The sequence below is a fragment of the Chromobacterium sp. genome (assembly GCF_041912965.1).
Classification (GTDB): Bacteria; Pseudomonadota; Gammaproteobacteria; order Burkholderiales; family Chromobacteriaceae; genus Chromobacterium; species Chromobacterium aquaticum.
This window is the reverse complement of record NZ_JAYSGF010000025.1, coordinates 1-57,209: the sequence shown is the minus strand read 5'-3', so window position 1 is coordinate 57,209 and position 57,209 is coordinate 1. Positions and strand designations below refer to the sequence as shown.

Below are 57,209 nucleotides of genomic sequence, written 5' to 3'. Positions count from 1 at the left end.
CCGATGCCGTCCAGCGCCATCGCCGCGCCCACTTGCAGCGTGGAGCCGGTGAGCTGATGGATTTGCACCGGCACCGCCACCATCAGGATGCCGAAGGCGAACACCGAGATCATGCGGGCGATGAAGATGGAGCGGAAATGCGGATTGAGCCTGAGCAGGCTGAAATCGACGAAGATGGGCGACTTTTTCATGACGGGTTGTTTTGATCTCGACAGGGGTGGAGGCCGCGCGGCATGCGTTGGCGCGGCCGGCAAGAGGGTGTGCCGTTATGGATGCCGCATGGTAACATCAGCAGTCTGTATTAGGAATCATTTGCATTTGATCATGTCAATCAGCCTCGCCGCGGCTCGGCCCGCGCCCTCGGCGGCCAGCCGCCGCCTGACCCTGCTGCTGTGCTGCCTGGCCGCGCTGGCTCTCATTGTCCTGCTCAGCCTGATGCTGGGCGCCAAACCGATTCCCGCCGCTGTGGTCTGGCGCAGCCTGCTGCACGGCGGCGGCGATCCGGACAGCGTGATCGTGCTGCAAGGCCGCTTGCCGCGCACCCTGCTGGGCCTGCTGGCCGGCGCGGCGCTGGGCCTGTCCGGCGCGCTGATCCAGGCACTGTCGCGCAATCCGCTGGCGGACCCCGGCGTGCTGGGCGTCAACGCCGGCGCCAGCTTCGCCATGGTGCTGGGCGTGGCGGTCTGGGGCGTGGACAGCCAGCTGGGCTATCTGGGCTGCGCCGCCGCCGGAGCGCTGGGCGCCACCTTGCTGGTGTACACGGTGGGCGCGCGCGGCCGGCGCATGGACCCGCTGCGCTTCGTGCTGGCCGGCGCCGCCGTCAGTGCGGTGCTGATGGGCTTGTCCACCGCCATCACCCTGCTGGACCCATTGGCCTTCAATCAGCTGCGTTATTGGAACGCCGGCACCCTGGACGTGCGCAGCATGACGCCGCTGGCGCTGACGGCGCCGGTGATGATCGCCGGCATGCTGCTGGCGCTGTTGCTGGCGCGACCCTTGAACACCCTGGGCATGGGCAGCGACCTGGCGGTGAGCCTGGGCGGCCGCCCGCTGCTGATCCAGGCCGGCGCGGTGCTGGCCATCACCCTGCTGTGCGGCGGCAGCACCGCCGTCGCCGGGCCCATCGCCTTCGTCGGCCTGATGATTCCCCACCTCGCCCGCTGGCTGGGCGGTGCCGATCTGCGCTGGGCGCTGCCCTTCACCCTGTTGCTGGCGCCCATGTTGCTGCTGGGCTCGGACATCGTCGGCCGGCTGCTGACGCCGGGCGAATTGCGGGTATCCATCGTCACCGCCTTCATCGGCGCGCCGGCCCTGATCTGGCTGGCGCGCCGTCACGCCGCGCCCGGAGGCCGGGCATGAAGCCGGCGGTGTGGCAGTGGGGTGATCCGGATGGCGCTTGCAATGGCCGGATGGCGCTGGGCGGGCTGTGGACCGGCCTGCTGCTGGCCGCCGCCTGCGCGGCGCTGGCGGTGCTGAGTTTGCGCGCCGGCGCCTTGCCGCTGAGCCTGGAGCAGTTATGGCAGGCCTTGCAAGGCCAAGGCGGCCGGCTGGAGGTGGCGGTGGTGCAGCAATGGCGGCTGCCACGGGTGCTGATGGCGCTGGTGGTGGGCGCGGCGCTGGGCATGAGCGGGGCGATTTTCCAGTCCTTGATCCGCAACCCGCTGGGCAGCCCAGACGTGGTGGGCTTCAATACCGGCGCCTATACCGGCGCGCTGGTGGTGATTACCTTGTTCAACGGCAGCCATTTCCAGATCGCCGGCGGCGCATTGGCCGGCGGCCTGCTGGCCGCGGCCCTGGTCTATCTGCTGGCCTGGCGGCAAGGCGCGTACGGTTTCCGCCTGATCATCGTCGGCATCGCCGTCAGCGCCATGCTGAGCGCGCTCAACCATTGGCTGCTGATCAACGCCAGCCTGGAAGCGGCGATGGGCGCGGCCACCTGGGGCGCGGGCACGCTCAACGGCATGACCTGGAACAAGGGCCTGCCCTCCGCGCTGTGTTGTCTGCTGGCGATGCTGGCGGCGCTGACGCTGCAGCGGCGCATGCGGCTGCTGGAGATGGGCGACGATTGCGCCAGCGCGCTGGGCGTGCCGGCGGAACGCACCCGGCTGTGGCTGATGGGGCTGGGGGTGGCGCTGATCGCTTCCGCCACCGCCGCGGCCGGACCGATTTCCTTCATCGCGCTGGCCGCGCCGCAGATCGCGCAGCGGCTGCAGCGCACCCAGGCCACCAGCCCGCTGACCGCGGCCTGGACCGGCGCCTTGCTGCTGCTGGCCGCGGACTACGGCGCCCAGCAGCTGTTCTATCCTCGCCAGCTGCCGGTGGGCGTCGTCACCATCTGCATTGGCGGCCTGTATCTGCTGTGGCTGTTGCTGCGCCAAACCGGAGCCCGAAAACTGTGACTTCCCTGAGCTTGAAACTCTATGCCGCGCCGGCCTCCCAGGCGACGGAGCCGCCGCGGCTGCGCGGCGAGCGCCTGCGGCTGGGCTACCGCCAACGCACGATTTGCGAACAGCTGGACGTGAACATCCCCAACGGTTCCTTCAGCGTGATCATCGGCCCCAACGGCTGCGGCAAGTCCACCTTGCTGCGCAGCCTGAGCCGGCTGTTGAAACCGCAGGCCGGCCAGGTGTGCCTGGACGGTCGCGACATCCACGGCTACCCGGCCAAGACGGTGGCGCAGCAACTGGGCCTGCTGCCGCAAAGCGCGGTGGCGCCGGACGGCATCACGGTGACGGACCTGGTGGCACGCGGCCGCTATCCGCATCAGAGCCTGTTGCGGCAATGGAGCCGGCAGGACGAGGAGGCAGTGCGCCAGGCGCTGGCGGCCACCGGCACCGACGCGCTGGCGGACCGGCTGGTGGACGAGCTGTCCGGCGGACAGCGTCAACGGGTGTGGGTGGCGATGGCGCTGGCGCAGCAAACGCCGCTGCTGCTGCTGGACGAGCCGACCACTTATCTGGACATCGCGCATCAGATCGAGTTGCTGGAGTTGTTCCGCCGCTTGAACCGCGACGGCGGCCGCACCTTGGTGGCGGTGTTGCACGACATCAACCACGCCTGTCGCTACGCCAGCCATTTGATCGCGATGCGCGATGGCCGCATCGTGGCCGAGGGCGCGCCGCGCGACATCGTCAGCGCGGACTTGATCGAGCAGGTGTTCGGCCTGAGCTGCCTGATCATGGACGATCCGGTCAGCCATACGCCGATGGTGATTCCGCGCGGGGGGTGAGACCCGCGCCGAGATCAGAATGCGCAAAGCGCCGGGCAGGCCAGCGCTTTGCGCAATCCAATTTAGGTCGGCTTACTTTTTAAGCGACCAGCTTTCGATCTGGGCATTCTCTCCCTTAGCATCCATGTCGCCAAGAGTGATGAGCACCAGCATCATGTCCCACTCGTTCTTGAAGAACATTTTGCAGTAGCCATCCGCCAAGCAGCTTTCTATCTCCGGGAATTTCTTGCAAATTTTTTCACCGTAGCCGCACGCCTCACCGTTCACGGCATGAATGGGCTCCCAGCCGGCTTTCAAGATGAGCTTCCTCGCTTTGGCGTATGCCATGCCTTGCTTGATCGGCACGGTTTTTGGCGGCTGCGGGTTCGCGGCCCAGGCCGGCCACACCAAGACACCCGCCAAGCATAAAGCCAATCGCTTTTTCATCTTCATCGCCCCAAAAAACGGCATTATGCCGGGAGTCAGCCGGCATAGGGCGCGGATTACCCCTCCCTACTCCCGTCCTCCCACAGCCAGGCCAGTCCGTCCAGCAGGCCGCCGCGCCAGCACAGCCAGTCGTGGCCGCCCTCGAACTCCTGGTAGCGCACGCAATGGCCGGCGTGCTCCAAGGCCGCGCGCTGGCTGGCGTTGACGTCCAGCATCACTTCTTCGCGGCGGCCCACTTCCTGATAGACCCGCAGCCGTCCCGGCGGCAATTCGCCGGCCTCCAGTTGTTCGGTCAGCCGGCCGCGGCTGCCGGGCAAGCGCCGTTCGCTGACGGCGCGCGCGCGTTCGTGCAGTTCCACGTAAGGCCACCAGAAGGAGCCGGACTGGCTGAGCACGCAGCCAAAGCGCTCCGGCCAGCGCAGGCCGGCGAACATCGCCGCCAGGCCGCCATAGCTCTGGCCCGCCACCACGGTGCGTTCCGGCCGCGCGCTGAACGGGGCCAGCCGCTCCACTTGCGGCAGCAGTTCTTGCTGCAAGGCCAGCCAGAAGTCGGCATTGCAGGGCAGATCCTGCTCGCGATGCCGGCTGTCGATGACATCCACCAATAGATACACCGCCGGCGGCAGCCTGCCGCGCCGGGTGTCTTCGTCCAGCGCGGCGAACACCGGCATGCGTTCGGCCCAGTACTGGCCGTCCAGCAGAATGGCCAGCGGCCGCTCACCGCGTTCGCCCTCCGGCAGCGCGCCGGTCTGATAAATCCAGATCCGGCGTTTCTTGCCCAGCCGCGCGCTGTCCCAATGAATCCGCGTCAGCCGCGCCGGGTCCGCGCCCTGGCGGCCCTGGCGGCCCTGGTCCCAGGCGTGCCAGGCGGATTGCTCCGGCGCCGCCTCCAGATGCAGCGCGGACAAGGGCGCGCCCCAGCTGCTGACATAGCCGGCGCGCGGGTTGAGCGGGTCCGGCGCCGCCCGGCTCATGATGTCCAGCCACCATTCGCGGTGGCGCAGCCGGCTGGCGCGCGCATCGGCGTCCGGCCGCGGCGGGGTCTGCGCGGCGCTGACCGGGATATAGGTGTAACTGCCGCGCCAGTTGGCCGGCAGCGTGGCCTGCCACCACCAGATGTCGGTGTCGCCCAGCCGCGCCAGCGATTGCGGCTGCGGCCGGTGGTGGTCGGTGACGGAGTTGACGTCGGCGTAGACCTGCACCAGCGGCGAGGCCGCTGCGCCGCCGTGGGGATCGCGCCAGAGGAAGGTGACACAGATCTCGCCATCCGGCAGCCGCTCGGTCAGCGGCGCGCCGGCCGCGGCCAGCCGCGCCCACCAGGCCGGCTGGCCGGCCTCAGGGTGTTGCAGCCATGCCGCACTCCGCGCAGCTTGTTGATTCCACGTGTTTTCTTCCCTGTTCGACATGCGGCTCCCCGGCGGTTTCCACCGCTGTGCGGCGGAATATCTTGCATCGTGTTTGCATAATGCGAATGAGAAATATTATCATCCGGTCCTGGTGATCGCAACGACCCGTCACGGGTCCGCTGCGCTCTTCGCTTCCCCTCGCCGCAGTAGCCAACGATTCCTCGCTAGCCAGACGACGCCGCCGGACCCCGAGCGCGCCGATCTCGCTATCGCACAAAAACAAGGAATCGCAACACGATGGAACACCCGCACAAACCCTTGGCCGCGGCCACCCGGCTAGCCCTGGCCGGCCTCGGCGGCTTGACCCTCTCGCACGCGGCGCTGGCAGCGCCCGCGGACGCTCAAGCCACGCTGCCCACGGTCACCGTCACCGGGGAAAAACTCAAACGCTCGCTGAAGGACACCAGCACCGCGGTGACGGTGATCCGCGACATGGACAAGGGCGGCGAAAATTCGGTGTACGACAGCGTGGCCGCCACTCCCAACGCCACCCATAACGGCGCCGGCATCATCAATATCCGCGGGGTGGAAGGCACCGGCCCCGGTACCGGCTACAACACCCTGGTCTCCGGCTCACGCCCGCGGGTCAGCACCACGGTGGACGGCATGTCGGAGAGCTGGAACGGTCAGCGCTATGTGGACGTCAGCCCCTGGGACGTGGAACAGGTCGAGGTGCTGCGCGGCCCGCAGTCCACCACCCAGGGCCGCAACACCCTGGCCGGCGCCATCGTGGTCAATACCAAGGACCCCAGCTTCGACTGGGAAGGCGCGCTGCGCGCCGGCTACGAGAACAAGGCCGGCAAGAGCACTCTGGCCGGCATGGTGTCCGGCCCGATCACCGACGAACTGGCCTTCCGCGTCGCCGCCGAGGGCCTGAGCGGCCACAGCTATATCAGCTATCCCGGCAGCACGCCGTGGGACCCGTCCGAGCTCAAGCACAGCAGCGCGCGCGGCAAGCTGCTGTGGAAGCCCAGCGCGCTGCCCGGCTTCAGCGCCAAGCTGACGGTGGCGCACCGCAAGAACAAGGGCGAATACCTGAACTATGTGGACGGCAATTATTTCGACTACGCCAATAGCCGCAAATGGATCAAGGCGCGCTATCAGGACTCCTTCAACAACACCGTCAGCACCGATCTGCAATACCAGCTCAACGACGCCTGGAGCGCCCAGTTGCTGCTGGGTCACGCCGACAATGTCAGCGCCTTCGTCGACAGCAGCGATTTCCGCATGCGGCTGGACGAGAAGAGCAATACCGCCGAGGCGCGGCTGAACTATGCGCCGCAAGGCGGCCGGCTCAGCGGCGTGATGGGCGTGTATTACTACGACCGCGACCAGGACATGGACGCCCAGACCAGCGTGGCGGCCAAGGACAAACTGAAAACCCAGGCCATCTACGGCGAGGCCACGCTGGTCCTGAACGACAAGTGGAGCCTCAATCTGGGCAGCCGCGTGGAGCGCGAGCGGCAGCGCCGCAACACCACGCTGCAACCGGGCCTGGCCGGCCAGAAACAGGCCGCCTACGACATCACCGAAACCCTGTTCCTGCCCAAGGCCGGGCTCAGTTACAAATACAGCCCGGACACCACGCTGGGCTTCTCGGTGCGCAAGGGCTATAACGCCGGCGGCTCCGGCCTGGACAATAGCGACCAGTACTACACCTATGACAAGGAGGAGGTCACCGCCTACGAGGCCAGCAGCCGCTCCAGCTTGCTGGACCAGCGCCTGGACCTCAACGCCAACGCCTTCTTCAACCAGTACACCGGCTACCAGGCCATCCTGGGCTCGCGCTTCACCAATATCCCCAAGGGCGAGAGCTACGGCCTGGAGCTGGAAGCCAAGGCGCGGGTCACGCCGCGGCTGATGCTGAGCGCCGGCCTGGGCCTGCTGGACACCAAGGTGACCGCCAGCGACGCCGCCAACCCCGGCATCCAGGGCAATCAGTTCAATTACGCGCCGCACCTGACGGTGAACCTGGGCTTCAAGCAGCGGCTGGATCATGGCCTGTTCGTCGGCGGCAGCCTGAACCGGGTGGGCCGCTATTACTCCGACATCAGCAACAGCCCCAGCGGCGCCGCCGGCGATTACACCGTGGCCAATCTCAACGCCGGTTATGAAAGCGCGCGCTGGACGGTGCGCGGCTACGTCAACAATCTGAGCAATCAGGGCGTGCTGTATTCCCAGGTCAATGTGCGCGGCAATTACCTGGTGGGGGTGATCGGCGCGCCGCGCACCGTGGGCCTCAGCGTGGATTACCGCTTCTACTGATATCCCGGCTTTTGCCCTTTGTGCCCGCCGGCCTCGCGCCGCGGGCATTTTTTTCGCCCGCCGCGCTCCGCTAGCCTTTGAACAAGCGGCTCACGCCATGCGGCGCCGCAAATCGCGCAACACCTCGCGCGCCGCGTTGTGGCCCGGCGCGCCGGTGACGCCGCCGCCGGGATGGGCGCCGGCGCCGCACAGATAGAGGCCGGGAATGGGACCGCGGTAATCGGCGTGGCCCAGCATGGGCCGCGCCGAGAACAATTGGTCCAGGCCCAGCGCGCCGTGGAAGATGTCGCCGCCCACCAGGCCGAAGGTGCGCTCCAGGTCCAGCGGGCTCATGATCTGCCGCCCCAGCACCGCGGCCTTGAAGTTGGGCGCGTAGCGGCTGACGGTATCTATCATCAGATCCGCCACTTCCTCGCGGTGATCGTCCCAGCAGGCTCCGTCCGGCAGCTGCGGCGCCACGTGCTGGCAGAACAGGCTGGCCACATGCTGGCCCGGCGGCGCCAGCGACGGGTCCAGCGTCGACGGGATCAGCACTTCCACGATGGGCCGGCCGGACCAGCCGCGCTCGCGCGCGTCGTGATAGGCGCGCTCCATATAAGCCAGGCTGGGCGCGATGATGATGCCGCTGCCGTGATGCTCGGCCTGCGCCTTGCCCGGCAGGCAGCTGAAATCCGGCAGCTCGGACAGCGCCACATTCATGCGGAAAGTGCCGGAGCCGCAGCGCCAGCCCTGCATCCGGCGCAGAAAATCCGCCGGCAGCGCCGCCGGGTCCAGCAAGCGGGTGTAAAGCAGCCGCGGATTGAGATTGGACACCACCACCCGCGCGTCCAGCCGCTCGCCGCGCTCGGTCACCACGCCCACCGCGCGGCCCTTGTCCAGCAGCACCTCGCGCACCGCGCTGTCGGTGCGGATCTCCGCGCCGCGCTCGCGCGCCGAGCGGGCCATGGCCTGGGTGATGGCGCCCATGCCGCCCAGCGCGTGACCCCACGCGCCCTTGCGGCCGTTGACCTCGCCGAACACATGGTGCAGCAGCACATAGGCCGAGCCCGGCGCGTACGGGCTGGCGTAGTTGCCCACCACGCTGTCGAAGCCGTAGACCGCCTTGATCGGATCGCTATCGAACCAGCCGTCCAGATAATCGCCGGCGGACTTGGTGAACAGGTCCAGCAGTTCGCGTTGCTGCGCCAGTTCCAGCCGGCCCAGCCGTCGCCCCAGCCGGCCGGCCTTGAACAGCTCCGGCAGCGCGTTCAGCCAGCCGCCCGCCACCGCATTGGGCGGGGTTTGCAACACCAGCTCGCGCAGCAGTTCGGCGGCGGCGTCCAGATGCCGCGCGTAATCGTCCAGCCGCTCGGCGTCGCGGCGCGAGAAACGCGCCACTTCGGCGGCGGTGCGGCCCGGCCCCACTTTCAGATAGCCGCCGTCGTCCAGCGGCAGGAAGTTGGACAAGGGCCGCTCCACCACTTTCAAGCCGTGACGCGCCAGCTCCATGTCGCGGCTCACCCTGGGATTGAGCAGCGACACCGTGTAGGCGGCCACCGAGTTGCGGAAGCCGGGATGGAATTCCTCGGTCACCGCCGCGCCGCCCACCACGCCGCGCCGTTCCAGCACCGTCACCTTCAGCCCAGCCCGCGCCAGGTAATGGGCGCATACCAGGCCATTATGGCCGCCGCCCACGATGATCGCGTCCCTCATCTCGCCGCTCCTCGTTCTCGTTTCCTGGGGAAGTCCCATTCTCGGATCAAGTCCGGCCAATTGCAGCGCGCAGAACGACGAACTGTCGGATATTATTGATCGCATTGACGAAAAGTCCGGCACAGCGCCAAACCGCCCACCCCGCATGGAGCCGCCATGGACGCCATCGACCAGCAATTGCTCGCGCTGCTGCGCGAAAACGCCCGCGCCCCCACCGCCGAACTGGCGCGCCGGCTGAGCCTGTCCCGCACCACGGTGCAAAGCCGCATCGAGCGGCTGGAACGCGGCGGCGTGATCCTGGGCTATAGCGTGCGCACCGGCGCCGTCCACAGCACAGCCCAGGTGCGCGCGCTGGTGATGATCGTCGCCGCGCCGCGGCTGAGCCAGGCGATAGAAAGCGCGCTGCGCCGGCTGCCTCAGGTGCGCACCCTGCATTCGGTCAGCGGCGTCCACGATTTCATCGCCGCGGTGGAAGCCGCCGGCATGGCTGAACTGGATGGGCTGGTGGACCGCATCGGCGCGCTGGACGGAGTGGAACGCACCAGCACCGCCATCCTGATGACCACGCGGATAGACCGTTGAGCGCTGAGCGACAACCCTGCCGGCCCAGTGCGGGGAACTAAGGCCGCTAAATAAGCTACTAACTATCGTTAGAACATGATTGATTGATATTGGCCATTGCCGCCATTGAAATTGCTCAATGGCTTCCCACGGCAAGCTTCACTAAGCTGATCGCAACAAGTCCTTGAACACATTGACCAAAGGAGTCTGTCATGAGTAGCCCGTCCAAGTGCCCGTTCCATCAAACCGCCGGCAACCCGGCCGTAGTGAATGCCCGATCCAACCGCGACTGGTGGCCCAACCAGCTCAACCTCAACATCCTGCATCAGCACGCGCCCGCGTCCATCCCGCTGGATCCGGATTTCGATTACGCCGCAGCCTTCCAACAACTTGACTACCCCGCGCTGAAAAATGACCTCAAGGCGCTGATGATCACCTCCCAGGACTGGTGGCCGGCGGACTGGGGCCACTACGGCGGCCTGTTCATCCGCATGGCCTGGCACGATGCCGGCACCTACCGCACCGCCGACGGCCGCGGCGGCGCCAGCACCGGCAACCAGCGTTTCGCCCCGCTCAACAGCTGGCCGGACAACGGCAACCTGGACAAGGCGCGCCGTCTGCTGTGGCCGATCAAGCAAAAATACGGCAAGCAGATTTCCTGGGCCGACCTGATGATCCTGGCCGGCAACGTGGCGCTGGAATCCATGGGCTTCAAGACCTTCGGCTTCGGCGGCGGCCGCAAGGATATCTGGCAGCCGGAAGAGGACGTCTACTGGGGCGCGGAAACCAAATGGCTGGCCACCAGCACCGAAGCCAACAGCCGCTACTCCGGCGACCGCCAGCTGGACAATCCGCTGGCCGCGGTGCAGATGGGCCTGATCTATGTGAACCCGGAAGGCCCGGACGGCAATCCGGACCCGCTGGCTTCCGGCCGCGACGTGCGCGAGACCTTCGCCCGCATGGCGATGAACGATGAAGAAACCGTGGCGCTGGTGGCCGGCGGCCACACCTTCGGCAAGGCCCACGGCGCCGGCGATCCGGCATTGGTGGGTCCGGAGCCGGAAGCCGCGCCGCTGGAAGCGCAAGGCCTGGGCTGGATCAACCGCTTCGGCGACGGCAAGGGCGAATACACCACCACCAGCGGCATCGAGGGCGCGTGGAAGCCCAACCCGACGCAATGGGACAACGGCTATTTCGACATGCTGTTCGGCTACGACTGGGAACTGACCAAGAGCCCGGCCGGCGCCCATCAATGGGTGGCCAAGGACGTCAAGCCGGAACACCTGATCCCGGACGCTCACAACCCGGCGAAGAAACACCCGCCGATGATGACCACCGCCGATCTGTCGCTGCGCTTCGACCCGATTTACGAGCCGATCGCCCGCCGCTTCCATCAGGACCCGGCCGCCTTCGCCGACGCCTTCGCCCGCGCCTGGTTCAAGCTGACCCACCGCGACATGGGTCCCAAAACGCTGTACCTGGGGCCGGAAGTGCCGGCCGAGGACTTGATCTGGCAAGATCCGCTGCCGGCCGCCTGTCAGCCGCAGATCAACGAGGCGGACATCGCCGCGCTCAAGGCCAAGGTGCTGGCCTCCGGCCTGTCCGTCAGCGAACTGGTGTCCACCGCCTGGGCTTCCGCCTCCACCTTCCGCGGTTCCGACAAGCGCGGCGGCGCCAATGGCGCCCGCATCCGCCTGGCGCCGCAAAAGGACTGGGCGGTGAACCAGCCGGCGCAGCTGGCCCGCGTGCTGGACGCGCTGGAAGCCATCCGCCGCGATTTCAACGCCGCGCAGAGCGGCGGCAAGCAAGTGTCGCTGGCCGACCTGATCGTGCTGGCCGGCGGCGCGGCGGTGGAAGCCGCCGCCAAGGCCGGCGGCGTCAACATCAGCGTGCCGTTCGCGCCGGGCCGCACCGACGCCAGCCAGGAGCAGACCGATGTGGAGTCGTTCTGCGTGCTGGAGCCCCAGGCGGACGGCTTCCGCAACTATCAGCAGCAGGCTTTCTCGATGCCGGCGGAGGCGCTGCTGGTGGACAAGGCGCAGCTGCTGACGCTGAGCGCGCCGGAAATGACGGTGTTGGTGGGCGGCCTGCGCGTGCTGGGTGCCAATGTCGACAAGGCGCCGCACGGGGTGTTCACCAGCCGGCCGGGCGTGCTGAGCAATGACTTCTTCGTCAATCTGCTCGATATGGGCGTGGCCTGGCAGCCGACTTCCGCCGCCAATGAGTTGTACGAGGGCCGCGATCGCAAGACCGGCGCGCTCAAATGGACCGGCAGCCGCGTGGACCTGGTGTTCGGCTCCAACTCGCAGCTGCGGGCGCTGGTCGAGGTCTACGCCCAAAACGGCGGGCAGCAAAAGTTTGTCCGCGACTTCGTCGCCGCCTGGAACAAGGTGATGAATCTGGACCGCTTCGATCTGAAATAAGCGCGGCTCACCCCCGCAAGCAACACGCGGCCCTTGGGCCGCGTGTTTTTTTGCGCCGCCGCGGCGCGCGCATAAAAAAACGAACCGCCGATCAAGGCGGTTCGTTGCATGGTTCCGACGCCGGATCAAGCTCCGGTGGCGATCTCGGCGCAGGCTTCTTGCCGCCAGATCACCGAAGCCAGCTTCATCCGCTTGTCGAACAGCAGCTTGTACTGGCAAACCTGGGTTTGCTCGCCGCCCTTGGCGGTCAGGTTCAGCACATAATCCCACTCGCGCACATCGATCATGCCTTCGGCGAAGTGCGGACGGCCGATCAAGCCGTAAACCTGTTCCTTGCTCAGGCCTGGCTTCACCTGGGCCAGATTGGCGAGGTTGGGCACGCTGCCTTCCGGCTGCCAGCGATTGTTTTCAATGCTGGGCCATACCGGGCTCGCCTGTTCGGCCAGATGGCCGTCGTCATTGATCTTGCTCAGGCGGCTGGTGCCGCAACCCACCAGGGCCGCGCCGGCCGCAGCCAGCAACAGATAGCGGAAAGTGCCGCTAAATACCGATTTTTTCATCATATATGTCATTCAATATCAGCTGATTGATCTTGCTTGCCGCTTACCACTGGAAGCCAGCGCCGATGCTGGCGCCGCCCTGACCACGGGTATTGGCGGAACCGGAGAATTTCACCACCCAGCGGCCGTTGTCGGACAGCGCGGACACGCCCACCGCGAGGGCGGATTCGCCGCCGGTGGTCGCCGTGGCCACCGCCAGCATGCTCTTGCCGGGCAGGAAGGCCTGCGGCAGGCCGGCCATGGCCATCGCGCCGGCCGCGGCGCCCAGCGCATCGCGGCGCGTATCGGACAGATCGGAGCGGAGTTGGCTGATCTGCTGCTGATTATTGAAGTTGGCCGCATTCAGCTGGTTCACGTTCACCGCGTCCGTGCCCTGCACGCCCGCTTCCACATTGTGGATGGTCACCGGCCGGCTGCTGTCTCCGCCCACCAGGGTCACGTCGTTGCCGGCGTTGTTCGTCGTCGTCCGGCCGGTGGAATCGGAATATTGCATCGGGCTGTTTCGCTGCAAATGGTCGATCGCATCGCCGACATTGTTCACGGTGTTGCCGTAAACCTTGTAGCTAGGCTGGCTCACTTCGCCGGTCTGGGCGTTGTAGCTGGAGCCGCCGCCCAAGGCCGCGGCGGTGCCGCTCCCGACATTGTTCACCTTGGTGTTCAGGCTCTGCACCGCCTGATTGGTCGCATTCAGCTGGCTGCCGTTCACCGCGTCGGTGCTGCTGGCGCTCACCCGGCCGGCGGCGACATTGCTGATCTGCCGCTCATTGCCCACGCTGCCCACGCTCACCACGCTGGAAGGCGCCGCGCCGGCATAGTTGTAAGTCACGCCGTTCACCACGCCGCTGGCGGTGGGATTGGCCGCCGCGGTCTGGCTATTGGCGCCCAGGGCCACGTCGTTGGCATTGTTGGCCTTGGCATTGCTGCCCAGCGCCAGCGCATTGTTGGCGTTGGCGGAGGCATTGTTACCCACCGCCACCGTATTGCTGGCATTGGTGTTGGAGCCGGCGTTGTTGCCGATAGCCACATTATTGCTGCCGGACACATTCTGGCCGGCCTGATTGCCGGCGGCGAAGTTGCCGTTGCCGGTCACGCCGCGACCGGCGTTGTTGCCCACCGCGGCATTGTTGTCACCCGTGACATTGCTGCCGGCGTACGCGCCGTTGGCGGTATTGTTGTTGCCATTGATGTTCCAGCCGGAGAAGGTGCCGCTGCTGGTGTTGTAGTTGCCGGTGACATTGCGGTTGGAGTTGTCGCCCAGGCCAGTGTTGAAATCGCCCTTGATATCCTGGCCGGAGTTGGCGCCGCTGCCGGTGTTGCCGGTGCCGGTGACATTGCGGATGGTGTTGATGCCGTTGCCGACGTTGGCGTCGCCGGTCACGTTGTAGCCAGAGTCATTGCCCATGAAGGCGTTGTTGTTGCCCGTCACATTGGTGCCGGCGTTCTGGCCGATCGAGGTATTGTAGCCCCCGGTCACATTCACTCCGGCGGTAGCGCCAAAGGCCGAGTTATTGGTGCCGTTCATATTGCTGCCGGCACCCACGCCATAGATGGTGTTATTGCTATTGGTCGCCACTGCCGGGTCCACCGCGCCGGCGCCATAGACATTATTCGTGCCGACGCTGGAAATCGCGTCGGCATTGGCCGGCACGGCCCAGGAACAGGCCACGGCCAGGCTCAATGCGCTCAGCGCGAAAGAAGGTGCGAGCAGGCGCTTTACTACGGATACTTTATTACTCATTTCACAGACCACATTCTTCAAATTGATGGAATTCACTTAAGGCAAGTCTCTGCAGGCAAGCCCGCCGCCGGCTTCAGGCTTGGAGCCCATCTCCGGCCGCGGTTCGGTCCAGGGGCGCGACGCGGTTATACGGACGGCGCTGGCTTGTCTCTGCATTCGGGCATTCCGCTTACGACAAACCGCGCTCGAGAAGAAACAGGCTTGCATGCTCTTCTTCGGCGCGGTTCGTTATGCTATGTCCTTGATTTTTTGTGAATCCTAACATCTTGTTAGAACTTGTGAAAATTGAAATAAATGAATTGATTGATTCGTTTTAGCTATCAATCGCAGTAAATGATAATGAAAATCAAATAAAGTTCTGTCGCCACCACGCAAGAGATGGCGGCGAGATCACGCAGCCGCCGCGCTGTTTTGAGATAATCCGATGCTTTCTTGACCCAATAAGGCCATGTCCATGCCTCCTCCAGGCCATCCACCACTCACGCCGTCTTGGCCCATCCATAGGCTGAGTCCGCGCGACATCTCCGCCGGCTGGCTGGATGCCTTCCAGCGTCGTCAGGATGTCCAGTTGGTTTACCGCGCCAGCGCCGCCGGCAAACGCAGCGTGGCCGAGCCCTTCATCGACGACTGGTCATCAGCGGAGCGACGCGAGCTGGCGCGGGAATTGGCGCGTATCGCCGCCGACGGCGCGGTATTGGCGGTGGAAATCGATGGCATCCTGGCCGGCTTCGCCGCCATAGACCCGCAAGCGCTGGGTCCGGACGGCGGCTACCGGCAACTAAAGGAACTGCAGGTGGATCGCCGTTGGCGCGGCCAGGGCCTGGGGCGCGCACTGCTGGCCGCCAGCGCCGCGGCCGGCCGCGAACTGGGCGCGGACGCGCTCTATATCTCCTCGCACTCCGCCGTGGAAACCGTCGCCTTCTACGAGGCTTGCGGCTGCGTGCCGGCCCGCTGGCTGCATGCGCCGCAACTGGCGCTGGAACCGTTTGACTGGCAGATGGAGCTGGCGCTTTCCGGGCAGAGCATTGATTTGATTCAGCTATCCCATTAAAATAAGGACCGCTCGTTTCCGAGCGCCCTTCTTTATCCTCGCACAAGGCTTTGCATGTTGGAGATTGCAGCAATCCGATAACGCAGCCCGGTTTTCCGGCTGGCCGTTATCAAAATGTTCATTAGCTGGTAGCGCCCGCATCGCGGCAGCTGCCTGTTTTGCATTTGATTGCCGAATGATAATCCAATATGAATATCTCCAAGCCGGAGCAAAGGACTTTGCACGTCCTGGCCAAAGGCGGCCGCATCGCGCAGCTGCGCGACGACGCCGGCCGTATCGCCACCGTTGAATGCTATACCCGCGAAGGGTATCTGCTGTCCGACTGCACCCTCACCGTGTTTCAGAAACTCAGGGCCAAACGCCTGATCAGCTCCAAGAACGGCCAGCCCTATCTGATCAACAAGGCCGGTCTGCGCGCCGTGCGCGGCCAACTCGATAACCAATGAACACCGCCGCCGCGCGGCCGATCGCTCCAGAGCGGCGGCCGCGCCGGCGTGCGCAAGGAAAACACAATGAAACTGATGCTGAGAAACGAACAGAGCCGCGACATCGACGCCATCTCCGAACTGACCCGCGCCGCCTTCCTCGCCGAAGAGCACTCCAGCCATACCGAGCAATTCATCGTCAACGCGCTGCGCCGCAGCGGCCAGCTCACACTGTCCATCGTCGCGCTGGAAGGCGAGCGGCTGCTGGGGCACATCGCCGCCTCGCCGGTGCTCATCTCCTCCGGCGCCGCCGGCTGGCACGGCATCGGCCCGGTATCCGTGCACCCGCAACGGCAGGGCCAGGGCATAGGCAGCCTGCTGATGAAACAAGCGCTGACCGCGCTGCGCGAGCTGGGCTCACAAGGTTGCGTGGTACTGGGCAGCCCCGGCTACTACGCGCGCTTCGGCTTCCAGACCCAGCCGGGCCTAACCCTGCCGGGCGTGCCGGCGGAGTACTTCATGGCGCAAAGTTTCACTGCGCTCTTGCCCGGCGGCGAGGTCAGCTATCACCCGGCGTTCAAGGCCAACGCCTGAGAAGCTGTTTACGATCTGCTGCGCGTCGTGGAGCGTTACACGGTGAGTACGGCTTCAGAATGCTCATGTACCGCTTGTACATTCCGCTTCTTCAACCGTTCTCGCCTTAGAACCTGTTCAAAGTCTGCTGCGCTTCGGCGATACGGCGTTGAAAACGAGCTCAAAATGCTCATGTACCACTTGTACATTCCGCTTTTTCGCTCGTTTTCGCCTTGTCTCGCTCTTGCTCGCGAGATCGTAAACGCGTTCTAAACACGCACGACGGGCCGCTCTTGGAGCGGCCCGTCCGGCTGTGCCGTGCAAGGATGCCCCCACCAGACACCATTACCAAATCATATGAATGCCTTAAAAAGCCTAGCGTAATCCATTGACCTGCTTGCGCCGTTAATCAATCAATATAATTGAATGACTTTTAAATAACTGTTAATACTGCCAGTATCTACGCCCGCGCCAACAGACAAGAATGCCTCCGCTTATTTAATAAGCAAATTATCTCAACGTGCTTCTTAAAAACGGAAAGGCACCCACCATGGCCAACACCCCCGAAGATGACAAGCTCGCCAGCCTCAATCCCAGCCTCAATCGCCGACAACTACTGCTTGGCGCCGGAGCCGGCACCGCCAGCCTGCTGCTCCCCTCACCCGCTTCCGCGTCCATCCTCATGGAAGCGAAATACAAGCTGCTGGTGCCGGAAATATTCAAACCCGTCTCCCGCCCGCCCGGCTACACCCCAAATCTGGTGATAGGCTCCGGCTTCGGCGGTGCCATTTCCGCGCTGCGCCTGGCGCAGGCCGGCCAGCAGGTCACGGTGCTGGAACGCGGCCATCGCTGGCCCAAAGACCCATGGCGCAATATCTTCTCCAACGACACCCTGCCCGATGGGCGCGCGTTCTGGCATCGCAAGGATGCCAAGATGCTGACGGGCATACGCACGTATTTCGATTATTTCGGCGGCGTGCTGGATTCAAGCGACTATCCCAATATGAATGTCTGGCGCGGCGCCTGCGTCGGCGGGGGCTCGGTGGTGTTCACCGGCGTCATGATCCAGCCGCAAAAGCAATACTTCGAAGCGCTGTTCGGCGACCGGGTCAGCTACGAGGAGATGGACCGCAGCTATTATCCGCGGGTCCGGCAAATGCTGAACTTGAACGCCATGCCGGCCGACATCTACCGCAGCAAGCCCTTCCACCACTCGCGCGTTTGGGATGAGCACGTGCGCAAAGCCGGCTACCTCACCACGCCCAACGACTCCATTTTCAACTGGGAAGTGATCCGCCAGGAACTGCGCGGGCAATCCAGGCCCTCCGCCACCATCGGCTTGTCCAATCACGGCAACTCCAACGGCGCCAAGTTCGACCTGAACCAGAACTACCTGGCGCAGGCGCAGGCCACCGGCCGCGCCACCATCTACCCCGGCCATGAGGTGCTCAGCATCGCCTGGGACGGCAGCCGCTACGAGGTCGACGTCATCAAGCGCCATCCCAGCGGCCGCCAGCTGGAGCGTTACCGGCTCAGCTGCGATCGGCTCTTTCTCGCCGCCGGTTCGATAGGCAGCTCGGAACTGCTGGTCAAGGCGCGCGCGCAAGGCACTTTGCGCAATCTCAACGAGCATGTCGGCCAAGGCTGGGGCAGCAATGGCAGCACCATCGTCGTGCGCAGTCTCAGCACGCTATCGCTGGCGACGCAAGCCACCCCCAGCGCTTCGCGCATTCACGACCCCAGCCGTGGACTGCCGTTCACGCTGGAAAACTGGTACGTGCCCGGGCTGCCCACCGATTTGACCACCGTGATCGGCTCGCTGGGCATCGCCTTTGACCAAAGCAACCGCGGCCACTTCAGCTACAACCCCGCCACCGACCGGGTGGTGCTGAACTGGCCGCGGCAAGGCAATGCCGACAGCGTTGCCGCGGCCAAGGCGGTGAACCGGAAAATCGCCGACGCCACCAACTCCATCCCTGGTTTTCCAGGGATTATCGACGATGTCACCGGCCTGAACTGGACCGCGCACCCGCTGGGCGGCGCGGTGCTAGGCAAGGCGACCGACAACTGGGGACGCGTCATCGGCCATCCCGGCCTGTACGTGATGGACGGCGCGCTGATTCCCGGCAGCACCGGCGCGGTCAACCCCTCGCTGACCATCTCCGCGCTGGCGGAACGCAATATCGAGCACATCATTAAAAATGGCGGCTAAGGAGCTTGAGCTCTCCATGCCCCCACGGCGCGCGACGCCGGCTAGGCCCGCGCCGTTGTTTGCAATAAGCGCGCCGTTCCCGCCAGCGACAAGCTCAAGGCGGCGGCGGCGCGCCGCCGCATCTCCGGCTCCCACGCCCGCAAAGCGGCGGCCGCCTCGGCCGCCGTTCCCGCCCGCGCCAAGGCCCGGGCCAGTTCCGCGCCATCGCACAGCGCGGTATTGGCGCCCAAGCCGCCGGCCGGGCTCATCGCGTGGATCGCATCGCCCAGCAAGGCCACGCGTTCGCAGCGCCAGACCGGCACCTCGGCGCTCACGCGGATCGCCCGCGCGCCCAGGCACCGCGGGTCGCCATGCGCGAAAACCGCCCGCAAACGCGAATGCCAGCCGCGCGTCGCCTGCAGCACCCGCGCCCGCAGCGCGTCGCCGCTCAAGCGCTCCGCCGGCAGCGCGCCGCCCAAATCCTCGGCCCGCGCCACGCAGGCCCAATACCAGTAATCCGACAACGGGCTCAGCGCCGCCTCCGGCGCCAGCCGCCGCGCCAGCTCCGGCAAGGGCGCGCGAAAACGCATCGCCTCTATCACCGCGGTCAGACCATCGCCGAACACCACGCACACGCCCTGGCCCAGCTCCGGCGTCAACGCCTCGGCCGGCAGGGCCTCCCACGGCGTGACGCCATACAACACGATGGCGCCGCCGTCATCGGGCTCGCCACCTGGGATCAATTGCCGGCGCACGGCCGAACCCACTCCGTCCGCGGCAATCAGCACATCCACCTCACACTCGGGCCGAGCCTCGAAATCCAGCAATAGGCCCCCCGGCGTTTCCCTGAAACCACGCAAGGCGTGGCCCCAGCGGATCTGCCCCTCCAGCCCGCTGGCCAGGATTTCCCGCAGCGTCTGGCGATTGGCGCTGAGATCGCGCTCCGCCGCATCGTCCGCCTGCGCCGATGGCCGCCAGTGCGCCGGCTTGCGTTCCGGCAAGGCGCGCAGTTGCGGATCGATGAAACAATCGTCGCCGCCCAGCGAGCAGCTTTGCCGGAACAGCTCGTACTGCCGTGGCGTCATCACCTGCCGCAAGGCCTGCTGACCATCGCCGTCTATGCGCAGACGATAACCCTGCCAGCGGCTGTCGGCAGTGCGGTCGCGCTCGAACACGGTGGCGGCGATGCCGGCGCGCGCCAGCCCCTGGGCCAGGCACAGCCCGCCCAGGCCGGCGCCGACGATGCCAATGCGTAGGGATTGCATAACTTGTCCTTTGCTCATCAAGTGAGAAACCCGGTCAGGACCGCCGCCGCGCCGACGGCCGCTCTGACCCTTGCCGACGATTGTGCGCGCCGTCGTCAAAGCTGCTATAACGCTGTTTTGCCAATAAATGGTGAAAAATGGCCAATATCGACGCCACACCGCCGGAAGAGGCCGTGGACCTGAGCGAATGGGCCGGCGGCCCACCCTTGATCGCCGTGCCCGGCAATGACAACGAAGACAGCGACTACCGGCTGGGCAGCCGCGAATACGCCTGGCACAGCCATGTGCGCGGCCAGCTACTCTGCGTGGAAACCGGCCTGATCCAGATCCGCACCCCGCACGGCGCCTGGGTGCTGCCGCCGCACCGCGCCGGCTGGGTTCCGCCCGGCATGCCGCACCGGGTGCGCGTCAGCGGCGCGCTGGCCGGCTGGAGCGTGCTGCTGAACCCGGACTGGAGCCAGGCGCTGAGCCCGCAGCCGCGAGTGGTGGCGATCACCGAATTGATGCGCGCCGCGGTGCGCCGCGCGGTGGCCTGGACGGATCACGCGCCATGGCGGCCGGAGCAGGAACGCATCGCCTCGGTGCTGCTGGACGAGCTGCGGCAAGCACCGCATCAGGCGCTCTGCCTGCCGATACCGGAACACCCGCGCATCGCGGCACTGGCCCAGCGGCTGCTGACCGAGCCGCCCGGCAAACTCGCGCTGCCCGACTGCGCGGCCGACGCCGCGATGTCGCCGCGCACGCTGCGCCGCCACATCCAGGCGCATACCGGCATGAGCTTTGGGCAATGGCGACAGCAGGCGCTACTGATACGCGGCATGGAAATGCTGGCGCGCGGCGCCGCCGTGGCCGTGGTGGCCGATGAGCTGGGCTATGCCTCGCCCAGCAACTTCATCGCAATGTTCCGGCGCGCTTTCGGCGAATCGCCGGCGCGCTTTTTCGCGCGGCAAGGGCCGGCCTAGCGGATTGGAACTTGGGCAGGCTAAGCAAGCCGGCGAGGCGCTGGCGCTCAATAACGCTTTCGAGTGGGAAATTCAGATGTCGCAACAACACATTCATGAAACCAATCTTTTCGCCGCGATCCGGCAGTTCGTCCAATTGGTCCGCGCTGGCCGCGAACCCGAGATGGCGCCCCTGGCGGCCGCGACGGCCGCCCTGCCCTTGAAAAACTTCGAGTACTGGGAGCGCTTTCTGTCTTGGGAACGCTACCGGGCATGGCAGCTCGCCGCGCCCAGCAAATGGACGCTGTTATTCCGGCAAACTCCTGGGCCGACCTGGCTGGACCTATGCAGCGAAGACGGCTACCTGCGGGAAAAAACGCTGCGCGCGCTGAAGCACGGCGCGCCCAACGCTTTCTTCTTCGCCCTTGCCCTGCGCCGGCTGAACGATTGGGTGCCGCAAGTCCGAGCCGCGGCGCGCGAAACCCTGCCTGACATCGCCAGCCATACCGCGCCGCAACACGTCGCCGCGGCCTTGTGCGCGCTCCTGCCTAACTGGACATCCTGGGGGCGCCTGGAGGCCCTGGAACAGGAAACGCTGATGGCCATCTCCGCGCAGGACGAAGTGAAGCGCGCGCTCAAGGATAGCTTGATAACCAGCCCCTCCGGCCCCGTGGTCGCCGTGCTGGCGCAACTTGGCCGCAAGGATACGCTGGATGCGTATTTGCAGGACATCGCCAAGCAGGCCATCCAGCCCTCCTTGCGCGCCAAGGCCTATCGCTGCCTGCTGGAGGGCAGAATGACCTGGCTGGCTGGCCGCGAATGGGAATGGACGGATATACGCCGGGCCCAGAAGCGCCTCAAGCCGATACACGGCACCCGCGCGCTCAGCATCCCGGCCGCCTTCCCGGACATGGCGTGGCAAGCGGCCGAGGACCGCTCTCCCATCGTGAGACGGGTTGCCGGCGAAATGCTGATCCGCGACTGGGAAAAAACCGGCCAAGCCCCATTGCGCCTGGTACGGCAACTGGCCGCAGACACCTGCCCGTCCATCGCCGCGCGCGGCCGCTTCCTGCTGGACAAACTGGAACCGCCACCGGCCTGATGAATGTCAATCGAGTAGAATGATCAAGCCCCTGGCCTCGAACCATGGGATGCAAGGCGGATAAGCCGCTTCCTCTAGACGAGTAATGAGAGAAAGACCCCACATGGCGAACGCAGAGTCAGACAGCTTGATCATTCGGCGCGCCAGCGCTGCCGACGCCCCCGCGGTGTTGAGCATTTTCGATGAAATCATCGCCTGGTTTGCCGAAATACAAAACCCGGGACAATGGGGAGCGGAGCCTTGGTCCAGCCAGCCGCGGCAAGTGGCGAGGGTGGTCGAAGCCTGCTCGCTGCCCGGCGCCTGGGTGGCGGAGCAGCGCGGCGGCCCTATCCGCGCGGCCTTAGTGCTGGGCGAGGCCATGCCCTATGTTCCGGCCGCGATGGCGCCGGAAATATATGTGCGCTTGCTGGTCGCCTCGCGCCACTCCAGCGCACGCGGCATTGGCCGGCGCTTGATGGCTTTCGCGGAGGATCAGGCCAGGCTGGCGGAAGTGAAACGCATGCGGGTCGATTGCTATGGCGGCGGCTCCGGCGCCTTGGTGCGATTTTATGAATCCTGCGGCTACGAGCGAATTGCCGCCCTGGACATTGACGGCTGGCCCTGCCAGCTCTTGGGACGCGACGTGTGACGATGCACGATCTGCGTGGCGGCCGGACCAAGCTTCCGTGACCGCCTGAGACCGAAAGCACTGGCCACGCCCCCTGCCGGCCCCGCCTATTCCACTCGCGCAAACCCTAGGCCGGTTTGCCCAGAGGGCAGTGATTGCCATCGACGCCATGCCCGGACCGCTAGTGCCTCCTTCGACACCACCCGCACCGCGGTGCAGATGGCGCTGAACGGCACGCAGGCACGCCATCCGGAGGTGAACATCATTCTGTCCCATGCCGGCGGCTTTCTGCCAAGGGATGTGGCGGGAGGAAAACGAAATGGCTGCGGAATAGCTTGGAGAGGCCAAGAATGTGAAACTGGAAGTATCGGCTGGCCACACCTGGGAACCATAAGCTGATCGCACACTGCACAAGCTAGGCTCATGGCAGACAGAAACGGCGGGCATTCACCCGCCGTGCACGATAGCGCCTCAGCTAGCCTTGCCTGCTGGAATCTGCTGGGTGATGCAGTGGATATTGCCGCCACCAAGCAGCACCTCGCGCGCCGGGACGCCGACAATTCGGTACTCCGGGAAGATCTCCTGCAAGCGGCTGGCTGCCGCGGCATCGGTACGCTCATCCAGCAGCGGGAAAATAATCTGTCCGTTGCTGATCAGGAAATTGACATAAGAAGCGGCCATGCGCTCGCCAACCTCACGCGGCACGGCCTGCCCGCTAGCCACCACGCCAACCGTTTCATCCTGCTCATAGAACAAGGGACCCGGAGCCAGCATCTTGTGGATCTTGAGCTGGCGGCCCTTGGCGTCGCGCGCTTTGGACAGCACTTCGTAAGCGGCCTGCGAACGCGGATACTGCGGATCCTGTTCATCGTCGACCCAGTGCAGCACAACCTCCCCTGGACGGGCAAAGCAGCACATATTGTCGATGTGACCGTCGGTTTCATCCATGAACACGCCTTCCGGCAGCCAGATGAAGTGCGTCACATTCAGATGCTCGGAAAGCAGGGCCTCGATCTGGGCTTTGGACAAATCCGGATTGCGATTGGGATTGAGCAGACATTCCGCGGTGGTGAGCAGCGTGCCTTCACCATCGACATGAATCGAGCCGCCTTCCAGCACCAGCGGGGCTAGGTAGCGATCAAAGCCATGGTGGGCCAACACCTGGCCCGCAACTTCACTATCCTGATCCCAAGGATGGTACAGCCCGCCATTGAAGCCGCCCCAGGCATTGAACTTCCAGTCCACGCCACGCAGATGGCCCGCCGGATCGATCACCATGGTCGGCCCGCTGTCGCGCATCCAGCAGTCATCGCTATTCATGGCGACCAGGGTGACTTCGGACGGCATCACTGCGCGCGCCTGCGACATGAACGGTTCTGGCACGGCCATGAACACAGGCGTGGCCGCCGAAATGGCTTTGGCGATGGCAGCAAAGGCCTGTTGCGCCTCGCGTCCGGCATGGCGCCAGTTATCCGGGCGCTGCGGCCAGATCATCCATACCGCCTGATGCTCCGCCCACTCGGCCGGCATGTGAAAACCATCGGCGGCAGGTAGGCTATTGTGCGTTTTATTGTTCATTTTGATCACCATCGACTTGATAAATGCCATCAGAAGTATTCAATAGATCGTGCATTTGCGGATGACAGACTCGGCACGTCTCCCGATCTGCGCGATGCGGAGGCTCGACCAATGCACATTCGCCGGGCGGATCAGCGTTCTGGAACTGCAGATTTCCTCTGCAATGAACGACGAAGTGATTGACAGACGTAGTCTATGGAGAGCCAAACTATTCAGCAAATGAACAATACGAATACTTTCATAAATACGGTGAATGGTGTGAAGCTGCATCAACTGGATCTGAACCTGCTGCTGGCACTGGATGCCCTGATCAGCCTGCGCAGTGTCACGCGGGCGGCAGAGAAACTGTTTGTCAGCCAGCCGGCGATGAGCCACTCGCTCAATCGCTTGCGGACATTCTTCGACGACCCGCTGCTGGTGCGCTCGCCGCACGGCATGCTGCCGACGCAAAAAGCACTCTATCTGCAACAGGGCGTCCATCAGGCGCTCAGCCTGCTGCAAAGCCATTTCAGCCAGCCGGAGGCCTTTGACCCAGCAACATCGGCGCGGCGCTTCACCCTGTGCACCACAGATTATGTAGAGTGCGTGCTGATTCCGCCCCTGGTGAAAAAACTGGCGGAGGAAGCGCCCAACGTTCATATCGACATCACCATCCTGCGGGAAGACATTCCGGAACTGGCGCTGGCCGACGGTGAAATCGACTTCCTGCTGGGTTTTGACGAATACATGTCCATCCCCAGCTATCTGTGCCGGGAAACCTGGCTGAACGAGCCGCTGATCGGCATCTTGCGCCATGATCACCCGCTCCAGAATGATAGGCTGACACTATCGGATCTGATTGCCTTGCCGCATGTCTTCCACGCGCCGCTGGGCAATCTGGGGTCGCCAATGGATGACTTTCTTGCCGAGCGCGGCTTGCAGCGCAAGATTTCGGTGCACAGCCAAAGCTATATGGCCGCAGCCGCCATCGTCAGCAACACCGATCATTTGTTTATCCTGCCCAAGAAAGTAGCGGCGATGATGGCGGGCTACTGGCCGTTGAAGATGGTTGCATTGCCGGAAGAATTGCCAGGCTATCACCTTAACTGCATCTGGCACCCGGTGCAGGATAGTAATCCTGCGCTGCACTGGCTGCGCGACTTGATGCGCAGCCTCATCGAATCCGATGATGCGGCCCCGGTATTCGCCGTATGAATAAGTACATCAAAATGAATCATTTTCCCGCATAACGTTATCTCTTGTAGATTAGCCGCCATATTGCAGAACAGCCCATGCGCGCGCTGACCCGCCTGCGCATGCAGGAAACGGTCGCCGCGATGGGCATGAAATCCGTCTTCTTAGTGGAGGTAGTAGCATGATCGAGGTTACCGAGCTATCCATCGCCGAGCTGCGCGCAGCGCTCGAATCCGGGCGTTCGACAGCGGTTGAACTGGTCAAGGCCTATCTGGCGCGGATAGAGGCCTACGATGGCCCCGCGACCGAGACCAGGCTCAATGCGGTGGTGGTGCGTAATCCGGATGCGATCAAGGAAGCCGAGGCATCCGATGCCCGTCGCGCCCGTGGTGAAACGCTGAGCCCGCTGGACGGCATCCCCTATACCGCCAAGGACAGCTATCTGGTGCAGGGGCTGACCGCCGCTTCAGGCAGCCCGGCGTTCAAGGATCTGCTAGCCCAACACGATGCCTTCACCATCGCGCGCCTGCGCGCCGCCGGCGCCATCTGCCTGGGCAAGACCAATATGCCGCCCATGGCCAATGGCGGCATGCAGCGCGGCTGCTACGGCCGTGCCGAAAGCCCCTATAACGCCAACTACCTGACGGCGCCGTTCGCCTCCGGCTCTTCCAATGGCGCCGGCACCGCGACGGCCGCCAGCTTCGCCGCCTTCGGCATGGCCGAGGAGACCTGGTCTAGCGGCCGCGGCCCGGCCTCGAACAATGGCCTGTGCGCCTATACGCCGTCTCGCGGGGTCATCTCGGTACGCGGCAACTGGCCATTGACGCCGACCATGGACGTTGTCGTGCCGTACGCCCGCACCATGACGGACTTGCTCGAAGTGCTCGACGTCATCGTCGCGGACGACCCGATCAGCCGTGGCGACCTATGGCGCCTGCAGCCCTGGGTGGAAATTCCCAAAGCCTCGGCGATCCGGCCAGATTCCTATTCCGGCCTGCTGGCTCAACCCGATGCACTCAAAGGCAAGCGCTTTGGCATACCACGCATGTACATCAACAAGGACGAACTGGCCGGCACCAGCGAGACGCCTGGCATCGGCGGCCCGACCGGACAGCGCATCCATACCCGCGCGTCGGTGATCGATCTCTGGGAAGCCGCGCGTCAGGCACTGGAAGCCGCCGGGGCGGAAGTCATCGAAGTGGATTTTCCGCTGGTTTCCAACTGCGAAGGCGATCGTCCCGGCGCGCCCACCGTATTCAACCGCGGCATCGTCTCGCCTGAGTTCCTCAATGACGAGCTGTGGGAGCTGTCCGGTTGGGCCTTCGATGAGTTCCTGCGCGCCAACGGCGACCCCAAGCTCAACAAACTGGCTGACGCGGATGGTCCGAAGATCTTCCCGCACGATCCGGGCACCTTGCCCAACCGCGAAGGGGACCTGGCCGCCGGCATGGACGAGTACGTCAACATGGCCAAACGGGGCCTCAAGTCCTATGACCGGATTGAAAGCGTGCCGGATGGTCTGCGTGGCCTGGAAAAGACCCGCAAGCTGGATCTGGAAGACTGGATGGATGCGCTAAAGCTGGACGCGGTGCTGTTCCCCACCGTGGCCGACGTCGGCCCGGCAGATGCGGACGTCAATCCGCGCTCCGCCGACATCGCCTGGAGCAACGGCGTCTGGGTGGCCAATGGCAACCTCGCCATCCGCCATCTTGGCGTCCCCACTGTTACCGTGCCGATGGGAGTGATGGCTGATATCGGCATGCCGGTGGGGCTGACTTTTGCGGGGCGCGCCTATGATGACAACGCGCTGCTGCGCTTCGCTGGCGCATTTGAAGCCACCGGCAACAAGCGCATGATCCCGCCGCGCACGCCACCGCTAGCTCAATGATCACCGGCTAGGGCAGATCAGGACGGGGGTTCCGCCGGTAGCAGTGGCTTGGAAGCCATCATTGCTTGCCTTGAGGGGGATTACCGCTCTGGCCGAACCTTGACCCATGGGGAGTGGCGCTGGACGACGACTTCAGCTGAATAAGCACACAATAGTAAGGACAAACCCGCCGTTAGGCGGGTTTGCTGGGATAGTGATGCACAGTTCAGTGTTATGTGCACGGGCCTAAGAACCTGTTCAAAGTCTGCTGCGCTTCGGCGATACGGCGTTGAAAACAACTTCGAAATGCTCATGTACCGCTTGTACATTCCGCTTTCTCAGCCGTTTTCGCCTTGTCTCGCTCTTGCTCGCGAGACTTTGAACAGGTTCTAATGCCAATGCTTACGAACTCTCTCGTGTAAGGCCCGATCGCCTATCTTTGCAGCAGCGGCAAAAAATGCTCTCTAGTTTCACGCAGGAAAAAACAAGAAGGGGGGATTGGTGGACCGAAGGAGGATCGAACTCCCGACCTCTGCATTGCGAACGCAGCGCTCTCCCAGCTGAGCTATCGGCCCAAAGTGAACGCCATCATATGCCAATCGGCTGGGCTTTGCCAAGGCCCGCCGCTGGCGCGGCGTCAGGCTGGCGCATCCCCGCCACAGTCAAGCATTTAAATGGCATGCCCGCGCCCGGCGGGACTACACTGCTCCGGTCCATCCATCCTCGCCGGAGATTCCCATGCTGCGCATCCTGGGCCGCACCAGTTCCATCAACGTCCGCAAAGTGCTGTGGACCTGTCATGAAATCGGCATCGACTACCAACGCGAAGACTGGGGCCGCGGCTTTCAGTCCGCCAGCAGCCCGGAATTCCTGGCGCTCAATCCCAATGCTTTGATTCCGACCGTGGTGGACGACGGCCTGGTGCTGTGGGAATCCAACACCATCTGCCGCTACCTGGCCGATTCGCGCCGGGCCAGCCACTTGCTGCCCGCCGATCCGCGCAGCCGCGCCCAGGTGGAAAAATGGATGGACTGGCAGGCCACCGAGCTGAACGGCTCCTGGGGCTACGCCTTCCACGGCCTCAGCCGCCACAGCCCGGAACACCAGGACCCGGCGCTAATCCAGGCCAGCATCCAGCAATGGGGCCACTATATGGCCATTCTGGACCGGCAGCTGGCTTCGCAGGATACGCCCTATATCTGCGGCGACGATTTCACCCTGGCCGACATCGTGCTCGGCCTGTCCATCCACCGCTGGCAGCTGACGCCTTTCGACAAGCCGGAGCTGCCGCATGCGCACGCCTATTACCAGCGCCTGATTCAACGGCCGGGGTTTGTGACGCATGGCAGTGTCGGCGTGGCTTAACCAACGCCTCATTGAAAAAGCCCGGCGGTGCCGGGCTTTTCACTTCTTGGGCGGACTTAAACCTTCCTCACCTTGCCCTCCAGCTCAAAACTCGCCTCCACCGCCCGGTGGTAGTCATGCTGACAATCGACATGGGCAAACACATCCAGCTTGCGCACGCCCAGCGCCAGCACGCGTTCCAGATGGCGGAAGAACGCTTCCCACGCTCCGCGTTGCTGCGGGTTGGCAAAGTCGATGTCGCGGGCGATGCGGCCGAACAGGCCAGAGCCGACCAACAGCGGATTGTCCTTCAGCCATTGCAGCAGATGGGCGGCGTATTCGCGGCCGTCGGCGCAGGCCTGTGGATAAGTATCGTAACTAGGCTCGATTTGCCAGTAATGGGGATAAGTGCGGCCGGGGATGAAGCTGACGAAGGGCAACAGGGTTTCGACGGCTTCTCTTGATACGCCTTTATAGCGGCGGCGCGGGGGAAAATACGGATTACTCATGGCAGGACCTCCTTACTAGGGATTCCAGAACACCCCGTTTGCTTCAGGGTGGCGGGCACATGACAGGGTGAGCAAAACCGGTAGTAAGGACCGGCAGGCCATAGGCCTCCCCGCCATTGCCCGCCCTTGAAAAGGTCGTGCCAATGACGTTCGGACACCTCGCGAACGAGGTGTCTGGCCTTACTAAAATCGGGTTTGCTCTACCCAGTACCGCCATTGCGCGGCACAAGGCGGATTGTTGCCGCTGTGGCGGGTGGGGTCAAGAGCAGGAGGAAGCCTGGGGGTAGACTTCCTCAATCAGCAACGCAAGCCGGTGGGCGCATCGAAGCTTTCCATCTCTCCCAACGAGGCGATCAGTTGTTCCAAGCGAGCGGCGAATCGGTCCACGGCTTCGATGAAGTCATGGGACGATAGCGTATCGCTGGGCAAGTGTTTGACTAGCATGGCGGCTCCGGTGCTGTCGTCAAACGCCAAGCTGCCCTCGCCGGCCTCGGCCAGCGTCAGATTAAGGGCCAGCGCTTGTTGCCAGAACCCGGCACTGCCGTTGGCGCTGAATTCACCCAGCATGCCGTACAGGATGAGACTGTCGGGTAGACTGCGAATAGAGAGCATCAACCGCTGGTCCAGCAACAGGAAACATTGCCCGTGCGAATCCAGCGTAAGTTCCATGCCGATGGCGCGGCCCAGGCTGTCTAGAAGTTCTGCGTTTTTGTCCATGAAGATACCTTGTGAGCGGACCGGCAACGGTTCGCGGCGCTCATTGAATGGCGAGGCCTATCAGCTCTTCGCTGCGTTTGATCATGGCGTGGGCGGCAAGGCTCAGTTGCTCCGCGCCTTGGGGATGACTCTCCAGATAGCGGTGCAACGCCTCCACCAGACCGGCGGTTTTACGGGTGAGGGCAGCCGCATCGTCGTCGATATTGGGGGCGCCTTCACGCATGGCCTTGACCAGCCCCAGGGCGTCAGCTCTGCCGACGGCCAATTGTTCGAAGTGGGCGCCGATGCGAAAGACCTGCTGGGCATTGCGCTCCTTCAAAGCTTGGCGTTGCACGGCTTGGGCTTCCGGTCTTCTTTCCTTGTTGATTTGCTGCTTGAGCTGGCTGATTTCTCTCTTGAGTTCGCCCATGCGGCCCTGATTGAGGAAAACGTCCCATTCCGCTTTGACGCCGGGCTGTTGCAGCATGCCGCTGCAACGCTCGCCGATGTCGGCGACCTGGCGGTTGAGGCTGTCCATCCTGGCTTGCAGGCGCTCGGCATAGGCATGGGCCTTGTTGGGGTCTTCGGTGACCCAGCTGGCGCTGAACGGCACGAAGTTTTCCGCGCCGCCGGCGCGTAGCATGCGCAGCGCCATGGAGGCGCAGTTTTCCTCAGTGCTGGCCAGGGTATAGCCAATCCGGCCTTCGGCGGCTTCTTGCTTGACGTGGCGAGCCTCGTGGAGGATGGCTTTTTCATTGAGGCCGAACAATACGAATTTGGCGGTTTTGCCGCTGGCGGCGACTTCTTTATTGCGTCCCATCATCGGCAGATAGACTTTGCGGGCGCTGACGCCCCAGCCGCCGTCCCGCGTGCGTTTTTGTTCCGCACGGGGGTAGTACTGGGCTTTGGCCATCAGGTCCTGGCTGGCGGCTTTATAACCCGCGGTACCCAGTTGCTGACGCGCGTCTTCGCCGTCGCTGAGTTTCTGCGCGGTTCGGCTGGAAACCTCTTCTTGCTTGTCCTCCCGGTAGCTGCTCAGGGAACCTCCCTGCCGCTGGCCAAACAGACGGCCGATTTGCCCGCCCTGGGCGTCGCTAAACGGCCACCAGCTGATGTGCTCCTGCACATGCTTATTGGCGTTCACATCGATTTTGTTCTTGATGGTGACGGAGGCGTGGCCGGGATGATCCATGCCCTTGCATTCCCAAGAGCGGAATACGACTTGCCGCGCCAAGGGCTTGGCGTCGCCCTGGCCATGAAAGCGTTCGGCCACGGCAATCAGTTGCTCCACCACCCGCTGCTTGAGCGGCGCGCCCTGGAGCCGGCCCATGCTGTCCAGCGCCGCTTGGGCGCTTTCCTGGCCATAACGCCGGGACAGCGTGTTGATGAAGACGCCCAGAGCGGTTTGGTTTTCAGCCTGTACGCGCTGGCTATAGCTTTTGACGGCTTCCAGGTTTTTCAGCAGCGGTAGTTGGGACAGGCAGGCATAGAGCCGACCCTTGAAGCCTTGGCTGGCGACGGTCACCGTGGGTTCAGGCGTCTTTTCATTGACGACGACTCTGCCGCCAAGCCTAGCCGCCTGGACGAAAGTATTGAGATTGAGTGTGGTCATGGGCTGAAACGAGCGGGATGATGAAGCGAATGGTTTCGATAGTGAGTAAACCCCTGTTTCCCTGCTATCAAATTTCGCTCACCCCCCGCGCGCCGCGGTCTTACGCGGCGCTCGGCTCAGGCCCGCATATGCAGCCCGTAGTAAACCGTCTGGTTCCAGTAGCCGGTAGTCAGCCCGGCCAGGTATTGCGCCGCGCGGAACAAGTCCGCCGCGCTGCAGCAACCGGCGCTGACATTGCCGCGGTAGAGCCCGCTATTGGGATCGAACACCCAGATATAGTCACTGCCCTTGTAGACGCCGACGGCGTGGCCGGAAGCGCCGCCGTTGCGCATCAGGTTGAGGAACAGCGCGTCGCCGCGCACCATCAGGTTTTCCAGAATGTTCTGCCAGGCTTGGGAGCTGGCGCTGTGGGCGTTGTTGCAGTAGTGGCAGAAGGCGAGGCCGAAGGTTTCCGCGTGATTGGCGTCTCCCACCCGGTTGTGGGCGGCCACCGAGGGATAGACCTGCTGCTCCAGGTAGGAGGCGAAGCGAAACAGGTAGGCGCCGTTGTCGAACTGCTGGTAAAGCGCGTCCGCCTGTTGGGTGGTGGGCAGGTAGTCGCCGGCGCTGCTGCCCCAGTTGTGTTTGCCCACGCGGTCCTGGATGTGCTTGAGCCACAGGCAGACCGCGGCCTCGCACACCCCGGCGGCGTTGGCGCCGTTCCCGGCATTATTGAAAGCCCTTTGCAGCGACCACGCCATCGCGTCCCCCTCTTGCTATCCGTCGGTTTTCAGTTGGCAAAACACGCGCCTGTCATGCCGCGATATTTTGGGATAAACCGTAAACGGCGTTTGCGCCAGTGGAATCCAGCGCGAACGCGGCCCGGCGGCGAGGCCGGGCCATGGCTGAGCGTGAGCGTTTCTCAACGACGGAACAACTCGGCCTCGCTGGCCGGCTGCAGTCGCGGCGGGCCGGACAACGCTTGCAGGAAGGCATGCAATGCCTGCTTTTCCGCGGCGCTGAGGCCCAGCGGCTTGAGTAGCGGCGAGGGCTTGGGCTGGGTGTATTTTTCCACGCCCACTGCTTCCACCAGATTGCCGCCGTTGTTGTAGAACTCGATCACGCCGGCACCGTCCTCATCCAGCGGCATGTCGCCGCTGTGCATGTAGTCGCCAGTGTAGAGCAGGTCGCGCAGGGTGGGGGTGCGGAACTTGCCCAAATCGGCGCGCAGGCCGGTGACGCCGCCGCGGCCCAGGTCTTCCTTGTCGCGGCCGATGTAGTTGAGGCCGGTGTTGTGGAACTGGTTGTCGGACAGCAGCGGGCTGTTGTGGCAGTTGATGCAGCGCGCCTTGGTGCGGAACAGGTGCAGGCCCCACAGCGCCTGGTCGTTCAACGCGGCGCGCTCGCCCTTGAGAAAGCGGTCGAAGGCGCTGTCGTGGCTGATCAGCGTGCGCTCGAAGGTGGCGATGGCCTTGGCCATGCGCTCCAGGTCCACGCGGCTGTCGCCATAGGCGGCGGCGAACAGCGGCGCGTATTCCGGCGCGGCGGCGATCTTGGCCACCGCCTGGCCTAGCGGCTGATGCATTTCCAGCGGATTGACCACCGGGCCCTTGGCTTGCTCTTCTAGGCTGGCGGCGCGGCCGTCCCAGAACAGCGCGCCGACGTAGGCGGTGTTGAGCAGAGTCATGGCGTTGCGGCCGCCCAATTGGCCGATGTGGCCTTGGGATACCGAGCGCGGATCGCTCCAGCCGTGTTCCGGCGCATGGCAGCTGATGCAGGCGATGCGGTTGTTGCGGGACAGCCGTGGATCGCGGAACAGTTTGTCGCCCAACGCAACCTTGGCGGCGCTATAGGGGTTGTCGGCCGGAAACGGCGCCGCCGGCAGCAGGCCCAGGTCGCGGAAGCCGGTCTGCGCCGCCGCGTCCAGCGTGGGCGCGGGCCAGGCCGCCTGGCGCTCCGCGCCGGGCAGGTATTGGCTGTAGCTGATCCGCCATTGCGCCAGCTGGGCGGCGTCCGGCGCCTCGCCGTCGCTGTCCGGCTGCGGCGGTTTGGCCGGGCGGATAGAGAGGGCGAGCAGCAGCGGCTGCGCGGTCTGGCCGGCGAGTTCGGCCGCGCTCTGTTTCCCGCCGTCGCGGTCCAGCGCGTAGAGTGCGCCGCGCGCGTCGCGCGCCCATACTCGGGCGGCGGCGCTGGCGGCGGGATAGTGCTTGTCCTGTTGCAATTGCAGCCAGCGGCTGGCTTCGGCCACGCTGGACAGCCGCCAATTGTCCTGCTGGCACAAGCGCTGCTGTTGCAGCGCGGCCAGCGCCGGATTGAGGCTGGCGGCGCCGGCCGGCTGTGGCCGGGCCTGCCACAGGATGATGTCGCGCCAGCTGTCCGGGTGCAGGTTGTCATCGACGCAAGCGGCCTGGGCCGGCGTGGCCAGTTGTCCATCGGCGCTGACCGGGATGTAGGCCGGTTGCGGCGGCGGATTGTCTTCCGGGTTGGGGTCGTCGGCCAGCTTGGGGCCGCGCACCAGGCGCAGCCGCGCCGGCTGGCCCAGGCTGAGACTGACGCTGGACAGGGTGCGATGGGTGTCGTCGAAGGCCACCGCCAACGCGCCTTCGCCACGACGGCTGGTGGCGGTCCAGTAGAAGGCGGCTTCGGCGTCCGGGAAGGCATGGCGGTCCATCGCCGGCAGGCCGCGCGCGCGGTCGTACTGGCTCCAGTCCAGCAGGGTTTTCAGTTCGCGCTCGGTGGGCAGCCGCCAGCCGCGTTCTTCGGCGATGTCTTCTTCGCTGTCTTCGAAACCGCAGAGTTTTTGCTTGGTCACGGCCTCGGTGTAGGTGACGGCCAGGCAGTCTTCCTGGCCGGGCTCGCATTGGGCCGGGCGTTCCGGATTGCGGCTGGCGCTGGCGTAATAACTGTGGAATTGGCTGCGCAGGCCCTGCACGGACTTCACTTCCCAGATCAGGCCGGTCTGCTTGTCCCGCACGCAGCCGGCGCGCTCGCCGGCATCAGCCAAGGGCGCGCCGTCGGTTGCGGCCAACGCGGTGAAACGCGGGCCGGGCGGCTGTTCGCGCAGCGCGGCCAGGCTCAGGCGGAAGTGGCTGGCGGCGTAGTCGGCGGCCACCACGCTACGGGCGATGCCGGCCTGGTCGAGCAGGGTTTGCAGCTCGCCGGCCTGGGCCAGGCTTTGGCTGCGGCTGAAGCGGGCGGCGGTGTCGGCGCTGATCTGGATGCCGTTGTTGGGATTGTCGTCTTCGTCCAGCGTCAGCAGCAGTTGCACCTGGCGCAGCACGGCCGGGTCCGCCGGGTTCTGGCTGCCGGCCAGTTGCAATGGGGTGAGCTGGGCTGCGCCCAGGCCGCGGCCCAGTTCCAGCTTGCCGATGCGGAAGACGACGGTTTCGCCGTCCAGGTAGCGGAATTCGCCATTGGCGGTGGTTTTACCGGCGTGGCTGCCGCTGTCGTAGTCCAGGCCCGCCACCGGGCTGTCGACGAAGACGCCGGTGCGTACCGGCTGGGCGGCGGGGCCGCCGGAGCAGGCGGCCACGGCCAGGCTGCCTGCCAGAATGAGGGGGAGCAAGGGGCGCGAGTGCATTTTTGTAATTAATAATCATTTTTATTTAAAGACAGCGGATTATGCGTTTGTAAAGTTGTTCGTACAAGAAGCATGTCGGGGATAGGCAAGCCGGGGTCGCGCCTGGTTCAAGCGCGCCCATGGAGGGATGGTTGGATGGGGGCTTGAAGACCGCGCCGTTCTCGGCGCGGCATCAGGGGAATAGTGAGGCGCCGATGATCAGAGCGGACGGCCGGCCGCGCGCAGGGTGGATGGGCTGTCGGAACGGACCGCGACGTAGCCCGGCGAGGATTTGGCACCGCCATGCGGCAATGGCTCGTCAGCCAGTTTGGGGCCACGCACCAGACGCACCCTTGCCGCTTGGCCGTGGCCCAGGCTGAGACTGGCCAAGCTGCGGTGAGTGTCATCGAAAGCCACCGCCACTGTGCTCTCCTCGGAATGGCTGGTGCCGGTCCAGTAGAAGGTGGCCGCCGCATCCGGAAACGCATAGCGATCCAGAGCCGGCAGACCTTGGGCTTTATCGCGCTGGCTCCAGTCCAGCAGCGTCTTCAGCTCCCGCTCGGAGGGCAAGCGCCAACCGCGATCGCCGCCCGCGGTCTCATCGTCGAAACCGCACAGCTTCTGTTGCCGGACCGCCTGGACATAGCTGGCAAGCAGGCAATCCGTCTGGCCAGCATCGCATTGGGCAGGCGGCTGCGGATTGTCGCCGGCGCTGACGTAGTAGCTGTGGAACTGGCTGCGCAGGCCTTGCTCGGCCTTCACTTCCCAGATCAAACCGGTTTGCCTGTCCTGCACGCAGCCGGCGCGTTGCGTGGAGCCATGCAGCGGCGTGCCGTCGGCTTCGGCCATGGGGGTGAAACGCGGAGCGGGCGCTTGCGCGCGCAAGGCGGCCAGGCTGAGCCGGAAATGGTTGGCGGCGTGATCCACGCTGACCAGGCGGCGGGCGATGCCGGCCTGATCGAGCAGGGTTTTCAGTTCACCAGCCTGCTCTAGACTCTGGCTACGCGAGAAGCGGGCGGCGATTTCCGCCGCGATCTGGATGCCATTGTCGGGATTGCCGTCTTCATCCAGCGTCAGCAGCAGCTGCACCTGGCGCAGCGCCTTGGGCTCGGCCGGGTCCTGGCTGCCGGCCAGTTGCAGCGGGGTGAGCTGGGCCGCGCCCAAGCTGCGGCCCAGTTCCAGCTTGCCGATGCGGAAGACAACCGTTTCGCCGTCCAGGTAGTGGAACTCGCCGCTGGCGGTGGTTTTGCCGGCATGGCTGCCGCTGTCGTAGTCCAGGCCCGCCACCGGGCTGTCGACAAACACGCCAGTGCGTACCGGCTGAGCGGCGGGGCCGCCGGAACAGGCGGCGAGCACCAGACAGGCTGCCACCGCAAGGGAAAACGGGAAATACCTATTCATTCTTACAGCAAAATATCATTTTTAGGACGAGTGATTATGCGTTTGTAGATTAATCCGCACAAGGAAAATGTCGGAAACAAGCAAGCCAAGGTCGCGATCAGGCCCGGCTATCGGATCGTCTCCACGCTGCTCACACCGCGGCAACAGCATCCCTTGCTTGATGGTTCAGCAGCTGAACTTATCATTCTTATCAATTATTCGAATGATATTCCAATAATCACATCAATATACTAATAAGCAATCTCCGCCGCGCCGCGGCCGGGAAACCAAGCAATGGGAGATTGCGATGCATAGCGTTTCACTCGCGGCCGTCGGCGCCGCGCTGCTGCTGGCGACCATGCCGGCGCTGGCGACGGAGCCGGCATTGGCTCTGGCGCAAAAGAACAACTGCCTGTCCTGTCACGCGGTGGACCACAAGCTGGTGGGGCCGTCCTATCGCGAGGTAGCCAAGAAATACGCCGGTCAGGCCGGGGCCTCTCAGTTATTACAGGCCAAGATCAAGGCCGGCGGCGGCGGCACCTGGGGACCGGTGCCGATGCCGCCCAATCCGCAGGTGTCGGACCTGGAGTTGCGCCAGATCGTCGCCTGGCTGCTGAAGCAATAAGCTCGTCTTCATCTTGCCGTTCACCGCCTCCCACACCGCAAGTGCCTGCGCGTCGGAGATGAAGGCACAGTGAACATGGCCATGAAATGCCAATGTGCTATCTATAAATTTCGCATTCTCAGCCGCTTGCGCCTTGTCCCGCCCAAGTGCGCGGGGCGTTGAACAGCTTCTTAATGGAGGCAGACATGCAATCCGATGACTTTGATCTACGCCGCCGCGCGGTGCTGAAAGGCGGGCTGGCCGCCATGGCTTTGCTGGGCCTGTCCGGCCGCTCGCTGGCGGCGAACTGGCTGGATCAGGGCTTTGCCAACGGCTGGCGCGAACGGGTGCCGTATCCGCAGAAAATGCCGCTGCTGCGCATCACCACGCGGCCAGTGCATCTGGAAACGCCGTTCAGCCAGTTCGATCAGGGCCTGATCACGCCCAATGAGGCGGTGTTCGTGCGCTACCACTTGTCCGGCCAGCCGCTGGACATCGACGAGGCCGAGCACCGGCTGGTGATCAAGGGCAGGGTGCGGCGGCCCTTGTCGCTGAGCGTGGCGGAGCTGCGCCGCCGTTTTGAAACCGTGCGTCAGACCGTGGTGCTGCAATGCGCCGGCAACGGCCGCGGGCTGATGCAGCCGCGCGTGCCGGGCGCGCAGTTGGGCAATGGCTCGATGGCCTGCGTGGAAGTGACCGGCGTGCGGCTGCGCGATGTGCTGCAAGCGGCAGGCCCGCTCCCAGACGCGATGCAGATCGCTTACCGCGGCACCGATCAGCCGGCCTTGGAGGCGACGCCGGCCTTCATCCGCTCGCTGGACCTGGCGGACGCCCTGAACCCGGAGGTGCTGATTGCCTGGGAAATGAACGGCCAAGCCTTGCCGGTGCTGAACGGTTTCCCCATCCGTCTGGTGGTGCCGGGCTTTTATGCGCCGTACTGGATGAAGCATTTGTCGGAGATCGAGGTGATCGATCATGTATTCAACGGCTGGTTCGCCAGCCAGGCCTATGTGGTGCCGGACACGCCGGACAACGGCGTCGCGCCAGGCAGTCCGCCCGGCAAGACAGTGCGCTTGAAGCGGCTGAAGGTGCGCAGCTTCATCACCAATCTGGAAAGCGGCCAGCGCGTGACGGCGCCGGACGGCCAGCTGACGCTGCGCGGCATCGCCTTCGACGGCGGCAGCGGCATCGGCGGCGTGGAGGTATCGGCCGACGGCGGCCGCAGTTGGCAGCCGGCGCGGTTGGACCAGGCCGCCAGCCGTTTCGCCTTTCACCCATGGCGGCTGACGCTGCGAGACGTGCGGCCTGGTGCCTTGCGGCTGATGGCGCGGGCCACCGCCAATAGTGGGGAGCGGCAGCCGCTGGAGCAGCCGTGGAACCCCGGCGGTTACGCGCGCAATGTGGTGGAGCGGGTGGATGTGACGGTGGACGGATGAGGAGAACACGATGAACAAGATCTGGATGCTGGCGATACTGGCCTGGGCCTGCTGCCATGCGGCGGCCGCGACCAGCATTGCCCTGCCCAACGAGACCGCGATGTACCCGGCCACCAGCCACTCCGGCTATTTGCCGGCGCTGCAAAAATGCCTGATCTGCCATTCCGCTGATTACGCGGCCCTGCAACCGCCGCTGTCCGAGGCCCGCTGGCGGGACATCACCGAGAAAATGCGGCTGGCGTTCAAGGCGCCGCTGACGGCGGAGGAGGCGGCGCTGATCGCCGGCTATCTGGCCGACGCGCAGCGCCAGGGGGTGTTGAGCAGCCGGCCGCCGCCGGCAGGAAGCCACTGAAAACCGGTTTACCATCTGCCGAGCGTCTCGGAGCATGACGCAGCGAGTAAACCGATCTCCGCTTCCATTGCAAAAGCAGCCCGCGAGCTGCTTTCTTATTTAGAGCCGCTAACAAAACCTCGCAGAGAACCTGAGCCAAGGCGCGCCGACGCAGGCAGTACAAGTCGTACGACAAGGAGGCGCAACGCAGGATCAGGGGTTTTGTTAGCGGGTCTTAGCGCGCCGTTTCAGCGTCGCGCGGCATCCGGCCACACCCAGTCGCCGGGCGGCGGGGTCTGGCTGGCGGACGGGCTCAGCACCTCGGACCAGGCCTTGATGCTGCCCGCGTATTTGCACAGCGCGGCGAAGGCGGAAACATTGCCGGCGTTGCCGTTGTAGACGCCCACCTGCACGCCCTTGGGCGACAGCAGCGGGCTGCCGGAGTCGCCGCCACGGCCCACGGTGCCGTTGGCCAGCAGGGACACGCCGTTGGCCAAGGGCGACGGCCCCAGCCGCTGGATATTGGCGACGCGGACGTCCATCAGGCTGGCCGCCAGCTGGCCGCCGGTCTCGGCCATGCGCAGATTGGCCTGCATCGCGCCAAGCGCGGCATTGCAGTCTTCCTGCGCCACCACCGGCACGGTTTTGGCGCCGTTGACGCCGGCGATGGGACGGGACAGTTTCAGCAATGCCAGATCCACCGCCACGCCGTGATGGTCGAACTTGATCCAGTTGGGCTTGGCGTTGTTGCGCTCGGTGTCGACGCGCTGGGCGAAATGGCGGCCGTAATGGGCGGTCACGCCGCTCCAGTTATCCAGGATGCAATGAGAGGCGGTCAGCACCAGATCCGGCCCCACCAGCGAACCACCGCAGATATTGCCGCCGTACGGGCTGCGGAAATCCAGTTTGACGTAATGGGTTTCCGCCGGAGAAAACGGCGCGGCGGCGGCGAATTGCGCGCCGGCCAATAGGCATGAGGCGACGATGAGTTGTTTCACGGAATATCCTTTTCAAGAATCATTATTACACTTGCATCATCCAAAAAGACCGGCCGGGCCGCGGGCCTGACTCCGCGCGGGATCTGCCAATCCCCCGCCGTGAGCGCTCCCGTCCGGTTGCAAATATTATGTGATTTGAAAAACGATTTTTATTCGTGAATTTTTCATATCTCGCTGCCGGCGAAATAACATGGTCATAGGTTTTTATTAAAACCTTTTAATTTATTCTTCGCTAAGCCCGGCCTGACGGGCAATACATGATTCTTGCCGGAGATGAAATAGCCTGTTTGTTAATTTTCACCGTGCCGACGCGTATTTTAATAATCCATATTTAATTAATTTTGAATTGAATATTATTTTGGAAGATTAAATAAATAAAAACCGCATCATCAACGATGCGGTTTTTATCTGATTCCAGCCGGCATTCAATGGACGGAGGCGGCTACACCGCCAGTTATCCACAGCCCTCCAGGCATGCCTGGCTTATCCACAGCCGCGCACGGGCTCCGCCGGCAGCAGCCGCGGCGTCAGGGCCAGCAATATCGCCCACAGCGGTGCCAAGGCCGTCAGCATCAGCCACAACGACACGCCCGGCGTCAGCGCGCGCAAGCGCATGCCGACCCAATAGGCCAAGGGCCCGGCGATCGCGCCGATGACGGCCAGCAGCCGCGGCGATGGCCGCCAGTCTTTCAACAAAGCCAACCACCAGACACTGAAGCTCAGCCACAGCGTCGCCGTCCACAAGGGCAGGGCGCCGACGCCGGCGAAACGGTATAGCCCCAGGCTGACTGCGGTGAGATCAAGCAGACAGCCCGCCGCGGTCAGCAGCAGCGCGCGGGTTTTAAATTCTGCCGGCAGCGCTTGCCAGGCCAGCAGCGCGCCGGCCAGCAACAGCACCACGTAGCGGTCGCGGAAGCTGAACAGCAGCCAGGCGCCGACGCCGAAGATCAGGCTAGCCAGCAGCAGCCTGGGCCAGGGCTTGCGCGCCTCAGGCGTCATAGCCCAGATTGGGGGCGAGGTCGCGTTCGGCCTGTTCCACGCTGACGCCGCGGCGTTCGGCGTAGCTGGCCACTTGGTCGCGCTCTATCTTGCCGACGCCGAAGTAGCGCGCGGCCGGATGGCTGAGATAGAAGCCGGACACCGCGGCGGTGGGCAGCATCGCGTAGCCTTCGGTCAGCGTCATGCCTATGGCCGGCGCGTCCAATAGTTCGAACAGCGCGCTCTTGACGGTGTGATCCGGACAAGCCGGGTAGCCGGGCGCGGGGCGGATGCCCTGGTACTTTTCGTCGATCAGCGCTTCGTTGTCCAGTTGCTCGGCGGCGGCATAGCCCCAGAATTCGCGGCGCACGCGGGCGTGCATCAATTCGGCGAAGGCTTCGGCCAGCCGGTCCGCCAGCGCCTTGAGTAGGATGGAGGAGTAGTCGTCGCCGGCGTCCTCGAAGCGCTGGACGTGCGGCTCGATGCCGATGCCGGCGGTGACGGCGAAGGCGCCGATATAGTCCTGCACGCCGCTGTCCCGCGGCGCGATGTAGTCGGCCAGCGCCCAGTTGGCCTTGCCGTCCATCTTGGGCAGTTGCTGGCGCAGGCCCACCCAGCTCATCAGGCTGGCGCGGTTGTCCGGGTCGCGGATTTCAATATCGTCGTGGTTGACGCTGGCGGCCGGGAACAGGCCGATCACCGCGTTGGCTCCCAGCCAGTTCTCGGCAATGATCTGCTTGAGCATCACTTGCGCGTCCTCGTACAAGGCGCGCGCGGATTCGCCGACGATCTCGTCGTTCAGGATACGCGGGAAGCGGCCGGCCAGCTCCCAGCTCTGGAAGAACGGCGTCCAGTCGATGTAGGCGGCGATCTCGGCCAGCGGGTAGCGCTCGAAGCGACGCACGCCCAGCCATCGCGGCGTGGGCGGCTGGTAGGCGGCCCAGTCTATCGCTTCCTTGTTGGCCCGCGCCTGCTCCAGGCCCACCACCTTGCGGCTCGCCTTATTGGCGTGGCCCTCGCGCGCGCGATCCTGCTCGGCCTGGTTTTCCGCGACGAAGCCGTCGCGCAGGGTGTCGGACAGCAGGTTGGAGCAGACGCCGACGGCGCGGCTGGCATCCGGCACATAGATCACCGGATGCTGGTAGTGCGGGGCGATCTTGACCGCGGTGTGGACCTTGGATGTGGTCGCGCCGCCGATCAGCAGCGGGATGCTGAAGCCCTGGCGCTGCATTTCCTTGGCCACATGGCTCATTTCTTCCAGGCTAGGGGTGATCAGGCCGGACAGGCCGATGATGTCGGCCTTGTGTTCGATGGCGGCGTCCAGGATTTTCTGGCAGGGCACCATCACGCCCAGGTCTATCACTTGGTAGTTATTGCAGCGCAGCACCACGCCGACGATATTCTTGCCGATATCGTGGACGTCGCCCTTGACCGTGGCCATGATGATCACGCCCTTGGCCGGCGCGTCGGCCAGGCCCAGGCGAATCTTTTCCTCTTCGATGAAGGGTTCCAGGTGGGCGACGGCGGCCTTCATCACCCGCGCGGATTTGACCACCTGCGGCAGGAACATCTTGCCGGCGCCGAACAGGTCGCCGACCACGTTCATGCCGTCCATCAGCGGGCCTTCGATCACGTGGATGGGGCGCGCGGATTTCTGCCGCACTTCCTCGGTGTCCTCGACGATGAAGGTGGTGATGCCCTTGACCAGAGCGTGTTCCAGCCGCTTTTCCACCGGCAGCGCGCGCCAGGCCAGGTCTTCGCCCTTTTTCTCGCCGGTGGCTTCGCCCTTGTATTTTTCCGCCAGCGCGATCAGGTGTTCGGTGGCGTCGCCGCCGTCCTTGGGCGCGCGCATCAGCACCACGTCCTCGATCCGTGCGCGCAGTTCCGGGTCCACCTCGTCGTAGACCTCAAGCGCGCCGGCGTTGACGATGCCCATGGTCATGCCGCGCTGTATCGCGTGGTAGAGGAAGACGGCGTGGATGGCCTCGCGCACCTTGTTGTTGCCGCGGAAGGAGAAGGAGACGTTGGACACGCCGCCGGAGATCTTGGCATGCGGCAGCTGTTGCTTGATCCAGCCGGTGGCTTCGATGAAGTCCAGGCCGTAGCGCGCGTGCTCCTCGATGCCGGTGGCGACGGCGAAGATATTGGGGTCGAAGATGATGTCTTCCGGCGGGAAGCCCACTTCGTCCACCAGGATGCGGTAGCTGTTCTCGCAGATTTCGATCTTGCGCGCATAGGTGTCGGCCTGACCGGCTTCGTCGAAGGCCATCACGATCACCGCGGCGCCGTAGCGGCGGATCAAGCGCGCCTGCTCGACAAATTTGTCCCGACCTTCCTTCATCGAGATCGAGTTGACGATGCCCTTGCCCTGTATGCACTTGAGGCCAGCCTCGATCACTTCCCACTTGGAGGAGTCGATCATGATGGGCACGCGGGCGATGTCCGGCTCCGACGCGATCAGGTTGAGGAAGCGCACCATGGCGGCGTGGGCATCCAGCATGCCCTCGTCCATATTGATATCGATGACCTGGGCGCCGTTTTCCACTTGCTGACGCGCCACGTCCAGCGCGGTGGCATAATCGCCATTGAGAATGAGCTTGGCGAAGGCGCGGCTGCCGGTGACATTGGTGCGCTCGCCAACATTGACGAACAGATCGCCATCGCCGATGTTGAACGGCTCCAGGCCGGACAGCCGGCACTTGGCCTCGATCCGCGGCAGCGGCCGCGGCGCGACGCCGTCCACCGCGCGGGCGATGGCGGCGATATGCTCCGGCGTGGTGCCGCAACAGCCGCCGACGATGTTGATCAGGCCGGATTCCGCCCATTCGCGCACGTACACGCCCATCGCCTCCGGCTCAAGATCGTAGCCGCCAAAGGCATTGGGCAGGCCGGCGTTGGCGTGCACCGACACATAGCTGGCGGACACCCGCGCCATTTCCTCGACATAGGGCCGCAGCAGGTCCGGGCCCAGCGCGCAGTTGAGGCCGTAGCTGACCGCGTCGGCGTGGGACAGCGAGTTGTAGAAGGCCTCGGTGGTCTGCCCGGTCAGGGTGCGGCCGGATTGGTCGGTGATGGTGCCCGAGATCATGATGGGCAGCCGCGGCGCGTCCGGGCGCTCGTCGAAATATCGATGGATGGCGAACACCGCCGCCTTGGCGTTCAGGGTGTCGAAGATGGTTTCCACCAGCAGCAGGTCCGCGCCGCCTTGCACCAGGCCGTCTATCGCCTCGGTGTAGGACCTCACCAGCTCGTCGAAGCTGACGTTGCGGTAGCCCGGATCGTTGACGTCCGGGCTGATGCTACAGGTACGGTTGGTGGGGCCGAGCACGCCGGCGCAATAGCGCGGCTTGGCCGGATTGGCGGCGCTGGCCTTTTCGCACAGTTCCTTGACCAGCCTGGCGGCGGCATGATTGATTTCCCAGACCAGGCTTTCCATCGCGTAATCGGCCATGGCGATGGAGGTGGCGTTGAAGGTGTTGGTTTCGATGATGTCGGCGCCGGCGTCCAGATAAGCCTGGTGGATGCCGCCGATCACGTCCGGGCGCGTCAGCGCCAGCAAGTCGTTGTTGCCCTTGACGTCGCAAGGCCAGTCGGCAAAGCGTTCTCCCCGGTAATCGGCCTCCTGCAACTGATGGCGCTGGATCATGGTGCCCATGCCGCCGTCCAGGATCAGGATGCGCTGGTCAAGGTGTTGCCGGAGGCAATGCGGGGATGTTTTTGTCATGGCGGCTGAACTTTTTTTGTCTACAACAATAACAAGTGCAACGGACTCAAAAGATCATCTTAACACTCGCGATCAACTGTTCGGACGCTTGCTTAAGAATAAAGAGAGAAGATCCATATGGCGATTACGAATAAGCTGTGGCTGCTGGCGGGACTGGCTGCGGCATGGGGCGAGGAGGCCTGGACGGCGGGCAATTTGCGGATAGGCGTGGCGGATACCGACGCGGCGCCGGTGGTGGTGCTGTCGCCGGACGGCGAGCATCTGCGCAGCGGGCTGTCCAAGGATATCGGCGAGATGCTGGCATCGGAACTGGGCATGCGGCCCGAATTCATGCTGATCGCCCGCAAGCGAGTGGAGGTTTCCATCGAAACCGGGCGCGTGGACATCGTCTGCAACGCCAACCCGGACTGGTTCGGCAATGCGGCGCGGCTGGGCTGGACCCACGAAATCTATCCCCAGCTCGAGCGCCCGCTGACGCTGAAGCAAACCACCGAGCTGCGCCAGACCGGCGATCTCGCCGGCAAGCGCATCGTCACCATCCGCGGCTACAACTACCCGACGCTGGAACGCTTCTGGCGCAGCAACCCGGCCTCGCACAACGAGGAGGCGCGGATGGAGCTGCTGGTGAAGTCGGTGCAGAAAAGATTGAGCGACGTCGCCATCGTGTCGGAGCTGGAGTTCGCCGCCTGGGCGCGCAATTGGCCGCAGGAAGCCGCCTCGCTCAAGCTGCATCCGCTGGTGGTTACCTTCATGCCCACCATGTGCGCGGTGTCGCCGCATTCCGACATCAAGGTGGCGCAGCTGAACCAGGCGATAGACCGCCTGCAGAAAAGCGGCCGCATCAAGACGGTGCTGAAGACCTATCAGTGGCAGCCGCAGGAATGAGCGCCGCCAGCCGGCGGCGCCGGCTCTAATCCTGATCGCGGAAGCGCTGCTCCAGCCGGTGCAGCACCGCCAGCGTGGTCTCCATCTGGCTGGCGGGAATATCCGCCAGCGCGTGCCGGAAAAACGCTTCGCGCCGCGGCTGCACCTCGTCTATCAGCACCTGTCCCGCCGGCGCCAGCGTCACCAGGGTCTGGCGGTTGTCGGCCGGGTCGGTGATGCGGCGCACCAGCGCGTCCCCCTCCATCGCTTTCAACTGCCGGGTCAAGGCGCCGGGGTCCATGGACAGCCGGGTGGCCAGCTGTTTCTGCGTCGCCTGTTCCAGGTCGATCAAGGCCGCCAGGATGCGCCAGCGCGGCAAGGGATAGCCCACTTGCTGTTCAAACGCCGCGTACATCGCGCGGCCGGTGCGGCCGATTTGCTGCAACAGATTGGGGGCGCGCTCAGTCATGGATGACCGCCGTTTTGGTTTTGACATCGCGCAATTCTACATGCGGCACCCGTCTCACCAGCAAGACGCCCAGCACCACCAGCGCCGCCACCAGCCACTGGCTGGCGTGAATCGCGTCCACCAGCGCCAGCCGCGAGGCGCCGAGCAGCGCGCCGCCGTTGAGCTGGGCCGCCGCCGTCAGTTGTTCGAAACGGGCGGAAGTCTCGGCGCTGAGCAGGATCTGCGGATCGCGCAGCCAGCCCTGCCACTGCGGCGCGATGGGCAATGCATTGACGCCGCCCACGTAGTGGTGGGTAACGAAGACGCCGACCAGCGCGGTGCCCAGCATGCCGCCTATCATCCGCGTGGACTGTATCATCGCCGTGGCCACGCCCAGTTGCTGACGCGGCGCGCTCTGCTGCACGAAGATGGTCAGATTGGGCAGCAGCAGGCCCAGACCCAAGCCACCCACCGCCATTAGCACGGCCACCAGCCAATGCTTGGTGGCGGCGTCCACCCAGCCCAGCCCGCCGGCGGTGAAGGCGAACAACAACAAGCCCAGCGCCAGCAGCCGCGTCGGGCGGCGCACCCGGGTGACGATGCGCCCGTTCAGAATGCTGCCCAGGGTGATGCACACCACCAGTGGCGTCACCAGCAGGCCGGCCTGATTCGGCGACAGGCCGAAGCCGCCCTGGAACATCAGCGGCGCGTAGTACATCACCGCGAACATGCCGCCGCCCAGCAGCAACGACAGGCCGAACAAGGGCGCCAGGCTGCGGTGGCTCAACATGTCCAGGGGCAGCAGCGGGTTGGGGCAGCGCCGTTCCCACCATAGCAGCAGGCCCAGCGCGGCCAGGCCGCTCAGGCCCAGGCCGGCCATCAGCCACAGCGGCTTATGCAGCGGCAGCCATTCCACCAGCAGCTGCATCGAGCCCAGCAAGATGGCGATCAGCAGCGCGCCCTGCCAGTCCAGCTTGCTGGCCGGGCCGGTGCGGCGCATCGCCGGCAGATGGCTCCACACGAACCACAGGCTGGCCGCGCCCACCGGCAGATTGACGAAGAACACCCAGCGCCAGCCCAGATATTCGGTGAGAAAACCGCCCAGCGTCGGGCCCACCGCATTGGCCAGGCCGAAGGCGGCGGTCAGCATCACCTGCCAGCGCAGGCGCTGCGCGGTTTCCGGGAACATGTCCGGCACGCAGGCGAAGGTGGTAGCCACCAGCATGCCGCCGCCCACGCCTTGCAGCGCGCGCGCCAGCACCAGCTCCAGCATGTTCTGGGCCAGGCCGCACAGCATGGAGGCGGCGGTGAACAGGATGATGGCGGTCAGCACGAAGGGTTTGCGGCCGTGATCGTCGCCCAGCTTACCGAAGATGGGCACGGTGATGACCGAGGTGAGCAGGTAGGAAGTGCCGACCCAGGCGTACAGGTCGAAGCCGTGCAGCTCCGCCACCACGGTGGGCATGGCGGTGCCGACCACGGTCTGGTCCAGCGCCACCATCAGCAGCACGAAACACAGGCCGAGCATGGCCAGCACTTTTTGGCGGAAATCCAGCGCGCCGGCCGCTCCAGCGGTTGCGGCTAAGGTGTTCATTTCTATTGACCCATCAATAATTGACTAGTCAATTATTTTGCGCCGAGATCGCTCCGTAATCCAGTGGCGGACACAAAGATTTACAAAGCAGGCTTTAGAACAGCATCTTAGAACCTGTTCAAAGTCTCGCGAGCAAGGGCGAGGCAAGGCGAAAACGAGCGAAAAAGCGGAATGTACAAGTGGTACATGAGCATTTTGAGCTCGTACTCACCGTGCAACGGCTCACGAAGCGCAGCAGACTTTGAACAGGTTCTTAGGCGGCGGCACGTCCGCGCCACCGCGCGCTTCAGTAACCGCGCCGCGCCAGCCAGCTGCTGGCCTCGCTCTTGGCCAGGATGGCCACCAGCCAGTCGCGGAACACCTTGACCTTGGGCAGCTCCGCCAGCTCGTGCGGATACACCAGGTAGTAGCTCCACTCGGTTTCCAGCACAGTGTCGAAAGGCATCACCAGACGGCCGGAATCCAGGTCCTGAGTCACCATGGATACCTGGGCCAGGGTCACACCCATGCCGGCGACGGCGGCGTGCAGCGCGTATTCGGAAGCGTCGAAGGTGACGCCGCTTTCCGGATTTACGCCGTTGACGCCGGCCAGCTTCAGCCAGCGCTTCCAGGTGTCCTGATCGCGCCAGGGGTGCAGCAGGGTGTGGTGGCGCAAATCGCCCGGGGTGTTCAGCGGGTGCTTGCCATTGAGCAGGGCCGGGGAACAGACCGGGATCAGTTTTTCGCGGCAAATGCATTCGGTGCGCAGATCCGGCGCCACTTCGGCGCGCGCCATGCCCACCACCGCCAGATCGTATTCGGCGCGGTTGAACGGCTTGTCGTGGATCAGCTGGGTCACCAGGTGCAGCGTGTATTCCGGATAACGGGTCTGGAAGTCCGGCAGATTGGGCAGCACCCAGCGCATCGCCGGGGTGGGCGGCATGCGCACGCGCAAATCGCTCTGCCGCAGCCGCAGCGCTTCGCTGGCCTCGTTCAGCAGTTGGAAGGCCTCGCGCGCCGGCTTGATCAGCGCCTCGCCCTCGGCGGTCAGCGACAGGCCGCGCGCCTGCCGGGTGAACAGGGTGGCGCCGTAGTATTCCTCCAAAGTCTGCACATGGCGGCTGACCGCCCCCTGGGTCAGACTCAGCGCGGCGGCGGCGCGGGTGAAGGATAAATGCTCGGCGGCAACGACAAACACGCGTAATGCATTCAGCGGTGGCAGCTTCATCTTACATGCCTTTTTATCATGGTTATCATGAAATTAACTGCTTTGTCATGCCGAGCGCAACATCGTATGCTTGGCATGCTGGCCGCGGCGCGGCCGCCAACGGGCGGATTCCGGCAGCCATGCATCAATGGCATGGCATTTGTCGCCTGCCTCCGGATTGCATGGCGGGTCCGCTTGGCCGCGCGTCCCGATTCCTGACGCGGCGCCTTGCACACGGGCCTAGCCTGTCGGCGTGCTCGGCGGCGTCTTCCCCAAGCCCGGCGTTTTATCCGCACTGGAATAGTAACGGATTATAAATATTACAGAATGACATCCGCTTGCAATGGGGAATTTCCACCACTTATCGCGCGGCTGCTGAATGCGGCGGCGCCAGATTGACTGCCAATCCACGTTGGGCATTGCCGGGTTCAGACAGGGCCCGGCCTTTTTTTTGCCCACGCGCGGCGAGCAGGCAAGAAAAAAGGCCACTATCGAGTGGCCCAAAGTTCGGAGAATAAGCCCGCGCGGCGATCAGGCCGCCAAGCGGGCGCGGGCGGAAATCCGCCCGTTCTTGAGTCTGCGAGTGTAGCGCGTTGCGCCGGCAGCGGCAACGCAATAATCCTTGCTAGTACCGTAGGCTGTCACTCGCCCAATTCCGCCAGCAGTTCCGCCTGCTGTTCGGCGATCAAGGCATCGGTCAGCTCGCTCAGATCGCCGTCCATCACGTAGTCCAGCTTGTACAAGGTCAGGTTGATGCGATGGTCGGTGATGCGGCCTTGCGGATAGTTATAGGTACGGATGCGCTCGGAACGGTCGCCGGAGCCGATCAGGCTCTTGCGCTCGGCCGCCTCCTTTTGCTGCTGCTCGCGGCGCTGGATGTCCATGATGCGCGCCGCCAGCACTTGCATCGCGCTGGCCTTGTTGGCGTGCTGGGAGCGTCCGTCCTGACACTCCGCCACAATCCCCGTCGGAATATGGGTGATGCGCACCGCGGAATCGGTCTTGTTGATGTGCTGACCGCCGGCGCCGCTGGCCCTGAAGGTGTCGATGCGCAGATCCGCCGGGTTCAACACCACGTCGGCCAGTTCGTCGGCCTCGGCCATCACCGCCACGGTGCAGGCCGAAGTGTGGATGCGGCCCTGGGTCTCGGTGGCCGGCACCCGCTGCACGCGGTGGCCGCCGGATTCGAACTTGAGCCGGGAATAAGCGCCAAAGCCGATCAGGCGCACGATGACCTCTTTATAACCGCCCAGATCGGATTCGCTGGCGGAGACGATCTCCACCTGCCAGCGGTTGCGCTCGGCGTAACGGGTGTACATGCGCAACAGGTCGCCGGCGAACAGCGCCGCCTCGTCGCCGCCGGTGCCGGCGCGGACTTCCAGGAAGATGTTCTTTTCGTCGTTGGGATCCTTGGGCAGCAGTTGCTTCTGCAGCTCCAGGTCCAGCGCCGTCAGCTTGTCCTTGCCCTCGGCGATTTCCGCCTGGGCGAATTCCTTCATTTCCGGGTCCGACAGCATCTCTTCCGCCGCGGCGATGTCGCTCTCGCACTGGCGGTAGCTGTGGTAGGTTTCCACCACCGGGGAGAGTTCGGCATGCTCGCGGGTGAGCTTGCGGAACGCATCCATATCTCGGGTGGCCGCCTCGCTGGCCAGGAGGTGGGTCACCTCTTCCAGACGGTCGGCCAGTTGCGCCAGTTTGGCCGCAATCGACGCTTTCATTACGACTCCGGGTGTAAACGATAAAGACGCGCGACGGCTTCCACCTGCGCGTCATGCTCCGCGCCGCGCCCGGACGACAAGGCCCGGGTGGGCGGGTGCATCAATTTATTGGTCAGTTGCACCGACAGGGTTTCCAGTACCCGCTCCGGCGCTTCGCCGCGCGCCAGCTGCTTGAGCGCGGCGTCCAGCGCCACGCGCCGCAGCCGGTCGGCGTCGTCGCGCAGCGCGCGGATCAGCGGCACGGTTTCGCGCTTTTTCAGCCAGTCGCTGAACTCGCAAACCCGGGCCTGGATGATGGTTTCGGCTTCCGCCGCCGCGCTCTGGCGCGCTTCCTTGCCCACTTCCACCACGCTGGCGATGTCGTCGACGCTGTACAGGAACACGTCGGCCAGCTTGCCCACTTCCACTTCGATGTCGCGCGGCACCGCCAGGTCCAGCATGAAGATGGGACGGTGGCGGCGCGCCTTGATCGCGCGCTCCACCATGCCCTTGCCGATGATGGGCAACTGGCTGGCGGTGGAGGTGACCAATACATCGTAGCGCGGCAGGATGTCCGGCAGCTCGGAGAGGGTGACGGCATTGCCGCCAAACTGCTCCGCCAGCCGCTGGCCGCGCTCCAGCGTGCGGTTGGCCACGGTGATACAGGAAGGATTGCGCGCGGCGAAATGGGTGGCCACCAGCTCTATCATTTCACCGGCGCCGACGAACAGGATGTTCAGTTCGCCTATGGTGGGGAAGATCTGCTCGGCCAGCTTGACCGCCGCCGCCGACATCGACACCGAACTGGCGCCGACCGCGGTGTTGGAGCGCACTTCCTTGGCCACGGCGAAGGTGCGCTGGAACAGGCCGTTGAGCAGGGTGCCCATGGTGCCGGCGTGCTCGGCGCTGCGCACCGCGTCCTTCAACTGGCCCAGGATCTGAGTCTCGCCCAGCACCATGGAATCCAGGCCGGAGGCGACGCGGAAAGCGTGGCGCGCGGCATTGGCCTCGTCCAGCTGGTACAGATAGGGCTGCATCTCCGCCAGCGCCAGGCCGTGATACTGCGCCAGCCAGCTGAGCGCCGCCTGCGGATCGCCGCCGGTGCAATAGATCTCGGTGCGGTTACAGGTGGAGACGATGGCCGCCTCGCGCGCCGCATGCGAGCTGACCAGGCTGTCCAGCGCCTTGGGCAACACCTCCGCAGGAAAAGCCAGCTTTTCCCGGATGGAGAGCGGTGCGGTATGGTGGTTCAAACCAAGGGCGAACAGATGCATGGGCGGAAAAGCCGCGGCAGTGAAATGGGGTATTTTAGCCTAACTTGAACCTCAAGTCCTGCGCTCCAGCGCGATGGCGCCGTCGCCGTCGCGTTCGACGGCTATGGCGAGTGCGCAAGGTTTGATCTGCGGCCTTATCCCACCGCGGCAAACTGGCATAAGATGAGCGCCCAAGGAGGATGAAATGTCGCTGAACCTCGCAGACATCCGCAAGGATTTTTCCAAGAAAGAATTGTCGCCGGAGGAGTGCCTGCCGGACCCGCTGGCGCAACTGGAGAGCTGGCTGAACGAAGCCATCGCCGCGCAAGCGCCGGAACCCACGGCGATGAACCTGGCCACCGCCGGGGCGGACGGCCGCCCCACCTCGCGCATCGTGCTGCTCAAGGGCGTGGAAGACGGCCAGTTGCTGTTCTACACCAATTATCTGAGCCGCAAGGGCCACCAGCTGAGCGATAACCCCTATGTGGCGCTGACCTTCTTCTGGCCGGAGCTGGAGCGGCAGATTCGCATCGAGGGCCGCGCCGCCCAGGTGGCGCCGGAGGTGTCCGACGCCTATTTCGCCAGCCGTCCCTACACCAGCCGCGTCGGCGCCTGGGCCAGCGAGCAGAGCAGCGAAATCAGCTCCAAGAGCGTGCTGGTGACGCGCGCGGCGATGTTCGGGGTCAAGCACCCGCTGAACGTGCCGCGGCCGCCGCATTGGGGCGGCTACGCGGTGACGCCGGACCGGTTGGAGTTCTGGCAGGGCCGACCCAGCCGCTTGCACGACCGGGTACAGTATTCCTTGCGGGAAAACGGCGGCTGGGCGATAGCGCGGCTAGCGCCGTGAACCGGTCTCCGGTGAGGGCAACTCATTGAAATCATGAATTTTACGCATAAGCAAAAAACTGCAACCTTCCAAAATTAGACAGTTTGTCCGCTTTTATAGCAATTTGGATGTTGCCGCATCACAACAAGCCGCATCGGGATGATGCGGCTTTTCATTTTCTTGATGTTTCACCCGCGTCCTCCATTGCCGCAAAAATGCGGCATCCCGCTTTGATTTGGCTCATGCCGGCCGCGAGCGGGTCCCAGGCAACTGACCGTTAGGACAGATGCATATCAAGCCGGAAAAAACAATACATCATTCATGCATTTGGCAAGTGGCCGACAGAACAAGCCAAGCCAACGCCCTCTGATTTCAGCCGTTCCTTTTTCCAATCCCCAGAGGGATGTCCCATGTCGGGAATGCATGCAGGACGCGGTGAAGACCTTTCCTGGCAGGTGGCGCCCGCCACACCCGAAACGTTTTCCCGACGTCCGCAACGACGGGCGCAAGCCCGTCCGGCGCCGGCGGTCTTTACGCAAGGCTAGCCGGCTTGACGCGGGCCATTACCGTGTCCCGCTGATCTACATTGGAGAAAACTTCGTGATGAAAACCCAAACTGCGATGGTTCGCGCCCTGGTGCTGTCCGCTCTCGCCCTGGCTTACGGCTCCGCCCACGCCGCCGAGCGCGTCAACCTGGATGCGTTGACCAAATCCAGCAAACTCGTCGCCGGCACCAGCGCGTTCAGCGCCGCCGGCATCAACCAAGGCGAACTGAAGGCGCAGCGCAGCTCGCAATTCCCCAACGGCAAAGTCATCACCCGCTACCAGCAGTACTATCAGGGCGTGCCGGTATGGGGCGAAGCCGTGGTCGAGGAGAAGCAGTTCGCCAAAGGCTCGGCCTCCGCCGCGGCGAGCAAGCTGTCCGGCTACTATGTGCGCGGCATCGCCTCGGACCTGGCCTCGGTCAAGCCGGCGCTCAGCGCCTCTCAAGTGCTGGCCAACGCCAAGGCGCTGAAGGCCAACGGCTACGAAACCCGCAACGAGAAGACCGAGCTGGTGGTGCGCCTGGACAAGCGCAACACCGCCCAGCTGGTGTACCTGGTGTCCTTCATGGTGGACGGCGGCAAGGAACCCAGCCGCCCGCACTTCATCGTGGACGCCAATAGCGGCCAGGTGCTGAAGCAGTGGGAAGGCCTGAACCACAACGACGCCAACGGCCCCGGCGGCAACGCCAAGACCGGCAAGTATCTGTATGGCACCGACTACGGCCCGCTGGTCGTCACCAGCGATTGCAAGATGGACAGCGGCAATGTCGCCACCGTCAACCTGAACGGCGGCACCAGCGGCACCACCCCGTACAAGTTCGCTTGCCCCACCAACACCTACAAAGCCATCAACGGCGCCTACTCGCCGCTGAACGACGCCCACTACTTTGGCAATGTGGTGTTCAATCTGTACAAGGATTGGTTCAACCTGCGCCCGATCAACCAGAAGCTGCTGATGAAGGTGCACTACAGCCGCAACTATGAAAACGCGTTCTGGGATGGCAGCGCGATGACCTTCGGCGACGGCGCCACCCGCTTCTATCCGCTGGTGTCGCTGGATGTGTCCGCTCATGAAGTCAGCCACGGCTTCACCGAGCAGAACTCCGGCCTGGTCTACAGCGAACAGTCCGGTGGCATCAACGAAGCGTTCTCCGACATGGCCGGCGAAGCCGCCGAGTACTACATGAAGGGCAAGAACGACTTCCTGGTGGGCGCGGAGATCTTCAAGAAAACCGGCGCGCTGCGCTACTTCGCCGATCCGACCAAGGACGGCCGTTCCATCGGTCACGCCAATGACTACACCAGCGGCCTGGACGTGCACTACTCCAGCGGCGTGTACAACAAGGCTTTCTACCTGATCGCCACCAGCCCGGGCTGGAACACCCGCAAGGCCTTTGAAGTGTTCGTGGACGCCAACCGCCTGTACTGGACCGCCAACGCCACTTACAACAGCGCCGCTTGCGGCGTTGAAAAAGCGGCCGAAGCGCGTGGCTACAACAGCGCCGACGTCACCAAGGCCTTTACCGCCGTGGGCGTGGCTTGCGATAGCTGAGTGACCCCCTGAGCGCGCGGCCCTGACGGCCCGCGCTTCCACCGACCCACTCGCCGGCCATGGTCCGCCCATGGCCGGCACCGCTCAGGAATCCCCCTATGTTCGCTCTCAAACCAAGTCTCGTCGCCCTCCTGGCCGCCACCAGCCTGGCCGGCGCCGCCCAGGCCGCGCCGGTATGGATTTCCATCGGCGACAACGCCTATCAACTGTTACAGCAGGTCAGCCCGAAAAGCCGCAGCCAGGAAAGCCGCCAGCTGGCGGTGAGCGCGCTGCCGGCCGGCGTGTCCGCCAAGGGCGTGGCCACCGAGAAAGTCCACTTGGTGCAGGTGGACGACAGCGTGCTGCCGCAACTGTCGGACGCCATCCACCACAGCCTGCGCCATTGCGGCGGCTTCATCGTACACAAGGATCTGCAGGACGCGCGCGGCGCGCTGAAGGCCCCGGTGGCCAGCACCCTGCTGCCCAGCTACCAGATCAACGACCAGGCCACCGTCAACAAGCTGCTGCCGCAGCTGCAGGACAGCAATATCCTCGGCACCATCCAGTCCCTGTCCAACCACCAGAACCGCTTCTACACCACCAGCCACGGCGTCAACGCGTCCAACTGGATCGCCAACCAGTGGCGGCAGCTGGCCGCCGGCCGCAGCGACGTGAGCGTGGAACAGTTCGCCCACAGCGCCTGGCCGCAGAAATCGGTGATCCTCACCATCAAGGGCAAGGACAACGCCGCCGAAACCCTGGTGCTGGGCGGCCATCTGGACTCCACCGTGGGCAGCGGCACCGGCGAGAACAGCCGCGCGCCGGGCGCCGACGACGACGCTTCCGGCATCGCCAGCCTGACCGAGGTGATCCGCGTGCTGCTGGCCAACAACTACCAGCCGCGCCGCACCATCAAGTTCATGGCCTACGCGGCGGAGGAAGTGGGCCTGCGCGGCTCCTCCGACATCGCCAACCGCTACAAGCAGCAGAAGGTCAACGTGGTGGGCGCCTTGCAGCTGGACATGACCAACTACCAGGGCAGCGAGGACGACATCTTCCTGTTCACCGATTACACCAACTCGGCGCAGAACACCTTCCTCGCCAATCTGGCCGAAACCTATCTGCCCAATCTGACCGTGGGCTACAGCTCTTGCGGCTACGCGTGCTCGGACCACGCCTCCTGGCACAAGAACGGCTACCCGGCGTCCTTCCCGTTCGAGTCCGCCTTCAACCAGTCCAACCCCAACATCCACACCGTGCGCGACACCCTCGCCAGCGCCGGCAACCAGGCGCGCCACGCGCTGAAGTTCTCGCAGCTGGCGCTGGCCTACGCGGTGGAATTGGGCAGCGACGGCCCGGCGGTCAAACGCTGAGCCCAATGCCCGGCCTGATGCGCCCACCCCCTCGCGGGGGTGGGTTTTTCATTGTGGGCCATGCCGCGAGCGCTCAGAACGTGTTTACGATCTCGCGAGCTAAGGCGAAAACGGTTGAAGAAGCGGAATGTACAGGGGGTACATGAGCATTCTGAAAGCGTTTTCAACGCCCTTGTCTAACTATTCCGCCGACGCGCAGCAGATCGTAAACAGGTTCTCAGACGCCAGCCTCGCGCCGCATGTCCACATGCGGAATGCCGCCGTCGTCGTAGGGCTCGGACACCACGCCAAAACCGAAGCTCTCATACAGGGCCTGCGCGTCGGTCTGCGCCGACAACATCATCGCCGCCTGCGGAAAATGCGCGCGGCACTGCGCCACCGCCTGCGCCAGTAGCGCCTTGCCCAGACCTTGGCCGCGCGCCTCCGGCGCCACCACCACCCGGCCTATCGCCGCCGCGTCCGGGTATTTCTCCCCCGGCGCGATCAGGCGCGCATAGGCCAGCAGCCGGCCGCCGTCGTCGTGGCCGGACAGATGCAGACAATGCGGGTCCACCCCGTCGACATCGCCGTAGATGGATTGCTGCTCCACCACGAACACCCGGTCGCGCAGTTGCAGCACCCGGTACAAAGCCAGCGGCGTGAAGCCGTCGAAACGGTGGCAGTGCCACGCTACACGGTTTGCCATAGTAGAATCCCCCCAAACTGGTCCATTGCCTGTTGCCGGCTCTAAGAACCTGTTTACGATCTGAGATCGTAAACAGGTTCCAAGCGCGCGGCGCGTCGTCGCCAAGATTACGTCAAGCCGCCGCCGCCAGCTATAACCGTGAAGACGGCGTTTGCCATGGCGCAAGCGCCGGCCTATGGACGCTAACCGATTTCACATCCTGCCTTGCCCATATGAACGATAACGATCTGTTTGCCGAAAACCTGCCGGACAGCGCCGCCGACCTGACCCCTCCGCCGCCGCCCGCGCCCCCTGCCGACACTGCCGACGGCGAGTGGATTCCGCTGGACTTGTACGCCGAGCGCGCCTACCTGGAATACGCGATGAGCGTGGTCAAGGGCCGCGCGCTGCCGGAAGTGGCCGACGGCCAGAAGCCGGTGCAGCGCCGCATCCTGTACGCGATGCGCGACATGGGCCTGGCCCACGGCGCCAAGCCGGTGAAATCGGCGCGCGTGGTCGGCGAGATCCTGGGTAAGTACCATCCTCACGGCGACAGCTCCGCCTACGAGGCGCTGGTGCGCATGGCGCAGGACTTCACGCTGCGCTATCCGCTGATCGACGGCCAGGGCAACTTCGGCAGCCGCGACGGCGACGGCGCGGCGGCGATGCGTTACACCGAGGCGCGGCTGACGCCGATCGCCGATCTGCTGCTGTCGGAAATCGACATGGGCACCGTGGACTTCGTGCCCAATTACGACGGCGCCTTCGAAGAACCGCGCTTGCTGCCGGCGCGCCTGCCCATGGTGCTGCTCAACGGCGCCTCCGGCATCGCCGTGGGTCTCGCCACCGAGATCCCGCCGCACAATCTGACCGAGGTGGCCCGCGCCTGCGTCGCGCTGCTGGACAATCCGGAACTGGACACCGCGGCGCTGATGCAATACGTGCCCGGCCCGGATTTCCCCGGCGGCGGCCAGATCATCACCCCGGCCGAGGACATCCTCGCCG

At 64.5% G+C, this 57,209-nt stretch carries 47 protein-coding genes, 1 tRNA gene and 1 pseudogene (1 of these 49 running past the window's edge); 25 read left to right on the top strand and 24 right to left on the bottom strand.

The window, feature by feature from the left end; all coding sequences use genetic code 11:
• Positions 1-191, bottom strand: partial view of an enterobactin transporter EntS gene (gene entS / locus ACE3QM_RS14345; RefSeq protein ID WP_048410162.1) — the beginning only. Its footprint begins 1,084 nt before the window's first position; 191 of the gene's 1,275 nt are visible here — the first part of the coding sequence; its start codon is at positions 189-191; the stop codon falls past the left edge of the window.
• 133 nt (positions 192-324) lie between these two features.
• Between entS and fepD the strand changes: the two genes are divergently transcribed.
• Genes fepD through ACE3QM_RS14330 form a run of 3 tightly spaced genes read left to right on the top strand, consistent with a single transcriptional unit; the run spans position 325 to position 3,229 of the window.
• The gene (gene fepD, locus ACE3QM_RS14340; protein WP_374422803.1) at positions 325-1,359 is read left to right on the top strand and encodes a Fe(3+)-siderophore ABC transporter permease; all 1,035 of its coding nucleotides are present in this window, start codon (positions 325-327) and stop codon (positions 1,357-1,359) included.
• The gene (fepG, locus tag ACE3QM_RS14335) at positions 1,356-2,399 is read left to right on the top strand and encodes an iron-enterobactin ABC transporter permease (RefSeq protein ID WP_374422801.1); all 1,044 of its coding nucleotides are present in this window, start codon (positions 1,356-1,358) and stop codon (positions 2,397-2,399) included. Before fepD ends, fepG begins: the two co-directional genes overlap by 4 nt.
• Positions 2,396-3,229 (top strand): ABC transporter ATP-binding protein, encoded by an 834-nt coding sequence (locus ACE3QM_RS14330; RefSeq protein ID WP_374422799.1) that lies wholly within the window; start codon positions 2,396-2,398, stop codon positions 3,227-3,229. Before fepG ends, ACE3QM_RS14330 begins: the two co-directional genes overlap by 4 nt.
• 72 nt (positions 3,230-3,301) lie before the next feature.
• On the opposite strand, the gene ACE3QM_RS14325 is transcribed toward ACE3QM_RS14330, so the two are convergent.
• Both ACE3QM_RS14325 and fes read right to left on the bottom strand, forming a co-directional pair.
• Complete coding sequence (locus tag ACE3QM_RS14325) at positions 3,302-3,655, bottom strand: hypothetical protein (RefSeq protein ID WP_374422797.1); 354 nt, start codon at positions 3,653-3,655, stop codon at positions 3,302-3,304.
• A 56-nt stretch (positions 3,656-3,711) separates the two neighbouring features.
• Entirely contained in the window at positions 3,712-5,061 is a 1,350-nt protein-coding gene (gene fes, locus ACE3QM_RS14320) for an enterochelin esterase (RefSeq protein WP_374422795.1), read from the bottom strand.
• 237 nt (positions 5,062-5,298) lie between these two features.
• Here fes and ACE3QM_RS14315 point away from each other — a divergent pair, with 237 nt between their 5' ends.
• Positions 5,299-7,326, top strand: a complete 2,028-nt coding sequence (locus ACE3QM_RS14315; RefSeq protein WP_374422793.1) for a TonB-dependent receptor — start codon at positions 5,299-5,301, stop codon at positions 7,324-7,326.
• Between the two features lie 90 nt (positions 7,327-7,416).
• On the opposite strand, the gene ACE3QM_RS14310 is transcribed toward ACE3QM_RS14315, so the two are convergent.
• Positions 7,417-9,018: a phytoene desaturase family protein gene (locus ACE3QM_RS14310; RefSeq protein WP_374422791.1), complete on the bottom strand. Its 1,602-nt coding sequence runs from the start codon at positions 9,016-9,018 to the stop codon at positions 7,417-7,419.
• 156 nt (positions 9,019-9,174) lie between these two features.
• Here ACE3QM_RS14310 and ACE3QM_RS14305 point away from each other — a divergent pair, with 156 nt between their 5' ends.
• Together ACE3QM_RS14305 and katG are read left to right on the top strand one after the other, a co-directional pair.
• Complete coding sequence (locus tag ACE3QM_RS14305; protein WP_048410157.1) at positions 9,175-9,600, top strand: Lrp/AsnC family transcriptional regulator; 426 nt, start codon at positions 9,175-9,177, stop codon at positions 9,598-9,600.
• 191 nt (positions 9,601-9,791) lie between these two features.
• Complete coding sequence (gene katG, locus ACE3QM_RS14300) at positions 9,792-12,002, top strand: catalase/peroxidase HPI (protein WP_374422788.1); 2,211 nt, start codon at positions 9,792-9,794, stop codon at positions 12,000-12,002.
• 125 nt (positions 12,003-12,127) lie between these two features.
• On the opposite strand, the gene ACE3QM_RS14295 is transcribed toward katG, so the two are convergent.
• Both ACE3QM_RS14295 and ACE3QM_RS14290 read right to left on the bottom strand, forming a co-directional pair.
• On the bottom strand, positions 12,128-12,562 hold the full coding sequence (locus ACE3QM_RS14295; protein WP_374422786.1) for an outer membrane protein assembly factor BamE: 435 nt from the start codon (positions 12,560-12,562) through the stop codon (positions 12,128-12,130).
• Positions 12,563-12,605: 43 nt separating this feature from the next.
• Complete coding sequence (locus tag ACE3QM_RS14290; protein ID WP_374422784.1) at positions 12,606-14,300, bottom strand: YadA family autotransporter adhesin; 1,695 nt, start codon at positions 14,298-14,300, stop codon at positions 12,606-12,608.
• A gap of 454 nt (positions 14,301-14,754) precedes the next feature.
• On the opposite strand from ACE3QM_RS14290, the gene ACE3QM_RS14285 reads away from it, so the two are divergent.
• From ACE3QM_RS14285 to ACE3QM_RS14270, 4 genes are all read left to right on the top strand, one after another.
• Complete coding sequence (locus ACE3QM_RS14285; protein WP_231463803.1) at positions 14,755-15,351, top strand: GNAT family N-acetyltransferase; 597 nt, start codon at positions 14,755-14,757, stop codon at positions 15,349-15,351.
• Positions 15,352-15,539: 188 nt separating this feature from the next.
• Positions 15,540-15,797, top strand: coding sequence for a YjhX family toxin (locus ACE3QM_RS14280; RefSeq protein WP_231463804.1), 258 nt, complete (start codon positions 15,540-15,542; stop codon positions 15,795-15,797).
• Between the two features lie 66 nt (positions 15,798-15,863).
• A complete protein-coding gene (locus tag ACE3QM_RS14275) occupies positions 15,864-16,370 on the top strand; it encodes a GNAT family N-acetyltransferase (RefSeq protein ID WP_374422781.1) in 507 nt (168 codons plus the stop codon).
• A gap of 529 nt (positions 16,371-16,899) precedes the next feature.
• Positions 16,900-18,561: a GMC oxidoreductase gene (locus ACE3QM_RS14270; protein WP_374422779.1), complete on the top strand. Its 1,662-nt coding sequence runs from the start codon at positions 16,900-16,902 to the stop codon at positions 18,559-18,561.
• Positions 18,562-18,602: 41 nt separating this feature from the next.
• Here ACE3QM_RS14270 and ACE3QM_RS14265 read toward each other — a convergent pair whose 3' ends face one another.
• Positions 18,603-19,805, bottom strand: a complete 1,203-nt coding sequence (locus ACE3QM_RS14265; protein WP_374422777.1) for an FAD-dependent oxidoreductase — start codon at positions 19,803-19,805, stop codon at positions 18,603-18,605.
• A 137-nt stretch (positions 19,806-19,942) separates the two neighbouring features.
• Between ACE3QM_RS14265 and ACE3QM_RS14260 the strand changes: the two genes are divergently transcribed.
• The 4 genes and pseudogenes from ACE3QM_RS14260 to ACE3QM_RS14245 form a co-directional block, all read left to right on the top strand.
• Entirely contained in the window at positions 19,943-20,767 is an 825-nt protein-coding gene (locus tag ACE3QM_RS14260) for a helix-turn-helix transcriptional regulator (protein ID WP_374422775.1), read from the top strand.
• A gap of 76 nt (positions 20,768-20,843) precedes the next feature.
• Complete coding sequence (locus tag ACE3QM_RS14255) at positions 20,844-21,848, top strand: hypothetical protein (protein WP_374422773.1); 1,005 nt, start codon at positions 20,844-20,846, stop codon at positions 21,846-21,848.
• Positions 21,849-21,951: 103 nt separating this feature from the next.
• Positions 21,952-22,476: an N-acetyltransferase family protein gene (locus ACE3QM_RS14250; RefSeq protein WP_374422770.1), complete on the top strand. Its 525-nt coding sequence runs from the start codon at positions 21,952-21,954 to the stop codon at positions 22,474-22,476.
• Positions 22,477-22,624: 148 nt separating this feature from the next.
• Positions 22,625-22,749, top strand: a pseudogene (locus tag ACE3QM_RS14245) (amidohydrolase); the annotation flags it as partial.
• Between the two features lie 177 nt (positions 22,750-22,926).
• On the opposite strand, the gene aguA reads toward ACE3QM_RS14245, so the two are convergent.
• Positions 22,927-24,063, bottom strand: coding sequence for an agmatine deiminase (aguA, locus tag ACE3QM_RS14240; RefSeq protein WP_374422768.1), 1,137 nt, complete (start codon positions 24,061-24,063; stop codon positions 22,927-22,929).
• Between the two features lie 228 nt (positions 24,064-24,291).
• On the opposite strand from aguA, the gene ACE3QM_RS14235 reads away from it, so the two are divergent.
• The gene (locus ACE3QM_RS14235; RefSeq protein ID WP_374422766.1) at positions 24,292-25,227 is read left to right on the top strand and encodes a LysR family transcriptional regulator; all 936 of its coding nucleotides are present in this window, start codon (positions 24,292-24,294) and stop codon (positions 25,225-25,227) included.
• 160 nt (positions 25,228-25,387) lie between these two features.
• On the top strand, positions 25,388-27,094 hold the full coding sequence (locus ACE3QM_RS14230) for an amidase (protein WP_374422764.1): 1,707 nt from the start codon (positions 25,388-25,390) through the stop codon (positions 27,092-27,094).
• 478 nt (positions 27,095-27,572) lie between these two features.
• On the opposite strand, the gene ACE3QM_RS14225 is transcribed toward ACE3QM_RS14230, so the two are convergent.
• Positions 27,573-27,648 (bottom strand) — tRNA-Ala (locus tag ACE3QM_RS14225).
• 163 nt (positions 27,649-27,811) lie between these two features.
• On the opposite strand from ACE3QM_RS14225, the gene ACE3QM_RS14220 reads away from it, so the two are divergent.
• Positions 27,812-28,438, top strand: a complete 627-nt coding sequence (locus tag ACE3QM_RS14220; protein ID WP_048410147.1) for a glutathione S-transferase family protein — start codon at positions 27,812-27,814, stop codon at positions 28,436-28,438.
• A gap of 56 nt (positions 28,439-28,494) precedes the next feature.
• Here ACE3QM_RS14220 and ACE3QM_RS14215 read toward each other — a convergent pair whose 3' ends face one another.
• The 6 genes from ACE3QM_RS14215 to ACE3QM_RS14190 all read right to left on the bottom strand — a co-directional run bounded on the left by ACE3QM_RS14215 (position 28,495) and on the right by ACE3QM_RS14190 (position 36,173).
• Positions 28,495-28,926, bottom strand: a complete 432-nt coding sequence (locus tag ACE3QM_RS14215) for a hypothetical protein (protein ID WP_374422762.1) — start codon at positions 28,924-28,926, stop codon at positions 28,495-28,497.
• A gap of 297 nt (positions 28,927-29,223) precedes the next feature.
• Positions 29,224-29,643, bottom strand: a complete 420-nt coding sequence (gene sicP / locus ACE3QM_RS14210; protein WP_374422760.1) for a chaperone SicP — start codon at positions 29,641-29,643, stop codon at positions 29,224-29,226.
• 40 nt (positions 29,644-29,683) lie between these two features.
• Positions 29,684-31,234 (bottom strand): type III secretion system effector BopA family protein, encoded by a 1,551-nt coding sequence (locus ACE3QM_RS14205; RefSeq protein ID WP_374422758.1) that lies wholly within the window; start codon positions 31,232-31,234, stop codon positions 29,684-29,686.
• A gap of 116 nt (positions 31,235-31,350) precedes the next feature.
• Positions 31,351-31,974 (bottom strand): hypothetical protein, encoded by a 624-nt coding sequence (locus tag ACE3QM_RS14200; RefSeq protein ID WP_374422756.1) that lies wholly within the window; start codon positions 31,972-31,974, stop codon positions 31,351-31,353.
• A gap of 161 nt (positions 31,975-32,135) precedes the next feature.
• Entirely contained in the window at positions 32,136-34,778 is a 2,643-nt protein-coding gene (locus ACE3QM_RS14195; RefSeq protein ID WP_374422754.1) for a cytochrome c peroxidase, read from the bottom strand.
• A gap of 213 nt (positions 34,779-34,991) precedes the next feature.
• Positions 34,992-36,173, bottom strand: a complete 1,182-nt coding sequence (locus ACE3QM_RS14190) for a DUF1566 domain-containing protein (RefSeq protein ID WP_374422752.1) — start codon at positions 36,171-36,173, stop codon at positions 34,992-34,994.
• Between the two features lie 286 nt (positions 36,174-36,459).
• Between ACE3QM_RS14190 and ACE3QM_RS14185 the strand changes: the two genes are divergently transcribed.
• The 3 genes from ACE3QM_RS14185 to ACE3QM_RS14175 all read left to right on the top strand — a co-directional run bounded on the left by ACE3QM_RS14185 (position 36,460) and on the right by ACE3QM_RS14175 (position 38,544).
• On the top strand, positions 36,460-36,777 hold the full coding sequence (locus ACE3QM_RS14185; protein ID WP_048410143.1) for a c-type cytochrome: 318 nt from the start codon (positions 36,460-36,462) through the stop codon (positions 36,775-36,777).
• A 185-nt stretch (positions 36,778-36,962) separates the two neighbouring features.
• On the top strand, positions 36,963-38,192 hold the full coding sequence (locus tag ACE3QM_RS14180; protein ID WP_374422750.1) for a molybdopterin-dependent oxidoreductase: 1,230 nt from the start codon (positions 36,963-36,965) through the stop codon (positions 38,190-38,192).
• A gap of 10 nt (positions 38,193-38,202) precedes the next feature.
• On the top strand, positions 38,203-38,544 hold the full coding sequence (locus ACE3QM_RS14175) for a hypothetical protein (RefSeq protein WP_374422748.1): 342 nt from the start codon (positions 38,203-38,205) through the stop codon (positions 38,542-38,544).
• Positions 38,545-38,771: 227 nt separating this feature from the next.
• Here ACE3QM_RS14175 and ACE3QM_RS14170 read toward each other — a convergent pair whose 3' ends face one another.
• From ACE3QM_RS14170 to metH, 3 genes are all read right to left on the bottom strand, one after another.
• Complete coding sequence (locus ACE3QM_RS14170; protein WP_231465338.1) at positions 38,772-39,521, bottom strand: trypsin-like serine protease; 750 nt, start codon at positions 39,519-39,521, stop codon at positions 38,772-38,774.
• A gap of 483 nt (positions 39,522-40,004) precedes the next feature.
• Positions 40,005-40,520, bottom strand: a complete 516-nt coding sequence (locus tag ACE3QM_RS14165) for a DUF2878 domain-containing protein (RefSeq protein ID WP_374422745.1) — start codon at positions 40,518-40,520, stop codon at positions 40,005-40,007.
• Complete coding sequence (metH, locus tag ACE3QM_RS14160; protein WP_374422742.1) at positions 40,510-44,223, bottom strand: methionine synthase; 3,714 nt, start codon at positions 44,221-44,223, stop codon at positions 40,510-40,512. The genes ACE3QM_RS14165 and metH overlap by 11 nt, the downstream gene beginning before the upstream one ends.
• Before the next feature lie 117 nt (positions 44,224-44,340).
• Between metH and ACE3QM_RS14155 the strand changes: the two genes are divergently transcribed.
• On the top strand, positions 44,341-45,108 hold the full coding sequence (locus ACE3QM_RS14155) for an ABC transporter substrate-binding protein (protein ID WP_048410137.1): 768 nt from the start codon (positions 44,341-44,343) through the stop codon (positions 45,106-45,108).
• Positions 45,109-45,133: 25 nt separating this feature from the next.
• On the opposite strand, the gene ACE3QM_RS14150 is transcribed toward ACE3QM_RS14155, so the two are convergent.
• From ACE3QM_RS14150 to hemA, 5 genes are all read right to left on the bottom strand, one after another.
• Positions 45,134-45,556, bottom strand: coding sequence for a MarR family winged helix-turn-helix transcriptional regulator (locus ACE3QM_RS14150; RefSeq protein ID WP_231465343.1), 423 nt, complete (start codon positions 45,554-45,556; stop codon positions 45,134-45,136).
• Positions 45,549-47,129 (bottom strand): MFS transporter, encoded by a 1,581-nt coding sequence (locus ACE3QM_RS14145; protein ID WP_374422738.1) that lies wholly within the window; start codon positions 47,127-47,129, stop codon positions 45,549-45,551. Before ACE3QM_RS14145 ends, ACE3QM_RS14150 begins: the two co-directional genes overlap by 8 nt.
• A gap of 286 nt (positions 47,130-47,415) precedes the next feature.
• The gene (gene gcvA / locus ACE3QM_RS14140; protein ID WP_374422736.1) at positions 47,416-48,336 is read right to left on the bottom strand and encodes a transcriptional regulator GcvA; all 921 of its coding nucleotides are present in this window, start codon (positions 48,334-48,336) and stop codon (positions 47,416-47,418) included.
• 620 nt (positions 48,337-48,956) lie between these two features.
• Complete coding sequence (gene prfA, locus ACE3QM_RS14135; protein ID WP_231462174.1) at positions 48,957-50,033, bottom strand: peptide chain release factor 1; 1,077 nt, start codon at positions 50,031-50,033, stop codon at positions 48,957-48,959.
• Entirely contained in the window at positions 50,033-51,286 is a 1,254-nt protein-coding gene (hemA, locus tag ACE3QM_RS14130) for a glutamyl-tRNA reductase (RefSeq protein WP_048410133.1), read from the bottom strand. The genes prfA and hemA overlap by 1 nt, the downstream gene beginning before the upstream one ends.
• 184 nt (positions 51,287-51,470) lie before the next feature.
• Between hemA and pdxH the strand changes: the two genes are divergently transcribed.
• From pdxH to ACE3QM_RS14115, 3 genes are all read left to right on the top strand, one after another.
• A complete protein-coding gene (pdxH, locus tag ACE3QM_RS14125; protein ID WP_048410132.1) occupies positions 51,471-52,112 on the top strand; it encodes a pyridoxamine 5'-phosphate oxidase in 642 nt (213 codons plus the stop codon).
• 582 nt (positions 52,113-52,694) lie between these two features.
• Positions 52,695-54,188 carry a M4 family metallopeptidase gene (locus ACE3QM_RS14120; protein ID WP_374422733.1) on the top strand — a complete coding sequence of 498 codons (1,494 nt, stop codon included), beginning with the start codon at positions 52,695-52,697 and terminating at the stop codon, positions 54,186-54,188.
• 98 nt (positions 54,189-54,286) lie between these two features.
• Complete coding sequence (locus tag ACE3QM_RS14115; RefSeq protein ID WP_231462176.1) at positions 54,287-55,540, top strand: M28 family metallopeptidase; 1,254 nt, start codon at positions 54,287-54,289, stop codon at positions 55,538-55,540.
• A 217-nt stretch (positions 55,541-55,757) separates the two neighbouring features.
• Here ACE3QM_RS14115 and ACE3QM_RS14110 read toward each other — a convergent pair whose 3' ends face one another.
• Entirely contained in the window at positions 55,758-56,225 is a 468-nt protein-coding gene (locus tag ACE3QM_RS14110) for a GNAT family N-acetyltransferase (RefSeq protein ID WP_374422731.1), read from the bottom strand.
• Between the two features lie 212 nt (positions 56,226-56,437).
• Between ACE3QM_RS14110 and ACE3QM_RS14105 the strand changes: the two genes are divergently transcribed.
• A partial coding sequence (locus ACE3QM_RS14105) for a DNA gyrase subunit A (protein WP_374422729.1) occupies positions 56,438-57,209 on the top strand: 772 nt, incomplete at its 3' end.

What these genes read in the sequence shown, in the direction of transcription:
- ACE3QM_RS14120 (WP_374422733.1), top strand. Translation starts at nt 52,695, where the DNA reads ATGAAAACCCAAACTGCGATGGTTCGCGCCCTGGTGCTGTCCGCTCTC.
- ACE3QM_RS14200 (WP_374422756.1), bottom strand. Translation starts at nt 31,974, where the DNA reads ATGGCGTGGTCGCTGCAAAGGGCTTTCAATAATGCCGGGAACGGCGCC.
- pdxH (WP_048410132.1), top strand. Translation starts at nt 51,471, where the DNA reads ATGTCGCTGAACCTCGCAGACATCCGCAAGGATTTTTCCAAGAAAGAA.
- fepG (WP_374422801.1), top strand. Translation starts at nt 1,356, where the DNA reads ATGAAGCCGGCGGTGTGGCAGTGGGGTGATCCGGATGGCGCTTGCAAT.
- ACE3QM_RS14275 (WP_374422781.1), top strand. Translation starts at nt 15,864, where the DNA reads ATGAAACTGATGCTGAGAAACGAACAGAGCCGCGACATCGACGCCATC.
- ACE3QM_RS14230 (WP_374422764.1), top strand. Translation starts at nt 25,388, where the DNA reads ATGATCGAGGTTACCGAGCTATCCATCGCCGAGCTGCGCGCAGCGCTC.
- ACE3QM_RS14260 (WP_374422775.1), top strand. Translation starts at nt 19,943, where the DNA reads ATGGCCAATATCGACGCCACACCGCCGGAAGAGGCCGTGGACCTGAGC.
- metH (WP_374422742.1), bottom strand. Translation starts at nt 44,223, where the DNA reads ATGACAAAAACATCCCCGCATTGCCTCCGGCAACACCTTGACCAGCGC.
- ACE3QM_RS14150 (WP_231465343.1), bottom strand. Translation starts at nt 45,556, where the DNA reads ATGACTGAGCGCGCCCCCAATCTGTTGCAGCAAATCGGCCGCACCGGC.
- ACE3QM_RS14110 (WP_374422731.1), bottom strand. Translation starts at nt 56,225, where the DNA reads ATGGCAAACCGTGTAGCGTGGCACTGCCACCGTTTCGACGGCTTCACG.
- aguA (WP_374422768.1), bottom strand. Translation starts at nt 24,063, where the DNA reads ATGGCATTTATCAAGTCGATGGTGATCAAAATGAACAATAAAACGCAC.
- fes (WP_374422795.1), bottom strand. Translation starts at nt 5,061, where the DNA reads ATGTCGAACAGGGAAGAAAACACGTGGAATCAACAAGCTGCGCGGAGT.
- ACE3QM_RS14115 (WP_231462176.1), top strand. Translation starts at nt 54,287, where the DNA reads ATGTTCGCTCTCAAACCAAGTCTCGTCGCCCTCCTGGCCGCCACCAGC.
- ACE3QM_RS14145 (WP_374422738.1), bottom strand. Translation starts at nt 47,129, where the DNA reads ATGAACACCTTAGCCGCAACCGCTGGAGCGGCCGGCGCGCTGGATTTC.
- ACE3QM_RS14155 (WP_048410137.1), top strand. Translation starts at nt 44,341, where the DNA reads ATGGCGATTACGAATAAGCTGTGGCTGCTGGCGGGACTGGCTGCGGCA.
- ACE3QM_RS14310 (WP_374422791.1), bottom strand. Translation starts at nt 9,018, where the DNA reads ATGAGGGACGCGATCATCGTGGGCGGCGGCCATAATGGCCTGGTATGC.
- ACE3QM_RS14290 (WP_374422784.1), bottom strand. Translation starts at nt 14,300, where the DNA reads ATGAGTAATAAAGTATCCGTAGTAAAGCGCCTGCTCGCACCTTCTTTC.
- ACE3QM_RS14250 (WP_374422770.1), top strand. Translation starts at nt 21,952, where the DNA reads ATGGCGAACGCAGAGTCAGACAGCTTGATCATTCGGCGCGCCAGCGCT.
- ACE3QM_RS14315 (WP_374422793.1), top strand. Translation starts at nt 5,299, where the DNA reads ATGGAACACCCGCACAAACCCTTGGCCGCGGCCACCCGGCTAGCCCTG.
- prfA (WP_231462174.1), bottom strand. Translation starts at nt 50,033, where the DNA reads ATGAAAGCGTCGATTGCGGCCAAACTGGCGCAACTGGCCGACCGTCTG.
- ACE3QM_RS14185 (WP_048410143.1), top strand. Translation starts at nt 36,460, where the DNA reads ATGCATAGCGTTTCACTCGCGGCCGTCGGCGCCGCGCTGCTGCTGGCG.
- ACE3QM_RS14190 (WP_374422752.1), bottom strand. Translation starts at nt 36,173, where the DNA reads ATGAATAGGTATTTCCCGTTTTCCCTTGCGGTGGCAGCCTGTCTGGTG.
- ACE3QM_RS14175 (WP_374422748.1), top strand. Translation starts at nt 38,203, where the DNA reads ATGAACAAGATCTGGATGCTGGCGATACTGGCCTGGGCCTGCTGCCAT.
- ACE3QM_RS14220 (WP_048410147.1), top strand. Translation starts at nt 27,812, where the DNA reads ATGCTGCGCATCCTGGGCCGCACCAGTTCCATCAACGTCCGCAAAGTG.
- ACE3QM_RS14295 (WP_374422786.1), bottom strand. Translation starts at nt 12,562, where the DNA reads ATGAAAAAATCGGTATTTAGCGGCACTTTCCGCTATCTGTTGCTGGCT.
- ACE3QM_RS14325 (WP_374422797.1), bottom strand. Translation starts at nt 3,655, where the DNA reads ATGAAAAAGCGATTGGCTTTATGCTTGGCGGGTGTCTTGGTGTGGCCG.
- ACE3QM_RS14205 (WP_374422758.1), bottom strand. Translation starts at nt 31,234, where the DNA reads ATGACCACACTCAATCTCAATACTTTCGTCCAGGCGGCTAGGCTTGGC.
- ACE3QM_RS14215 (WP_374422762.1), bottom strand. Translation starts at nt 28,926, where the DNA reads ATGAGTAATCCGTATTTTCCCCCGCGCCGCCGCTATAAAGGCGTATCA.
- ACE3QM_RS14180 (WP_374422750.1), top strand. Translation starts at nt 36,963, where the DNA reads ATGCAATCCGATGACTTTGATCTACGCCGCCGCGCGGTGCTGAAAGGC.
- ACE3QM_RS14305 (WP_048410157.1), top strand. Translation starts at nt 9,175, where the DNA reads ATGGACGCCATCGACCAGCAATTGCTCGCGCTGCTGCGCGAAAACGCC.
- katG (WP_374422788.1), top strand. Translation starts at nt 9,792, where the DNA reads ATGAGTAGCCCGTCCAAGTGCCCGTTCCATCAAACCGCCGGCAACCCG.
- ACE3QM_RS14165 (WP_374422745.1), bottom strand. Translation starts at nt 40,520, where the DNA reads ATGACGCCTGAGGCGCGCAAGCCCTGGCCCAGGCTGCTGCTGGCTAGC.
- ACE3QM_RS14265 (WP_374422777.1), bottom strand. Translation starts at nt 19,805, where the DNA reads ATGCAATCCCTACGCATTGGCATCGTCGGCGCCGGCCTGGGCGGGCTG.
- ACE3QM_RS14280 (WP_231463804.1), top strand. Translation starts at nt 15,540, where the DNA reads ATGAATATCTCCAAGCCGGAGCAAAGGACTTTGCACGTCCTGGCCAAA.
- gcvA (WP_374422736.1), bottom strand. Translation starts at nt 48,336, where the DNA reads ATGAAGCTGCCACCGCTGAATGCATTACGCGTGTTTGTCGTTGCCGCC.
- fepD (WP_374422803.1), top strand. Translation starts at nt 325, where the DNA reads ATGTCAATCAGCCTCGCCGCGGCTCGGCCCGCGCCCTCGGCGGCCAGC.
- ACE3QM_RS14285 (WP_231463803.1), top strand. Translation starts at nt 14,755, where the DNA reads ATGCCTCCTCCAGGCCATCCACCACTCACGCCGTCTTGGCCCATCCAT.
- sicP (WP_374422760.1), bottom strand. Translation starts at nt 29,643, where the DNA reads ATGGACAAAAACGCAGAACTTCTAGACAGCCTGGGCCGCGCCATCGGC.
- ACE3QM_RS14270 (WP_374422779.1), top strand. Translation starts at nt 16,900, where the DNA reads ATGGCCAACACCCCCGAAGATGACAAGCTCGCCAGCCTCAATCCCAGC.
- ACE3QM_RS14255 (WP_374422773.1), top strand. Translation starts at nt 20,844, where the DNA reads ATGTCGCAACAACACATTCATGAAACCAATCTTTTCGCCGCGATCCGG.
- hemA (WP_048410133.1), bottom strand. Translation starts at nt 51,286, where the DNA reads ATGCATCTGTTCGCCCTTGGTTTGAACCACCATACCGCACCGCTCTCC.